The following is a 57,671-nucleotide window of genomic DNA, read 5'->3' as shown; positions in this document are numbered from 1 at the left end:
ATTGACTATACTGGTCAGAGGACACAAACGAATATAACCATCTATCTGAAATTGTTAATGGATTTGCTGTACCATTATAGCCATTTGTAAATGCACTATCATTACTATCAATTAAATCTACTGTTCCTAAGAGTGGGTCATCGAGTTGGTTAATCCTAAAATCATTATTAACTAGATTATCCGTTAATATTCCACCAACAGGAGAACACCAGTAATTATAAGACCACTGGTTTACAGTTCCATTTTGATAAACACTTAGTTCACCAATACCAGAGTTGCCTGTAGTGCCAGCACCTTGTAAAAGTTGTGCTTCACTTCTTAAATATAACTTGGCAGTAGATTCTTCGAGATTAACATCGTCCTCTACAAATAAGACTTGATCATTAACATAGACGTAGGCATTATTTCTAACACTGAGTTGTGCAGAAACCGCACTAAAACATAGCAATAGGCATGCGATGAGGGTATTTTTCATGCTTAATAAATTTACAACTATAGCTTAGTAGGGTAACCTAAAGTGAATTAGACAGTTACAAATTTATAAATTTTAAGGAATGTAAAGGAGCAATACAACGAGGATTTAAGTAGTTTCGCTAAAAATATGAGCTATTTTGTTAAGAATTAGTTTTCAATTAAGCAATCTGTAGCAAATAAGCCAGAAGAACCATCTTCATTGACACCAAAATTATAAGATCTCCAATTTACAAGATTTGAATTATGCTCAAAACTACCAGTATCCTGATTATAAGTATAATATTTTGATTCTATTTTGTGGTAGTTGTTCTTTGAAAATGCTTTAAAAAAAGCACCATCGATAAAGAATTTACCTTCTAGTAAATTAGGTAGGTTATCAAACTCTGAAAAAATAATTTCATACTTACCATAAAGCATATCAGAATCTTCGAATATATTATCTGGATTGAAATAGATTAATTCTTCAATTTTTACAAGATTTCTATTTTCAAAATAGAATGTCCTAAACAAGTCTGAACCTTGGTATTCTATAACTCTATCATCTTCATATTGGTAACTAAAAACTACTTTCTCACTTAGTAACCCTTGAGGAATAATGATACTTCTTTGAGCTATTCTAGAATTAATAATAGTGTAGTCATTTGTGGTATCACCATAAAACGATTCAATAGCACTGGTTATGCTTACATTGTTTTCAGAATATTCAATATCGTATTGAGTCAAATCAGAAATAAGCCAACCTGTAAGATTAGATCCCATAGGAAAAGGTGTTGGTCCACCGATTACTTTTATTACTCTATCATTATTATCATATTGAACTTCAATACCATTAAAATCTGGGTCGAAGCCATCAACTCTAAAACCTAAGTCTTCTCTATTGAAGTATTCGTAATAAAGTTGAGCAGGCTCATAACTGATTAATAGACAATTATTCTCTAAACTATTGTCATCACTAGTAGAACAAGAAGCAAACAATAGAATAAAAAATAAAAAGTATATATGTTTCATTTAATTATAGTTAAAATCTAGCTGACAATCTCAAGTTAAAAACACGAGGTGTTAAGTAGTTTGGTATTGCAAACTGTCTTTTGGTGTAAACATCTCTAACCCAAGTGTTAGTGATAGAGTTTTGGTTGTTAAACATGTTATAGATTTCAAAACCGAGAGAGAGTTCTCTAAAGGTCTTTTTCCAGTTAGCTTTATATGTTTTTGTTGGATTAACTAATTCTAATTGAATACCTAAATCTGCACGTCTGTAATCTCTAAGTCGTATCTGAAAATCGTAAGGATCTGCATAACTTGGAGAACCACCAGGAACACCTGTGTTGTAGACTAAATTAAGGTACATTTTTAGATTAGGCATATTTGGCACATAATCCTGAAATAGTGCACCAAACTTTAAACGTTGGTCAGTTGGTCTGGCTATGTAGCCACGATTATCAATGTTTTCTTCAGTTTTTAGGTAACCAAAACTAAACCATGACTCAGTTCCTGGAACAAACTCACCATTTAATCGCATATCTAATCCGTAAGCATAAGCTTTGGCATTATTATCTGCTCTATATCGAATTCTTACATTTTCTACAGTATACGTATTAACATTAGACAAGCCTTTATAGTACGCTTCGGTAACCAATTTAAAAGGTCTGTCCCAAATCTTAAAACTATATTCATTGCCTAATACTACATGAAAAGATTTTTGAGCTTTTACATTAGGTTGCACAACACCAGAAGAATCTCGCAACTCTCTGTAAAAAGGAGGTTGATAATACAAACCACCAGTAACCCTAAAAAGCATATCTTTTTCCCAGTCTGGTTTTATAGCTAATTGCATTCTTGGACTAAATACAGTTTGTGTATTGCTCTCTAAGTTTTCACCACTAACAGTCCAATTATGCATTCTAACACCAGCATTAAAGAATACTTCATTGTTTTTCCACTCTGTACGTTTGCTATACTGTGCAAAGGCTTGCACTCTATCTATTTTAACTCTATTAAGAGCTCTTATATCTTCAAATGCAGTTAAAGGTCCTTCGTAAGGTTCGTAAGGCTGTAGGTTTGGTATACTAAAATTTGGTGGTCGTATAGAAAAACCAGCTGAGTCTATAATTTCATATTCTACCAAACGGTCTCTAATATCTTCATGAGTGTATTTTACGGACCATTCTACTGTAGATTCTTCATCTATTTTATAATCACCTCTATGTTCTGCATTTATAATAAAAGCATCTAAATCGTTACGTGCATGCGTTAGCTGTGACCCAATACCTTCGCTAAATTCAACTTCACCTAAATTCTCATCACCAATGTTTGTGTTTACTTCTCCTAAGCGATATTGTGCAAAAATGTCGAAGTATTCTTGTTCTAAAGTGTGGTAGGCAGAACCAATAAATTTTAGAGTTAAATCGTCGTTTACAAAGTAATTAGCTTTTAAAGCTCCAAAATAGGTTTGGTACTCGTCTTCTTCGTTACCATCATAAAAAACCAAGAGTGCAACAGGTTCTTGTAACGTTCCGAAGTTGGTTTGTCTATTTTCAGGTTGAAAGTTATATCTGTTTAAAGATATATTTCCAAGAAAATTCAAATGAAACTTATCAGAAAAGCGATAAGTTAAATACGTCTGTGCATCAGCAAAAACAGGCTCTACGTTACCTTCTGTTTCAAGATTATTAAGAATTAAACTGTTATCTCTGTAGCGTATGCCTGCAATCCCAGAGAACTTACCATTTTTAGAAACGGTTTCAGCAGCAACGCTTCCACCAAGTAAACTTAAATCTGCACGCACTCCGAAAGCTACAGGATTACGATACGTAATATCTAATACAGATGACAGTTTATCTCCATATTTTGCCTGAAAACCACCAGCTGAAAAATCTACATTAGACACTAAATCTGTATTAACAAAACTTAATCCTTCTTGGTTACCTGAACGAATTAAGAATGGTCTGTAGACTTCAATCTCATTTACATAAACAAGATTTTCGTCAAAATTTCCACCTCGTACAGAGTATTGAGTACTTAATTCATTAGATATATTAACACCAGGAAGTGTTTTTAATATGTTTTCTATACCAGGTTGAGCCCCTTTTATTGTTCGTAAGGTTTTTGGCGCAATAGTTACCACACCATCTTCGTTTTGTCGTGTGTTGGTTGAAATTACAACTTCTGCAATTTGTTCTGCTTCAACCTTCATTACAGGATTATATTCTATTTCCTGTCCGTTTTTTAGATTAAATTTCTGAACGATACGCTTATGACTCAAATGGGTAAATTCTATAGTTACTTCAACATCAGATGGTATTCTCAGTTCATAAAAACCGTTTTGGTTGGTTGCCGTACCTTCACCAGTAGAGGCTTTAATGTTTACATCCTCAATGGGATTGTTTAATTCATCTAGTATAACTCCTCTTATAACTGCAGTTTGAGAAAAAGAAAGCATGCTAAAAAACAAGCCGAGAAGAAGGGTAAAATGTAAGCGTTTCAATTAGTTTAGTTTTATTTTCTAAAAAAGGTTGCTTCAAATGTAGAACTATTTCCAACATTATCGGTAACAATTATCTTTAAATCATTCTTAGTGTCTTTAACGATATTATCATTAAAATCGTGTACCAACATTTTTGTTTTATAATCATACTCCATTAAAATCCATTTGCCGTTAACTGTTGCTCTGTACTTGCTTATTCCAGATAAATCATCGTCAATTTTTACTTTTAGGTAGCGGTATTTACTTAACCATTTTTTGTCTTTAAAATTTACAGGTGAAATTGTAGGTGCTACAGTATCCATTGCTAAGGTATAAGTACCAAAATTCTTGCTACCTGCACTGAGAATATTACCTTTTCTTTTTGTGCTGACATAGCTTGGTCTTTTGTAATAACCATATAATTTGGCAATAAAGATTTTGTCGAGGTGTTCTGTTTTGTAATTGCTTAAATCGTAATTGATATAAAAATTCTTTTGTAAAGGAATCTTGTCTTCATGGAGGTGAAGCGTATCAGAACTTACACTAAAATCTATATCTACGTCATCATAAACAGTGTTCTTATAAAAGTTAACTGTAATAAGACCAGATTTTAACTCTGTCGCTTGGTCAGAATAAATAGTGGTTTTATTAGAAAAGTCATTTTCTAATGGTTTTAGTGTTTCGTATTTGCCTCTAATAGGAATGTTTACCCAAGTTTCATTGCCTTTATAATCTCTTATTCTTGCTTTGTATACAGATGACGTACTGTCTTCAACGTTAATGTAACCATTATCATAAGCATCTTTATAGAGGCTTAATGGATTATTTTCTTCAATGAATAATTTCTGAATTCGAGACTTTTTGGTTTTAAAGTATTCATAATCGATAAGACGTTTTATATGTTTTGTTTCATCGAAGCTAAAACGCTTAAAGTCTATTTCGAGACTTTTATTACCGTTAAAAAAGGTTTGTATGTTACTAACACCATTATTATTGGGTGCTAAATCTTGCTTGTCATATGAGGTAACACCAAATCCAATATTACCATATGCTGTAATTTTTTCAACCTCGTAGTCTCCATTTTGTTGAGGAATTAGACGTAGAGGAACACGCTCATTTTTGCCATTAATTACAGCATTTTCATCTTTAGGATAAGCATACACAGCAGATACAAACGGACGTTTAGTGTCCTTTATATCAATACCAAACATCATAGGGTTTATAGGTCGTTCTTGATTGTCTCTAATCTCAAAGTGCAAATGTGGTCCGCCAGAACCACCAGTATTGCCAGAATATGCAATAACTTCATTTGGAGCAACTAATAATTCTTCTGTACTAGGAAAAACTTCAACCTCATAGCTTTCCTTTTCGTATTGGCATTCCTTTATATACTTTTCTATACGATCAGAAAATTTCTGAAGATGTGCATACACAGTTGTATATCCATTAGGATGCGTAACATAAAGGGCTTTGCCATAACCATAATGTGAGATTTTTATTCTGCTCACATAGCCTTCTGCAGCAGTATAAACCTTTAAACCTACTTTACGTTGCGTTTTAATATCTAATCCAGAATGAAAATGGGCAGATCTCAATTCTGCAAAAGTTCCAGAAAGTACCAAAGTGATGTCTAATGGATTTCTAAAATAGTCTTGAGGATATTCTGATTGTGAAAACAATGAACTCGAAACCAAGAGTAAAAGCAAAATTTTTTTCATAAAGAGCACTATTACAGCTAAAATATCAAATTGAACAAGAATTGCAAACCAGAAAACTGTATTATTTTTCTGAACGTTTTAATTTTTAAGTTGTTATCTCAATTAAAAATAATTGTAAAAGAATTGTGTTTTTTAAATAGGTATGTTAAATTTGTTTCAACAGTATTGAATTACTTAAATGAGTAAAATAGAAGAAATTGTTGATGCTTTAGAGAATAAAATCAGCAAGGTTTTACATAAGCAAGAAGTCTTAAAGCAAACCAACGCAAGATTGTCTCAACAGCTTGAAGAGCAGCAGCAAAAACTTCTAGAGCAGCAAGAAGAGATTGCTTCTTGGGCAGATAAGTACGAAACGCTCAAAATAGCAAATTCAATGCTTGGTAGTGACGAAAATAAACGAGAAACAAAGCTCAAAATAAATGCACTTATAAGAGAAATTGACCATTGTATAGGTCAACTCTCAGAATAAAGTTGTAAATTTAGACTAGATGTCAGATCAATTAAAAATTAAACTTTCAATTGCCAATAGAGTATATCCGTTGACAATTAATCCAAAACAGGAAGAAGGTTTACGTAAGGCCACAAAAAAGATAGAGGCTATGATTGGTCAGTTTGAGCAAAATTACTCTGTAAGAGATAAGCAAGATGTTTTGGCAATGTGTGCCTTGCAGTTTGCAGCTCAGGTAGAGCAAAAATCGATAGATAAAGAATATGTTAATGAAGAGGTGCAAGAAAAGTTAGAAGCTTTAAATGACCTTTTGAACCAGCATATTTAACTCGTACGTTCTTTAAAATACAAAAAGGTTACTGCCTACATTAGTTATATTTTTTGATAAACTCAACGTTAATTCTTTAAAAAGGGTGAGTTTAAATTGTAAAAGCATGCTGCTAATACGTTATGTATTTGGGCAGATCCTTGATCAGTTTGTTAGCCCTAAACTTGTTTTTAAGGAGTTTATACAAAATCCAAAACTGATGTAGGCTTTTTTTATATACTAAACTAAACACAAATCATGGACACTAACACGATACTATTTATAGTTGGAGGAGTGGTATTAGGATTAATAATTGGCTACGTAATTGCAAAATCTTTGGAGAAAGGTAAAGCATCAAAGTTAATTGCTAATGCCGAGAGCGAATCCAAATCAATTTTAAAACAAGCTAAAGCAGATGCTGAGGCTTTAAAAAAGGATAAAATACTTCAGGCTAAAGAAAAGTTTATAGAGCTTAAAGCAGAGCACGAAAAGGTAATCTTATCGAGAGATAAGAAAATGGCAGAAGCCGAAAAGCGCATTAGAGATAAAGAATCTCAAGTTTCTAATGAGCTTTCAAAAGCTAAAAAGTCTAATCAATCTTTAGATGATAAAATAAAGGACTACAACTTTAGATTAGAATTCTTAGAAAAGAAGAAAGACGAAATAGAGAAAGCACACAAAAGCCAAATAAAGCAGCTTGAAGTTATTTCTCAATTATCAGCAGAAGAAGCAAAAGAACAACTAGTAGAATCTTTAAAAGAAGAGGCTAAAACAGATGCTATGGCCTTTGTGCAAGATCGATTAGAAGAGGCTAAATTAACGGCACAACAAGAGGCTAAGAAAATTATCATTAATACCATTCAAAGAATTGGTACGGAAGAGGCTGTTGATAATTGCGTGTCTGTCTTTAATATAGAATCTGATGATGTTAAAGGTAGAATTATTGGTAGAGAAGGTCGAAATATTAGAGCTATTGAAGCAGCAACTGGTGTAGAAATTATTGTAGATGATACACCAGAAGCTATTATTTTATCTTGTTTTGATTCTGTAAGACGAGAAATAGCACGTTTATCGCTTCATAAGCTAGTCACTGATGGTAGAATTCATCCAGCTCGAATAGAAGAAGTTGTTAAAAAGACGACTAAGCAAATTGAGCAGGAAATTATAGAAGTTGGTAAACGTACTGTAATAGATTTAGGCATCCATGGTCTTCACCCAGAATTGATAAAGATGGTAGGTAGAATGAAGTATCGTTCATCCTATGGTCAAAACTTATTACAACACTCTAGAGAAGTTGCTAAGCTTTGTGGTGTTATGGCTGCCGAATTAGGATTAAATCCTAAGCTTGCAAAACGTGCAGGATTACTTCACGATATTGGAAAAGTGCCATCTTCAGAGACAGATGTTGAAACCCCTCACGCTATATTAGGTATGCAATGGGCAGAAAAACATGGTGAAAAACCAGAAGTTTGTAATGCTATTGGAGCACACCACGACGAGATAGAAATGACAACGTTGTTATCTCCAATCATTCAGGTATGTGATGCTATTTCTGGTGCTAGACCTGGAGCAAGACGTCAGGTACTTGACTCGTATATTCAACGTCTTAAAGACCTTGAAGACGTAGCATTTGGCTTTACAGGTGTTAAGAAAGCGTATGCAATACAAGCAGGTAGAGAATTACGTGTTATTGTGGAGAGTGAAAAAGTATCAGACGAGAAAGCGGCAAGTTTGTCTTTTGAAATATCTCAAAAAATTCAAACAGATATGACGTATCCAGGACAGGTTAAAGTTACTGTAATAAGGGAAACAAGAGCAGTAAATATTGCTAAATAAAATGACTAACTCAAGTAATGTAAAAGGGTGTTCTATTAATTTAGATCGCCTTTTTATTTTCTAGGATGAAACTTATTTAGAACATCACTTAAGTGCGAACGATCCACGTGCATATAAACTTCTGTTGTTGTAATACTTTCGTGGCCCAGCATCATTTGTATAGCTCTTAGATCTGCACCATTTTCAAGCAAATGTGTAGCAAAGGAATGTCTAAAGGTGTGAGGCGAGACAGTTTTCTTTAAACCAGACTTCTTAACCAGATTTTTAATAATAGTAAAAATCATTGCACGTGTTAATTTGTTTCCCTTATAATTAAGAAATAAAATATCTTTGGATTCTGGGTTTACATCAATATGGTTTCTAATAGCTTTCCATATTTCTATATATTTTTTGGTAGACTCACCAATAGGAACAAAACGTTGTTTATCACCTTTTCCGGTAACCTTTATAAAACCTTCATCAAAAAACAAATCAGAGATTTTTAATTCAATAAGTTCGCTAACTCGCAGGCCACAACTATATAATGTTTCTAAAATGGCTCTATTACGTTCACCAAGATTAACACCTTGGTATTGGTAGCCTAGGTCAATAGTATTAATTAATAAATCTATATCCTCTACAGATAAAGTGTCTGGCAGTTTTCTACCAATCTTTGGAGACTCAATTAAATCCATAGGGTTAGAATCTCTGTAATTTTCAAAGACTAAATAATCAAAAAAATTTCTTAATCCAGAAATTAAACGACCTTGAGATCTAGGATTTATTGTTTTGGAAATGGTATATATAAATTCCTTTATCAGGTCATTATCAATCTTATCAGGCGATATATTTAATTGACTATTTTCTAGATAAGTTATTAGTTTCTTAATATCGTAACTGTAATTTTCAATAGAATTTAATGATAATCCACGTTCTATTTGTAAATAATGCCTATAATCTTTGAGTGCCTGAGTCCATTTCATAGCTAAGAAATATAGTTTTTAAGGGTAAAAACTAATAAAAATAATACGCAATTCATCGTATTTTTTCTAAATTTTGTTAATAACGTAAAAATTAAACACTTGATTTACAGGTGTTAACGAAAAAATGTTTACAATATTGTTAATAACTCTACCTTAAAATTTTAATATTATAAAAAAAAGACTTTAATTTGAAACTGTTAATCAATTTTAAAACTTAAAAGATTATGAAAAAATTATTTTTAGCTGCTTTTGCAGTATTTGCTTTTGCAAGTGTTAACGCACAAGAATTTAAAGCTGGTATCAGCGGTGGATTACCAATTGGTGATGCAGGTGACTTAGCGACTTTTTCTATTGCCGTAGATTTAGGTTATTTGTTTGAAGTGTCTGACGATTTTCAAGCTGGTCCTTCTGTTGGCTTCCAACACAACTTTGGTGAAGAAATTAATGGATTTGAAATAGACGATGTACAATTTGTTCCTGTTACGGCAGCAGGTCGTTATGCAGTATCAGAAGAGTTTACTTTAGGAGCAGACTTAGGGTATGCGGTAGGTATTAACGATGGTAATGATGGTGGGTTTTATTACGCACCTCGTGTACAATATAGTGTATCTGATGCCCTAGATATTGTTGTTGCTTACAGAGGCGTGAGTGTTGATGGAGGATCTTGGAATGTGATAACTGCAGGTGTCGAGTTCGGATTATAATTACAATCTTACATATATTAGAGAGAGGCAATTTTGCCTCTCTTTTTTTTGTATACATTTTGATTTAGAATTAACCTAAATAGTCTTAAGCATGTATAGTTTAAGACTTTTTTTTTGATTTTTTCAATATCGATAAAAAGCATCTTTTGTTAACAATTTTTTAAGTTTTATATATAGCCTATAACTTACATTTGCCGACCAAATTAATTTTAAAACTTAAAATAATTATGAAAAAATTACTTTTTACTGCATTAGCAGTTTTTGCATTTGTAAGTGTTAATGCACAAGAAGATGAGTCTAGTGCTCTAAGTAAAGGATCTTGGTTAGTTGAGGCTAACACTGGTTTTGGTGGTGGTGCTACAGGTGCTGCTCACAGATCAACGACTTCTTTTGGTTTAACTTCTATAGACGGAACAACTGTTTGGTCTATTGGTGGTGAAGCAGGTTATTTTGTAATGGATGATTTAGCTGTAAAAGTAGGTCTTGGTTATAATGATTTTGATGGAGCTTCTTCTTTTTCATACAAAGTAGGTGCTAAGTATTACGTAGCTAGTCAGTTTCCTGTACAAGTAGACGTTACTGGTGCATCTGGTGAAGATGTATTTGGTGATGAAAGCCCATTATGGTTAGGTTTACAAGGTGGTTATGCTTGGTTTGTTGCTGATAATATTTCAATTGAGCCAGGTTTACGTTACAACTTATCATTAAACGAAGATTTTACTGATGAAGGTGTATTGGAGTTAAACATTGGTTTTGCTTTACACTTCTAATAAGTATTATAACAAATAATAAAAACCGAAGTAAATGCTTCGGTTTTTTTATTGTCTTTTAGTTTATAATTTGAATAATTCCTTTAAATCGATATTATATCCGCTAAGTAGCTCAAAATTTTAACAATTGCAAGTTTAATAATTGTAAGTAAAAAACTACGTTTGTGTAAACTATTAAATATCATTTCTCATGAAAAAAATTTTACTTTCAGTTACTGTTGTAGTAGCAACTTTTTTAAATGTTAATGCGCAATCTGATTCTGGTGATTTTACGCTAGCACCGCAAGTTGGTTTAAATTTATCTAACTACACAAGTTCAGAAAACTTGGACAATAAGATTAGAACAGCTTTTAATTTTGGTGTAGTAGGTGAGTACTATTTTAGTGACCGTTGGAGTTTACGTTCTGGTTTATTTTATGATTCAAAAGGGACTAAGGTTGAGCTTTCCGGTGAAGATTATATTGATAAACTCAATTATTTAGCAGTTCCAATACACGCAAATTGGCATTTTGGTTCTAACAGAAATTGGTTCTTAAATTTTGGACCAACTTTAGGTTTCCTATTGAGTGCTAAGGCAGATACACCTGACGGTGAGTTTGATATTAAAGATGAACTAGAAAGTAGTTTTGACATTGGCTTGGGTCTAGGTATAGGTTATAAGTTTAATGTTTCGGAAAACACAGAACTTTTCATTCAATACCAGGGCTACAATGGTTTTGTTGAATTACTTGGATTTAGCGAAATTAATTTATTTAATGCAACGTCAGCTTTTAACGTTGGGGTTATATTTCAACCATAAGTAGAATAGCATATTAATTAAAAACGGAATTACTTAGTAGTTCCGTTTTTTTATACCTTTACTTTATGAAGCAACTTATTATAATAAACGGACCAAATTTAAATTTACTCGGTACGCGAGAACCAGAAATTTATGGTAGCCAAACCTTTAAAGATTACTTAGAAGTACTAAAAACTAAATATAACAATATTAATCTAGATTATTTTCAATCTAATATAGAAGGTGAGCTTATTGATAAGTTGCATGACGTTGGTTTTAGTTATGATGGTATCATTTTAAATGCTGCTGCGTATACGCATACCTCTGTTGGTATTGGAGATGCTGTAAAAGCTATAGAAACACCTGTTGTAGAAGTGCATATATCTAATACCTTTTCGCGTGAAGAATTTAGACACCAATCGTATATTTCACCAAATTCTAAAGGTGTAATTCTAGGTTTTGGTCTTAAAAGCTATGATTTGGCAATAGAAAGCTTTATCTTTTAATATGAAAAAACGTATCCTGTTCTTATTATTCGTTTGTTTTGGTATTGTGGCTTCGGCACAAACAGAATTTGGAATTAAAGGTGGGTTAAACTTTACCTTTTTTAAGGTTAATGAAGGAGATTTTGGTACTAATCCAGATACTGAAATAGGTTATTATGGTGGTATTTTTGTTGATCTTCCTATAGATAATGGATTTCATATTCAGCCAGAACTACTTTATAAAGGTATAGGTGATTTTAGATTTTTAAATGCGCCTATATATTTAAAATATGATATTTATGATACGGTCCATATTTTGGTAGGACCAAGTTTAAATTACTTCTTTGATTTTTTCTCTAATAAATTTAAGGTAAGAGCAGATCTAAGTTTGGATTATGATTTTTCTTTAGATTTAAGCATGCACATGAAATATACTATTGGTTTCGAAGAACTCTCTCCCAACGTGCTATTTCTAGGTTTAGGCTTAAGGTTGTAAATTGCCCGTTATTTTTATTATAAAATATTATGGTTTTTTCACATTCAATTAACTTCAATTTTCAATTTGATTAGGATTTGATTAGGATTTTTTAACAGCTACACATTCTATGTTTGCTAATATTAATTCTAACAACAATCAATCATGAAGAAAATCATTTTAACTACAGCTTTTATTATTTCTACAATTACGAGTGTTTTTGCACAGACATATTCTGAGGATGATAAAAATAAAACCACTTTTGGTGTGAAGGCTGGTATTGATCAGACATTTGTATCTAATGCAGATAGTTCATTCGATCAAATTAATTATTATGCGGGCTTATTTGCTGAAACACGTCTTTCAAAAAGAGTAGTTTTCAATTTGAATTAAGGTATTTAACATACAAACAGGATCATTTTATTGAAGTTCCTTTATTGCTTAAATATCATATTACTGATAAATTTAGATTATTTGTAGGTCCTAGACTCGATTTTATTTTAGACGAAAGACCAACAAATGCAAAAAACTTTAGTCTTGCTGCAGAGCTAGGATTGGAATATGATATTAGCAAAAATTTCTTCATTAATGCAACAATGAGTTATAGTTTTGAAAACCAAATAAATTTAGACCAGTTTAATGTAGGCTCAAGGCAAAATATTCGTTTTGGTATTGGCTATAAGTTCTAAAAAGAAAAAGCGATTCATTTGAATCGCTTTTTTTAATATATAAAATGATTATAGTAAATATACAATCTATAAGTGAATTACTTCATCATAAGCATCTGCTACAGCTTCCATAACAGCTTCACTCATTGTTGGGTGAGGGTGAACTGCCTTTAATACTTCGTGACCTGTAGTTTCTAATTTACGACCTAATACAGCTTCTGCAATCATGTCCGTAACACCAGCACCAATCATATGACATCCTAACCATTCTCCATATTTAGCATCAAAAATCACCTTTACAAAACCATCTTTGTTTCCACCTGCACTTGCTTTACCAGATGCAGAGAATGGGAATTTTCCAACCTTAATGTCGTAACCTTGTTCTTTTGCTTGAGCCTCTGTAAGACCTACACTAGCAACTTCTGGCGAGCAGTAAGTACAACCAGGTATGTTTCCATAATCAAGCGCTTCTACATGCATTCCTGCTATTTTTTCAACACAAAGAATACCTTCTGCAGAAGCAACGTGTGCTAAAGCTTGTCCAGGAGTAACATCTCCAATAGCATAGTAACCAGGTATGTTAGTTTGGTAATAGTCGTTTACTAAAATTTTATCTCTATCCACAGCGATGCCTACATCTTCTAATCCAATATTTTCAATGTTAGATTTTATACCTACAGCAGAAAGTACGATGTCAGCTTCTAAAACTTCTTCACCTTTTTTAGTTTTTACTGTAGCTTTAACACCTTCTCCAGAAGTATCCACAGAAGTAACTTCAGCAGAAGTCATAATTTTAATTCCAGATTTTTTGAAGCTACGCTCTAACTGTTTAGAAACTTCATCATCTTCAACAGGAACAATTTTTGGCATATATTCAACGATGGTGACTTCCGTTCCCATTGCGTTGTAGAAATATGCAAACTCAACACCAATAGCACCAGAACCAACTACAATCATTTTCTTAGGTTGTTTATCTAGTGTCATCGCCTGTCTGTAACCAATTACTTTTTTACCATCTTGAGGTAAACTTGGTAACTCGCGAGAACGCGCACCAGTTGCAACTATGATATGATCAGCTGAATATTCTTTACCATCAACGTCTACTTTCTTTCCAGGTTTAACTTTGCCGTAGCCCTCAATAACATCAATTTTGTTCTTTTTCATTAAGAACTTAACACCATTACTCATACCGTCTGCTACACCACGACTACGTTTTACTACGGCATCAAAATCGTGTTCTGCATCTTTAACTTTTAAACCATAATCTTCAGCATGTTTTAGATATTCAAAAACCTGAGCAGATTTTAAAAGTGCTTTTGTAGGGATACAGCCCCAATTTAAACACACACCACCAAGACTTTCTTTTTCTACAATGGCAGTTTTAAAACCTAATTGAGATGCTCTAATTGCTGTTACGTAGCCACCAGGACCACTTCCTAATACTATGATATCGTATTTACTCATGAGTAATTTTTTAGTTGAATTTTGAGAGTACGAATTTACGAAACCAAAATGTAATATTAAAGGTCTTCTGTAAAATGTCTTTTGCCTTTATCTTTAGAAAATTTTTCTTTGTTGTAATCTTTTGATTTTCCTTTAGGTATAGATAAGGATTGCCAATTATTTCCTTTAGCAAGTTTTCCTAAAAATACAATTTGACCAACATGGTAAGCATAATGCATCATTTGTCGATTTACAGCTTCAACAACTGTGTGGCCTTGATTTCTTATGTAGATTATACGCTCTAAATCTTCATTCTTTAAAGGTTTTATAGCGCCAAACAGACAATCCCAACCTTTATCCCATGCGGATAGAAGTTCTTCTTTAGAGTGAAATGTATCAATAAATTCTTTATCTCGTTGTCTCCATTCTTTTTCACCATCTTCGGTTAGAAAATTGGTCCAGCGACTTAGCATGTTGCCAACAATATGCTTTACTATTATAGATATAGAATTTGAATCTTCAGCAAACTCTCTTTTTAATTCATCTAAAGTTAAGTTTGCAAAAGTTTTGTCTCCCAGACTTTTGTAATATTCAAATTGCTTAATACTACTCTCAATGTAACTATTCATCATCTTTAGTGTCATCTGGTACAAAATTTAATGCCACACCATTAATGCAATGACGCTTTCCGGTTGTATCCTTTGGTCCATCATTAAAAACATGGCCTAAGTGCCCACCACAAGTTGCACAATGTTCTTCGGTACGTGCATATCCAATTTTATAATCTGTTGAAAAGGCAACATTACCTTCTATTTCTTTATCAAAACTTGGCCAGCCAGTACCTGAATCGAATTTATGTTCGCTTTTAAATAAAGGTGTATCACAAGCTGCACAATGATAAACCCCTTTTTCGTAATTTTTGTTTAGTGGACTAGAGAATGCACGTTCGGTACCAGCTTCTCTAAGAACATAGTATTCCATTTCAGTTAATTCAGCTTTCCATTCAGCTTCAGTTTTAGTCACAGGAAAAGTTTCTTCTTTGGTTTCCTTTTTTTGGGCTGTGGAGTTGCAGTTTAGGAACAAGCCCAATACAAGTAATAATGTTATCTTTTTCATAGGTTAAAGTTAAATAATATAATTGCTACTTCAAGTCGAATTAAGATAACTTTAATTACAAAAAATGTAATATTTATTTTACGAGAGTCCTTATGTTTTCAGGTTAATATTCGTTAACTTTAGACTTTAATAAAAATATAAATGCGTATAATTCATATCAGTGCTGAATGTTATCCTGTTGCTAAAGTAGGAGGTCTTGCAGATGTTGTTGGAGCTTTGCCGAAATACCAAAATAAGTTAGACGTAGAGAGTGCTGTAATCATGCCTTTTTATAATAATAAATTTACGCAAAAGAATACATTTAAGTCAATTTATAAGGCCAATATAGATTTGGGTGAAGTTAAGCACCATTTTGAGGTGTTAATGACAAAAAATACTGTTCTAGATTTCCCTGTATATTTTATAGATATTAAATCATTGTTACACAAAGATTATGTCTATTCTGAGGATGATACAGATCGTTTTTTAGCATTTCAGATTGCTGCCATGGATTGGTTACTAGCCTTAGATGAAAAACCAAATTATATTCACTGTCATGATCATCATACTGGGTTAATTCCTTTTATGGCACAAGAGTCTTTTAAGTATGAAGTGTTAAATAAAATACCCATAATAACAACAATTCATAATGCACAATATCAAGGATGGATGTCTTACGAGCATTTGAATAAAATTCCTGAGTTTAATTTGGATAATATTGGGCTATTGGATTGGAATGGTGTCATAAATCCTCTGGCTACTGCTATAAAGTGTGCTTGGCGAGTTACTACTGTATCACCAAGTTATATGGATGAGTTAATGCAGAATGCTAATGGATTAGAAGCGCTTTTAAGCTCTGAAAGACAAAAGGCGATAGGTATTTTAAATGGAATAGATTCTGATGTTTGGAATCCAGAAACTGATGAATTCATCATTAAGAATTTTAAAAAATCCACTGTAGTTTCAGGAAAAAAAGCCAATAAAAAATGGTTGTGTAAGGAGTTTAATCTTGATGAATCTAAGCCTTTGTTTGCTTTTATAGGTAGGTTGGTAGGTGAAAAGGGTGCAGAGTTGCTTCCACGTGTTTTTTACAAGGCATTACAATCAAAAGAGATCTCAATTTTGTTATTAGGTTCTGGTATGCCACAAACTGAAGCAGAATTAGTATCTTTAAAGAACGTTCATACAGGTAATTATAATTGTTTCATTGGTTATGATGAGAGGTTGTCGCATATTATTTATGCAGGTTCAGATTTTTTATTAATGCCCTCGCGTGTAGAGCCTTGTGGATTAAATCAAATGTATTCCTTACGCTATGGAACAGTGCCGATTGTTAGGCGAATAGGTGGCCTCAAAGATACTGTCATTGATATTGATTATCATAAAGGATTTGGGATAACCCATAGTGACGTATCAGAACATTCAATATTAGATGCAATTAATAGAGCAAAACAATTTTACAAACAAGAAACCATGTTTAAGAATAATCAAAAGACAATTATGACTATTGATAATTCTTGGGAGGTTTCAGCAAAAGCATATATAAATTTATACAATTCAATAACTTAAAATCATGATTAACGATAAAGTATTGTCAATAATTCTAGGTGGTGGACAAGGGTCTCGTCTATACCCTCTTACAGAAAAACGCTCTAAACCAGCTGTACCGATTGCAGGAAAATATAGATTGGTAGATATACCTATTTCTAACTGCATTAATTCTGATGTGAAGCGAATGTATGTCTTAACTCAGTTTAATTCTGCGTCCCTCAACAGACATATAAAAAACACTTATCACTTTAGTTTTTTTAGTTCGGCATTTGTAGATGTATTGGCAGCAGAGCAAACACCAGAAAGTAAGTCATGGTTTCAAGGTACTGCAGATGCTGTAAGACAAGGAATGCAGCATTTTTTGAGACATGATTTTGAGTATGCTTTGATTTTGTCAGGTGACCAGTTATATCAAATGGATTTTAACGAAATGATAGAGGCTCATAGTAAGTCTAATGCAGAAATTTCTATTGCAACAATTCCTGTTACAGAAAAAGAGGCAACTTCATTTGGGATATTAAAAACAGATAAAGATAATGTAGTGACTTCATTTATAGAAAAACCAGATGCTAGTCTATTACCAGATTGGGTATCGCCTACAAGTGCAGAAATGCAAGCACAAGGAAAAAATCACTTGGCATCAATGGGTATTTATATCTTTAATAGAGATCTTCTGGTTGAATTAATGAAAAACCCTGATACTATAGATTTTGGTAAAGAAATTATACCGCAATCTATTGATAAACATAAAACGCTTAGCTATCAGTACGAAGGCTATTGGACAGATATTGGTAACATTGACTCATTTTTTGAAGCTAATCTTGGTTTGACAGACGAAATACCAAAGTTTAACCTCTACGATTCTAAACAACGCGTCTATACTAATGCCAGAATTTTACCAACCTCAAAAATATCTGGAACAACATTAGATAGAGCTGTTGTAGCAGAGGGCTGTTTAATTTCTGCAGCAAAAATTGAAAAATCTGTAATAGGTATTAGATCTCGTATAGGAAAAGATTCTACAGTAATTAACACATACATGATGGGTAATGATGATTATGAAACACTAGAAGGTATTGAACGTCAAAACACAGAAATTCTGGCAGGCATTGGAGAACGTTGTTTTATCAAAAACACAATAATAGATAAAAATGTTTGTATAGGTGATGATGTAAGAATTAATGGTGGCCCTCATCTTGAAGAAACAGAAACAGATAAATATGTAGTAAAAGATGGGATTGTAGTCATTAAAAAAGGTGTAGTTATACCAAAAGGTTTTGTTTTATAAATATGGCAGAAGTAATTGCACACAGTTTATTTACAGATTTTGATATTGGTTTGTTTAAATCTGGTAAACATTATCGTCTTTACGAAAAATTCGGTTCTCATATTACAACCGTTAATGGAGTAGAAGGTACCTATTTTGCGGTTTGGGCACCAAGTGCTAAATCAGTTTCCGTTGTTGGTGATTTTAACTTTTGGTTAGAAGGAGATCATAAACTTAATGTGCGTTGGGACGAAAGTGGTATTTGGGAAGGCTTTATACCAGGTGTTGGTAAAGGCAACATTTACAAGTATAAAATCCATAGTCATCATAATGATATAAAAACTGAGAAGGCAGATCCGTATGCAAGACGTTGTGAGCATCCACCAAATACAGCTTCAATAGTTTGGGAAGATGATTATAAGTGGAAAGATACCAAATGGATGAAAAAGCGTAAAGAACACAACGCTTTAGATGCTCCTTTTTCAGTTTACGAAGTTCATTTAGGCTCGTGGAAAAAGAAAGTTGAGGAAAATAGATTCTTAACCTATGACGAGCTTGCAGAAGATCTTGTGACGTATGTAAAGGATATGAACTTTACGCACGTAGAGCTTATGCCAATTATGGAATATCCTTACGATCCATCTTGGGGTTATCAGCTTACAGGTTATTTTGCACCAACATCGCGCTTTGGTTATCCTGAAGATTTTAAATTACTAGTAGATAAACTTCATCAAAACGATATAGGAATCATTTTAGATTGGGTGCCTTCGCATTTTCCTGAAGATACTCATGGTCTAGGTTTTTTTGATGGTTCTGCCTTGTATGAACATCCAGACAGGCGCAAAGGTTATCATCCTGATTGGAAAAGTTTAATCTTCAATTATGGAAGAAACGAAGTAAAGTCATTCTTGATTAGCAATGCTATTTTTTGGCTAGATCAATATCATGCTGACGGTCTAAGGGTTGACGCTGTTGCGTCAATGCTGTTTTTAGATTATAGTAGAGAAGAAGGTGAGTGGGAACCAAATATGTTTGGAGGTAGAGAAAATCTTGAAGCTATCTCATTTATGCGCGAAATGAATGAAGCTGTTTACACTTCGTTTCCAGATGTTCAAACTATTGCAGAAGAATCAACATCATTCCCTATGGTTTCTAAGCCAACTTACCTTGGTGGATTAGGTTTTGGAATGAAATGGATGATGGGTTGGATGCACGATACATTGCAGTATTTTGCTAAAGAACCAATTTACAGAAAACATCATCACAATGATTTAACCTTTAGTATGACTTACGCATTTACTGAGAATTTTATGCTGCCATTAAGCCATGATGAAGTTGTTTATGGGAAGCAATCTATTTTGGGTAGAATGCCAGGTGATGAGTGGCAACGTTTTGCGAACTTAAGGCTTTTGTACTCTTATATGTTTACACATCCAGGAACAAATCTTTTATTTCAAGGTGCTGAATTTGGGCAAAGTGAAGAATGGAATTTTCAACAAAGTTTAGATTGGCATTTATTACAATATGCTCCTCATAAAGGTGTGCAAACATTAATTAAAGACTTAAATGCTTTATATAGAAAAGAACCAGCTTTACACCAAAAACAATTTATTGGCGAAGGTTTTGAATGGATAGATTACAACGATTCTGAAAATTCTGTTTTGTTATACATTAGAATAGGTAATAATACCGAAGATGATATAATTGTAGCATGTAACATGACACCAGTGCCAAGAGAAAATTATAAAGTAGGAGTGCCGAGAAAAGGAAAGTTAAAAGAAATATTCAATAGTGATTCAAAAAAATATTTTGGTTCTGGAGAGTATAAAAATAAAATGCAAACTGTAAAATCAAAACCTTGGCAATATAGAGACTACTCTGTTGAGGTTAATATTCCACCACTTGGAATGTTAGCTTTCAAATATTCTAAATAAAGTGCTGATATTCTGTTTGATATTTACGATTTAAGCAAAATTAGCACTCGAAAACGTTATAGTTGACAATTCGGTATAATTACAGTGCAAACAACTTTCTTAAGTTCTAATTTTTCCGTTTTTTTACACGCCCTTTTATATTAAATCATGCTATGATTACAAATACAGAATTAGAAAATAAAGGAAATCAGTTTCCATCAAAAATAATAGGCTTTGAGAAAGATGTTGATAAGCTTTATTTCTCAACAGACAACGATGTTATTCTTCAATTAACAGTTGTACGCGATAGTCTTTTAAGATTTAGATATACAACCGTAGGTACTTTTGATAATGATTTCTCTTACGCCATAACCAAATATGCAAGTATTGGTTACAATAAATTAGAAATTGAAGAAAATGAGGATTCTTACGTTGTAGTTACATCAAAATTAAGATGCGAAATTTCTAAAGAAAGTCTCCGAGTTTCAATTTACGATGCCAAAGATGATATTTTAATTAACCAAGATGAGATTGGTTTTCATTGGGAAGAGAGTTACGAGTATGGTGGAAATATCGTAAAGATGAGTAAAGTTTCTAATGATGGTGAGAGTTATTACGGATTGGGTGATAAACCCAACCACTTAAATCTAAAAGGTAAGCGTTATAATAATTGGGTAACAGATTCTTATGCTTACGGAAAAGATACAGATCCAATTTATAAGGCTATCCCTTTTTACACAGGTTTACATCATGGAAAAGCTTACGGGATTTTCTTTGACAATTCTTTCAGAAGTTCATTCGATTTTGCTCAAGAAAGACGTAATGTAACTAGCTTTTGGGCGCAAGGAGGAGAAATGAATTATTACTTTTTCTACGGTCCAAAAATGAATGATGTTGTGGAAAGTTATACTGATTTAACAGGAAAACCTCACCATTTACCACCACTTTGGGCACTTGGCTTTCATCAATGTAAGTGGAGTTATTATCCAGAAAGCAAAGTAAAAGAAATAACATCAAAATTTAGAGAGCTTCAGATCCCTTGCGATGCTATTTATTTAGATATCGATTATATGGATGGTTTTCGTTGCTTTACATGGAATAAGGAATATTTTCCAGATCCTAAGGGTATGGTTAAAGAACTAAAAGAGCAAGGTTTTAAAACTGTAGCCATAATAGATCCAGGTATTAAAATCGATAAAGACTATTCAGTTTTTAAAGAAGCCTTAGAAAAAGATTATTTCTGTAAGCGTGCAGATGGCCCATACATGAAAGGAAAAGTTTGGCCTGGTGAGTGTTATTTTCCAGATTTTACAAATCCGGAAGTTAGAGATTGGTGGTCAGGACTTTTTAAAGAACTTATTGAAGAGATTGGCATTAAAGGAGTTTGGAATGACATGAATGAGCCTGCTGTAATGGAAGTACCTAATAAAACTTTTCCAGATGATGTAAGACATGATTACGACGGAAATCCTTGTAGCCATAGAAAAGCGCACAATATTTATGGAATGCAAATGGCACGTGCAACATATCAAGGCTTAAAGAAATATTCATTCCCAAAACGACCATTTGTAATCACAAGAGCAGCATATTCTGGTACGCAGCGTTACACGTCTACTTGGACTGGTGATAATGTCGCAACTTGGGAGCATTTATGGATTGCTAATATTCAAGCACAACGTTTAGCTATGTCTGGCTTTTCATTTGCTGGTAGTGATATTGGCGGTTTTGCTGAACAACCTCAAGGTGAGTTGTTTACTAGATGGATTCAACTTGGTGTTTTTCATCCATTCTTCAGAGTCCATTCATCTGGTGATCATGGAGACCAGGAACCATGGGCTTTTGATGAAGATGTTACAGATATAGTACGTAAGTTTATTGAGTTAAGGTATCAACTTTTACCTTATTCGTATACTGCTTTTTGGAATTATGCGGATCATGGTACTCCGTTGCTAAAATCTTTAGTGATGTTTGATCAGGACGATGTTCAAACGCATTACAGGACTGATGAATTTATTTTTGGTGAACAAATTTTAGCTTGTCCTGTTTTAGAACCAAATGCAAAAGGACGTAGAATGTATATTCCGAGAGGAAATTGGTATAATTTCTGGACAGATGAAATTATAAGAGGTGGAAAAGAAATGTGGGTAGATGCAGACATAGATAGTATGCCAATTTTTATAAAAGAAGGAGCAATTATCCCTAAATTTCCAGTGCAACAATATGTTGGTGAAAAAGAAATAACAGAGATAACACTAGATGTTTATTATAAAGATGGAAAAGAAGTTAGTGAACTATTTAGTGATGCCAATGATGGCTATGATTACACAAAAGGACGTTATAGCTTAAGAAACTTTAGTCTTACTGGTAGAAAGAATGAACTTATTATAAATCAGCATAAAGAAGGTAAGTTTATCACAACTTATGAAACCTTTAATGTTATAATCCATGGGTTGCCATTTGACATTTCTGAAATTCAAATAGATAACCAAGTTATTTCATTAACACACTTAAAATCTAATGGTACAAATTCTTTTGTGGTAGATAAGAACTTTTCAGAACTTCATATTATGGGAAAAGAAGCAAAATCTAAGTGACCATATAGTAAAAGAAGTGTCTTATAATTACGAATAGATTTTTCGTATTTTAGTAAATACATAATTTAAACCATTAGCTATGACTTTTAAAAAAGGAATATCAATATTAGGAATAGTAGCATTTATCGTTTCTTGTGCTACAAATCCGTTTACAGGAAAAAAAACAATGGCATTTGTTTCTAATGACCAATTGTTTCCTTCTTCTTTTGCGCAATACAATCAAGTTTTAAGTGAAAGTAAAGTAGTTACAGGTACTAAGGATGCCGAAATGATCACCAGAGTAGGACAACGTATTGCTGTTGCTGCAGAGCGTTGGTTGAATGCAAATGGACATCAAGGATATTTAGATGATTACAAATGGGAATATAAACTTATAGAATCCGAACAGGTTAATGCATGGTGTATGCCAGGTGGTAAAATTGCGTTTTACACAGGTATTTTACCAATCGCTCAAAATGAAACTGGTGTTGCTGCCATTATGGGTCATGAGGTGGCTCATGCTTTAGCAAATCATGGTCAACAACGTATGAGTTCTGGTATATTACAGCAATTAGGTGGTATTGGAGTTGCTGTGGCTACAGGAAATGAGAGCCCTGAAAAACAACAAATGTGGATGCAAGCTTACGGATTAGCTTCTACAGTTGGTGGTGTTTTACCATTTAGTAGATCTCACGAAACTGAAGCAGATAAAATTGGTGTAATTTTAATGGCAATTGCTGGTTATAACCCAGATGAAGCAGCAGAGTTATGGAAGCGTATGAAGGCTAATAGTGGAGGACAAGCACCACCAGAGTTTTTAAGTACTCATCCAAGTAATGACTCGAGAATTGCAACTTTACAAGCATTATCTCCAAAGGCTAAAGCTGAGGCAAAAAAATTCGGTGTTACTTCGTTTAGAACAATAAATTAATATTGGCTTAAAAAATAAATGATTACTTTAGAAGCTGCTCTTTAGAGCAGCTTTTTTATTATACCTCTATGAACGAACTTAAAAAAGGAAGTAAAAAACTTCTTAATGCTTGGGCATTTTATGATTGGGCAAATTCTGTATACACCCTTACCATTGCATCATCTATTTTTCCAATTTTTTATTCTGCATTATTTCTTTCAGATAAGAAAATTGTAAGCGCTTTTGGTTATGATTTTAAAAGTACTGCGCTCATTACTTTTGTTACAGCATTTACATTTTTAGTTGTTGCTTTTTTATCACCAATTTTATCTGGTATTGCTGATTATGTTGGTAATAAGAAGAATTTTATGAAATTCTTTTGCTACGTTGGTTCAGTTGGTTGTATAGGCTTGTATTGGTTTAGTTTAGATAGAATACATTTAAGTTTAATATTCTATTTTATGGGTTTAATAGGATATTGGGGAAGTTTAGTGTATTACAACTCCTACTTACCAGACATAGCACATGAAGAGCAACAAGATAGTATAAGTGCCAAGGGTTTTAGTTTAGGGTATATCGGCAGTGTTATTTTGTTGGTAATTAACTTAGCAATGGTTATGAGCCAAGAAGATGGCGCAGATAAAGTACAAATGATGCGCTATTCATTTATTACTGTTGGTATATGGTGGGCAGGTTTTAGCCAATATACATTTTATGTGTTGCCAAAAGGTGTGTCATCAGGACACAAGGTGACTAAGGATGTTATATTCAATGGTTTTAAAGAATTAAAAGGTGTTTGGAGAGAACTGAAAGAAAACTTAAGACTTAAGCGTTATTTATATGCTTTTTTTGTGTTTAGTATGGCAGTACAAACCATAATGCTAGTCGCTGTATATTTTGGTGAAGAAGAAATTGCTTGGGGAAGTGATGAAGCAAAAACAACAGGACTCATAGTGAGTATATTAGTCATTCAGCTTGTTGCAATTATTGGTGCGGTATTAACTTCAAAAGCATCTTCAAGATTTGGAAACATACCTACTTTAATTGCTGTTAATTTTATTTGGATGTGTTTGTGCTTCTACGCTTATTTTATGGAAACACCAGTTCAATTTTACGTAGCTGCTTCATTAGTAGGCTTGGTCATGGGAGGTGTACAATCATTAGCTAGATCTACATATTCAAAGTTTTTACCAGAAACAGAAGATACAACATCATATTTTAGTTTTTTCGATGTCGCTGAAAAAATTGGTATAGTGATAGGAATGCTTATCTATGGTTTTATCGATCAGGTTACTGGCAGTATGCGTAACTCCATACTATTTCTTTTTATTTTCTTTTTAATAGGTATTGTTTTACTCTTTAGAGTACCTAAAAAATAATTAAAAATTAATTCTTAACTTTAGCATGCTATGGTTAAGAAAATATTTATGTTAGGGTTATTTGCCATACTCTTTATGGCAATAAATTGTGATAATGAACCTTATGAAGGTGAAATTATCGTTGAAGATACCTCGTGTATAGAAGCTATTGAAACTACAGAAATAGCAGCTTTGAACTTCCTAAACGGAACACAAGAAAATTTTAGTGATTTGTGTCTTACCTATAAAGAAGCCTTATTAAACCAGATTGAGGTCTGTGGTGATGACGATGGTAGCTTACAGCTGTTAGCAGACAGTTTAGGTACCTGTACAGAAGAAATCGATGTTTGTGAAGAAGCTATTGCTGCAACCGAAATTGCACGTATGGCATATGAAAGTGCTACTAATGACACTATTGAAAACTTGTGTAATGTCTATAAAGACGCTTTAATATATCAAATAGAGGTTTGTGGTGATGATGGAAGTTTATTATCTATTATTGAGGAATTAGGGAGTTGTGAAATTGAGGTTGTAGATGTAGTTGGTACTTGGAAATTGGTATCATGGAATACTGATGAACTCAGAGATTTGAATAATGATGGAATTGTAACTAATAATTACTTGGATGACATAGACTGCTATGATAATGAAACTATAGAGTTTAATGCAGATGCAACAGGAACGATGTTTTTAAGGTCTGTAGCAGAATTTACATATACACCAACATTAGACGGTGAAGACTTCTTTACAGAGTGCACTGATATCATGCAAGATAAATCTTTTACTTGGACAGAAACTATTAATAGTGTAACAATGTCCTTTACTGATGGTACTAGTTTAAGTCTTTTTAAGAATGGTAATCTTTATACGGCAATAGATGATGCATTCTATGCAGAGAGTACGATTGATAATTTTGTAATAACAGAACGTATAACTTTTGTTTACAATAAACTTTAGTTTTTTATTACTATTCTAATAATTAAGGATATTTACTACATAAATATTCTTATATTGCCAATAACTAAATAATCTATAATGAAAAAGCTATTAATACTATCCATCTTATCTTTAACTGTATTTTCATCATGTAGTAGTAAAGTAGACCTTGCCATAGATAATCCGACAGATGCTTCTGTAGAGATTGTAGTAGATACTTTACGAGTTTTAGTTCCGCCAAAAGACGTTGTTTGGGTAGAAATGGGACCAGGAGAACATCAGTTAACCTTAGAAAATGACAGTATTATAAAGTATAACTTTACTGAGTCTGTATATATGATTAACCCATCATTATCAGAATATTTAGTGGCTGACGAATATTACGGACCACCAGCTTTTCAAAATTCTTATGCATCAACAATACCTAGTAAAGAAGTTACTTTTTTAGGTGTTCCTATGGAAGGGAACTACGATGTTTTAACAGGTGTTATTAATAAAGTTACTTGGGATTATGGACCAAGAGAAACACTACCAGAAATGGTTGAAGTAGATGCTGACGAATCTTATACTTCACTTGTAAAAGTCTATGATGCTTACGAATTTATAGAAATGATGCAAAGCGCATACGACTCCTATTCTGAAGAAGAATAAATAGCACTAAACTTGAAAACTTCTCTCGGCACTCATATCACTTGGGATGTGTATAACTGTAATGCAGATACACTATCGTTTATACCTACAGTTAAAAAGGTATTAAATACTATTGTTGAAGAAATTCAACTTTCTAAAGTTAATGAGTCTTACAAACAGTTTGAGCCTATTGGTGTTACTGGTTTTATTCTTTTAGAAGAAAGCCATGTTAGTATACACACTTGGCCAGAGCATCAGTTTGCTGCTGTAGATATCTTTTCATGTAAGCCTTTTGATGCAAAAAAGATTCAGGAGCTATTAATGAAGTCTTTTAGTTCGGATAAAGTTGTTATAAAACAGATTGAAAGGGGAGAGGCTATCTCTATTATTTCACCAGATCTTATATAATAAAGTGAGACATAAACTCACAATCATCAGTAATAATCTTAGATTCTTGTGTTCTTAAGTTTATCGCAGAAGCTCTTAATGTGTAGAACATTCCTATTTGATAAAAATAATCTTCTTCATCCTTGTTCAATGGATAAAACTTTTGAAAAACCATATCCTGATGCCCAAAATCACCTTTAGATATTGCTTCAGAATTACCCATAGATTCAATAGAAATATTTTCACCCAAACGACCATAAACGGGCTTTTGTACATAATTGTACAAGCTAGGCTCTTTACTCAAATACGTTTCAGCTAAAATATTATTCGGGAAGTTTTGTGTAATGTAAGCCAAAAACTTTTTATTCTGCCAAATCGCTGTGTATGATGGATTTAAAACCACCACTTTATCATTTAGAATTAAGTCTGAAAGGGTGTGTGCCAATTCAGGCTCGTCATTAAACATCCAGTCCCAAGGAATCATTTTAAAAAGCACATCAACATCTTCATATTCATCACCAATTTGATGAAATACTCCTTCATCAGAAAAAATAACATGTTCTAAGTCCGAATAAAATGGTTTATAACCAGCTTCGTAAGCTATATCAATAATGCAGTTAACATTTTCTTTGTCTTCAACATAACCAAAGGAAGTGCCAAGAAATACAGGTTTGTCTTTACCTAAATAAGATTTTAGGTTAGACAAAGCATCTTTTATATCAAACTTTAAAGTATTAAAACTTTGAGGATTACCTTTTAATTGTTCTAATTGAAGTGGTTGCCACAATAAAGTCTCTGGTAATGTACTGCAAGTATCTGCGTTAAATTCAATAATGCGACCATAATCAGATTTCAAACCTCCATTAATGTCAAAACGACCATAAAGAAAAGGATGTTTATCCTTGTTTTTCCAGCTATGTTCAATACATTTTTGAAACGATAACGGAATGCCAAGCTCACCTAATTTATGTTCAGCTATAATTTTGTCTGTTGCACGTTGAAATAAGTAAAACGCTTCATCAGAAATACGACGTAGTTGTTCTACCTCAGAACGATAAATACCAAGTAATTCTTCAGAAAAATAATCTTCTTCTAAATACCAATGTAAGCGATGTGGGACGTGTTTCTTTTTTAGACGTTTTATCTCTTTAAAACGACTATCCTCCAAACGATCTAAACGACTTTCCGCTGCCATATCCTCTAGATGATTTTCCTGGTACACTTACTCTTCGAGATGTTGCAGAGCTTCTTAAATCGTTTTTTAATCCTGTAGATTTATTATAAGCAGAAGCATTTTTGTAGTTACTTTGGTTTGGTGTAACGTTACGTAAACTTCTATTAAAATAAGAAGCGGCTAACGAGTAGTACAGAATGCTTCTTAAACCAGAATGACGACTGTACGACGACTCGTCATTTTTCATTTTTCTTAAAGATAATGTATCTACTGTGCCTTCTAATGTGTGTACAATAGCAATAGATTTATCTTTATCGTCAATTAAACGCTCGTCAATGATTTTATAATCATTTCCTGGTTCTACTTCTTCCACTTCAGTGATCACACCTTGTGTAGATTCGTAAACAGTTTCTTGCTGAGCATCTTTAATACGTGGACTTGGATCGTCATCGCCACAACTTTGAAGTGTTAATGCAGCAGCTACAGCAGCCATTAACGTTATTTTTTTAGTTAAAGCAAGACCAGTTATAATTTTTTTATTCATCTTTGACAGGTTAATTTCCTCAAACATAATCAATTTTTAATGAATAAAAAAGCACTAATTCCATTTGCTGTATTTATTGCAGGTTTATGCTCAATCATCTACGAATTGCTAATAAGTACAACTGCAACTTATTTTTTAGGAGATGGTGTAAGACAGTTTTCAATTATCATTGGTGTGTATCTGTTTTCTATGGGAATTGGTGCGTTTTTGTCAAAGTTTTTTAAGGACAAACCACTCACATTTTTTATCAATGTAGAGTATCTGTTAGGGTTTATAGGAGGTGTTTCTGTGCCATTACTTTATATGCTATTTGTGTATGTATCTCCAATGATATTGCAAATCAGTTGTTTGGCTATCATTTTTGTAATAGGCTTACTTACAGGTATGGAAGTGCCGTTACTAACCTTTGCCTTAGAGGAGAGTAATATTAAAAACAACTTATCTAATGTATTATCGTTAGATTATATTGGAGGACTTATTGCAACCTTGATTTTTCCATTTATCATACTTCCTTTTGTTGGTTTGTACTATTCGTCGCTAATCTTCGGAATTGTAAATATTGTCTTAGGTATTCTTTTGAATTACACCTTGCTAAAAGACAAAAAGCGAAACAGCATTTTTGGCTTTTTGGCCGTTATTGCTTTAGTCGTTTTAGTGTTGTCTGGAGGTAAGCTTTTGAAGGTTTGGGACCAGAAAATTTACAAGCGTCCTATTGTTTTGAATGAGCAAACACCGTATCAAAAAATTGTAATGACCAAAACACAAGGAGATGTTAGGTTATATCTTAATAGAGTGATACAATTTTCATCTGCGGATGAGCATCGTTACCACGAGTCTTTGGTACATATTCCTTTAGCAATGCATTACAATCCAAAGCGTGTATTAATCCTTGGTGGTGGCGAAAATTTAGCGAGTAGAGAAGTGCTAAAACATAGCTCTGTACAGCATGTTGATGTTGTAGATATTGATAGTACCATGTTTTATCTCGCAAAAGAGAACAAATATCTAAAGGATATTAATGCTGATGCTGCCAAAAATGAAAAAGTAAATCTTATACCAGAAGATGCGTTTACTTATCTGTTTAATAATACTGAAAAGTACGATGTAATCATTGCAGATTTGCCAGACCCAACTAATCAGGCATTGGCAAGATTGTACAGCAAACAGTTTTTTTTAATGGCGAAGCGAAATCTTAAAAAGGATGGTGTTTTTGTAACACAATCTGGTGAAATTTATTTCTCAAACAAAGTCTTTAGTTGTATCAACAATACCTTGGCATCAGTTTTTGAAGACGTACTACCTTATCATACCTACATACCATCGTTTGGAGATTGGGGATTTATCATTGCCAGACATGATGGTAATGTCAGTAAAGTCGATACTAAAGCTTTACCAAAAGATTTAAAATATCTCAACCCAAACCAAATAGAGCAAGCCTTTATTTTTCCTGCGGATATTACCATTGCGGACACAAAACAAAATACTTTAGATAACCCAATTATCCTTAACTATTTCTTAGACGAGTGGGAAAAATGGAAAGTAGATTTTGGAGCTGGGACGAAGTGATTATTTTTTATGAAGAATAGAGAATTATGTTTTCAATTTAGATCAAAATTTTTAAATCAAAATTATGAAGATGAAATAATTGATATTTTGATGGACTTTGCTCTAGACAATAAAGTTTCATTTGGCGGAAATTTAAATACTGGGTTTTGTTTTTGTGTTGATATTGATAATGAGATTCCTAAAAATCTAAAAAGTAATTTTATCAATTTTATGTCTAAAAATTACTCACAACTATTTGATGAAATAATATTTGAATAAAAAAGGATAAGTAATAAAACTTGTCCTTTCTTCTTTTTTGGTTGATTGCATAAAAAATCCATCACTATTTTATATATATTTTCCTAAATTGCTTCAGAAGAAATAATAATAGAAAATTTTAATTACCGTATTTATGAAAAAACTCAGTCTACTATTTACTTTTTTTGTGTTGCTCACTGCATTTACTTGCGAAGATGAACCATTAGATCAAGATATTTTGGATAACCAAGATACTAATACATCTTGTGAGCAAGCCTCTTTAAATACAGCTGCTGCTGCGTTGGCTTTTATTAACCAATTTGAAGACGGCGGTGATTATACAGAGCTTTGTAATGCTTATAAAGAAGCTCTTGAAAATCAGATTGAAGCTTGTGGTGATCCAGATGGTGCTATACAACAAGCCATAGATGCATTAGGTGATTGTATTGATCCAGAAGATTTTACGGATTGTCAGGCTGCTGAGAATGCAGTAAATTTGGCACAGATAAATTTTGAAAATGCTACTGATGAGAACTATAATGATCTATGTGTAATCTATAAAACTTCTTTAGAAAATCAGATTACTGAGTGTGGTGATGAAGATGGTAGTTTACAAGCCATAATTGATGGTTTGGGGGATTGCTCTAATGATAGTCAACCAGATGATTGTGAAACAGTAACAGCAGATGCAAGTATTGCTCAAACTGCTTTTGGGAATGCAACTGATGAAAACTATGAAGAGTTGTGCAATGCGTATAAGGAAGCATTACAAGTTCAAATTTCTGTTTGTGGTGATGCAGATGGAAGCCTACAACAATTAATTGATGAATTGGGTGATTGTAATAATAACCAAAATGTTGATTGTACTGACTATGAAGCCGCATCAGAATTAGCCTTTGAAAATTTTGAAAATGCAGACTCCTCTAATTATTCTAGCCTATGTGATTCGTACAAAACAGCTTTACAAGACCAAATTGATTTTTGTGGTGACCCAACGGGAGAACTACAACTTAAAATCAGTTTATTAGGTAATTGTGGCTTAGATGATTCAGAGAGTTATGTTAAGCTAATTATCAATGGTGAGATAAGAACGTTTATATACAGTCCCAATAATTCTACTATGGATGGCTCAGTATCTTTTATCTATAATTTTGAAAATGGTGTTGGCAGTCCTTTCGTTTATTTAATGGCTAACATGAATGTCCTTAATCAAACAGGTCTAAATGCAATTATATACGAAAATGCTGCAGGTGTACAGTATTTTAATTATCCTCAAAATTATCCATTTACAAATAATTTAATTCAAAATGATAATACTTCCTTAAAAGGTATTATCTATGGTATTATGCAGGATGATGTTAACAACCCTCTTGAGTTGCCATTAGGAATAATTAATATAAACTATTAATAAAAAAAGGACAAGCAAACACTTGTCCTTTCTTCTTTTTTGGTTGATTGATTGAGCACTAGTTGCTAACGCTACCAGAGCCTGTTACTTTAGTGTCTTTGTTGGTTGGATTACCAGAGTATTTTACATCACCAGAACCTGTAATTCTTACTTTAAGTTCACCATTACAAACCACATTAGCACCACCAGAACCTGTGATTTTTGCAGTAACATTAGTACTGTCTAAATCGCTACCATCAAAATCGCCTGAGCCAGCTACTTTGGTAGTCAAATCTTTTGTAGAGCCACTTAATTGTATATCTCCAGAGCCAGCAATACTACTTTCAACAGTATTAGAGCTAATCTTTAAATCTATATCTCCGGAGCCAGCTAAGGACACATCAAAATCGTTAGCTTTAATTGTCCCTGAATTTTCAATATCACCAGAGCCAGCTAAGGATACAGAATTGATAGATTCGTAGGGTACGGTAACTACAATAGTTTTTGTAGGTTTCAGATTAACACCATTTTCAACTTTTACAACAAGTTTACCACCTTTTACTTCAGTAATAATGTATTGCATTAAGTTGGCATCACCTTCAATAGTAATAGTTCCTTCATCACCTTGGACTAATTTAAAATCCATTGGTCCTGCAGCCTTTAGACCATCATAATCTCCAGTTGATCGGTTTTCTGTAATAATATTACCATCTCCTTTTTGTTTTTTCCATTTTCCCCATTGTGCACAAGATGTTGTAACACTAAAAAGGAATGCGACTAACGTAATTGATTTTAATAATTTCATGTTTTTGAATTGTTTGGTTACTGTTCGTTTTTTTGATTATTGTTGTTTAAAGCTTACGCTTCCGTACTGTGATTTTATTTTTACATAGTTGCCAGAGTCTTTAGTGCCATGGTAACCATTGTACTTTTTCTCAAAAGAATCAACTTCTTTATTTGTAAAATTAAATGCGTCTGAATCTCTTAGTGAGGCATATTCTAAATCGATATCAAAATCAAAGCTGTAATTACTATCATAACCAATAGTAATGCCCATAAACTCAGAATCAATATCTACATTATTTGCTTTAGAAACGATGCGATCTATCTTCAAAGATCCATAGTTTGCTCTTACTCTTACGTTTTTATAAACGTTACCTAACCTAAGCGATAAGTAGTCACCATTGCCACTAAGATTGTTTACGTTGTCAATTTTTAGTGAACCGTAATCACATACATATTCTATGTTTTCAGCAGCTTCAATAACAGATTTTGTATAGTCTGCATTAATTTTTAAGTTCTCGGCTTTTGCTACAGTATAGCCACTGTAATCCGCATTAATTCTTCCACCTTTGATGTATTCAAAGTAACTATTGTTAGTGTAATCAAAACGGATTTCATTATTGTCGGATAGTAGTTCCTTTGTGGTTATTTTACCATAATCACAGATTATTTTTGCGTTACCTTCAAGCCTGTCTAGATTTATAGAGCCATAATCGTTATTGAGGTCAACATTACCAGACATTGGCATTTTTACAACATAGTTAATCTCTAATTTAAGATTCATCTTTTTACCCCAATTCCACCAGTTTTTACTGTTTTTTCCGATTTTGGTAATGGCAGACACATAATCATTGCTGGATGAAAAGTCAACGTCAATATTTTCTAAGCGATCTACAACTTTCTCTTCATTATTACCAGTTACTCTTATGGTGATATCAAAATCTATTTTGTTTTGGTCCCAAGTAATCACTTCAAGGTTACCGAAACTATTACTGATTTTTAGCGTTGCATTAGAAGACACATTAAAAGACTTTTTAATGTTACGCTCTTTCGTGGTTTTTGCAATTTCTGCGTTTGTGTTTGCTAATGCTATAAATGGCATTAGCAATAGAAGAATTGCTATTCTAAAATGTATTTTTTGGTTCATCACTGTTGGTTTTTAATTCTTTAATTGTTTCAATTTGTTCTAAAACTGTATTCAAAATATCTATCCTGTTCTGAAAGTTGCTAATCATCGCATAGATAACACGCTGGTCTTTGTCACTTTCTGTTAAATCTGTTTTTAGCTTTTGATAGTCTTTTTCTAACAGTTCAATTCTGTTAAGCGCATCTGTTATAACTTGCTCAGTTAAAGGCGAACGCTCATTGTTAAGCTTTTTTAATTCTGCATTAATTGTTGCCGTAAAGAAATCTTGTGTCTCAGACATTTCTGGTGACACACTTGCCAAATCCATAACTTCTGGTTGTGCATTTGATGTTGTAAATACAGCTAAGCAAATCACTAAAGAAGCTGCTATGGCTAAAAATGGTTTCCAATTAAAACCTGAAGACTTCTTTTCTTCTGTAAAAGCTACTGTATTTGTATTGAGCTTCTCTAAAAAGCGATCTTGATGACCTTTATTTGGTTCGTTGATATCAAATTCACCTTTTAAATTATCAAATAATTCGTCTAAAGTATCTTTTTCCATACATCAATCATTTAAGCTGTTAGCTCTAATTTCTTTCTTAAACTTTCTTTAGCTCTGGATATCATGGTTCTGCAATTAGCATAAGATATGTCCATAATCTCACAGATTTCTTCGTAATCATAACCTTCAATAAGATGTAAGGTTAGTCCCAAGTTGTAATTGGGTTTTAGTGTTTTCATAACACTAATAATTTGTTTCACCTTATCATTATTTTGGTTGTGCGTTTCAATGCCGTTATCATCTTCAACTTTGTACAGAACTGGTTCTAGAGGTACTTCGTTTTGTTTTACGGTTTTGTTGTAATGTGCTATACTATTATTCACTACAATACGTTTTAACCATGAGCCAAATAGTTTGGCGTCCTCTAATGTTTCAAGTTTTGTAAAAGCCGTTAAAAATGACTCTTGCATTATGTCTTCAGCCTTAAAAGAATCTTTTACAATTCTCAATGCTGTGTTATACATGGCTTTGTTATATCTGTTGTAAACTTCTAACTGCGCACGTTGGTTACAAGATTTACAAAGCACTAATAACTGTTCGATATTTTGATTGGTTGATGTCAAAAAAACAATTGCTTTATTCTATAGATGAAGGTGTTTTGGCATTGTTACACTTTTGATAAAAAAACTTTTATAAAGTCTAAAGGTAATGGCATAACAATTGAAATTATATAGATGTGAATAACTTTGAATATCTTGTAATGTATTGATATTCAGTGTAAAGTTAATTTTTAATACATTTAATTAAATGCTTTTCTATCATTTTTTAATGACAGAATGGCTTAAATATATTTATGAAGAAATCAAATTTTTTAAGTCTTGACAGTTTGTCATTTCAAGATTTTGACGAAAATTCAGAATTAATTCCGTTGATGACACCAGAGGATGAGGAATTAATTAATAACGAATCTTTACCAGAGTCTTTACCAATTTTACCATTACGAAACACTGTATTGTTTCCAGGTGTTGTAATTCCTATAACAGCAGGTAGAGATACGTCTATAAAACTTATAAACGACGCCAATAAAGGTGGAAAAGTTATAGGTGTTGTAGCACAAAAGGACGAATTGGTTGAGAACCCTTCTGCTCAAGATATTTATAAAACAGGTACAGTTGCACGTATTCTTAAAGTGCTTAAAATGCCAGATGGTAATACTACTGTTATTATTCAAGGTAAAAAGCGTTTTATGGTTAATGAAGTTATTTCAGAAAAACCATACTTAATCGCAACAATTTCTGATTTATCAGAGACTAAACCAGAACCAGGAAATGAAGAATTTTCAGCAATAATAGACTCTATAAAAGATTTATCATTAGAGATTATTAAAGAAAGTCCAAACATTCCTACGGAGGCTACTTTTGCTATAAAAAACATAGAAAGTAACTCGTTCTTGGTGAATTTTGTGTCTTCAAATATGAATCTTAAGGTTGAAGAAAAACAGGAGCTTTTAAAGATCAATGATTTAAAAGAACGTGCGCTTCAGACTTTAAAATACATGAACTTAGAATATCAAAAACTTGAGTTAAAGAACGATATTCAAAGTAAGGTTCAGAGTGACATGAACCAGCAACAGCGTGAGTATTTCTTGCATCAACAGATGAAAACCATTCAGGAAGAATTGGGTGGTGGTGTATCTTCTGGTCAGGAGATAGAAGATATGAGAGCACGTGCTAAGGAAAAGAACTGGGACGATAAAGTAAAAGAGCATTTTGATAAAGAGTTAGCCAAAATGCAACGCATGAATCCTCAGGTTGCAGAATACTCTATTCAGCGTAATTATCTCGATTTATTTTTAGACTTACCATGGAATGAATATAGTGAGGATAAGTTCGATTTAAAACGCGCTATGAAAATTCTAGATCGCGATCATTTTGGATTAGACGATGTTAAAAAACGAATCATAGAATATTTGGCAGTTTTAAAACTTCGTAATGATATGAAGTCGCCAATACTTTGTTTATACGGACCTCCAGGTGTTGGTAAAACATCTTTAGGAAAATCTATTGCAGAGGCTTTAGGTAGAGAATATGTAAGAATTTCACTAGGTGGCTTGCGTGACGAAGCTGAGATTAGAGGTCATAGAAAAACCTATATTGGTGCAATGCCAGGACGAATTATTCAGAGTTTAAAGAAAGCTGGCACATCTAATCCTGTGTTTGTTTTAGATGAGATTGATAAATTGTCTTCTGGTCATCAAGGAGATCCGTCTTCTGCGATGTTAGAAGTTCTAGATCCTGAGCAAAACAGTGAGTTTTATGATAACTTCCTAGAAATGGGTTACGACCTTTCTAAGGTTATGTTTATAGCAACGTCTAATAGCCTTAATACTATTCAGCCTGCATTGAGAGACCGTATGGAGATTATTAATGTAACAGGCTATACTATTGAAGAAAAAGTAGAAATTGCAAAACGTCATTTATTACCTAAACAATTAAAGGAACATGGTTTGGATAATAAGGCGCTTAAAATTGCAAAACCTCAGTTAGAAAAAATTGTTGAAGGTTACACACGTGAATCTGGAGTTAGAGGCCTTGAAAAACAAATTGCAAAAATGGTACGTTATGCAGCGAAAAACATTGCAATGGAAGAAGAATATAATGTTAAAATTTCTAACGACGATGTTATAGAAGTATTAGGCGCACCAAGACTAGAACGCGATAAATACGAAAACAACAATGTAGCAGGTGTTGTAACAGGTTTAGCTTGGACTAGAGTAGGAGGAGACATTTTATTTATAGAGTCTATCCTTTCTAAAGGAAAAGGCAGTCTCACTATCACTGGTAATCTTGGTAAGGTAATGCGTGAGTCAGCAACTATCGCAATGGAATATATAAAAGCCAATGCAGATAAGTTTGAAATAAACCCAGAAGTTTTTGATAAGTACAATGTACACATTCACGTGCCAGAAGGTGCAACTCCAAAGGACGGACCAAGTGCAGGCGTTACCATGCTAACATCTTTAGTGTCTTTATTTACACAACGTAAGGTTAAGAAAAGTATAGCCATGACAGGTGAAATTACATTACGTGGAAAAGTACTTCCTGTTGGTGGGATTAAAGAGAAAATTTTAGCGGCTAAACGTGCAAAAATTAAAGAGATACTTTTGTGTGAAGATAATAAGCGCGATATTGACGAAATAAAACCAGAGTATCTTAAAGGTCTAACCTTTCATTATGTAAAAGATATGAGTGAGGTTTTAGATATTGCGATTACAAATCAAAAAGTAAAGAATGCAAAAAAACTTTAAGGTAGTTTTTACGATTAGTATTGCCCTTTTATCATGGCTGAATAGTTTTAGTCAAGAAGATGGTCAATTTAAAGATGTTGTTTTAGATGGTAAGCCTGCAAAACTGAATGTAGTTACAGGCGAAATCACATTAGTAAATCCTGAAGACAAAAAGAGTCCAGTAAAGTTTGATGATTTTGTAGAAAAATCAGAAAGAAATGCTAAAAATTCACCAGTAATTGAAGCAAATTCTGATTATCATACTGTAAAAGAAAACGAAACGCTCTTAGATATTGCTAATCGTTACAAAACAACTTTAACAGCTTTAAAAGAAGCCAATAATTTAAAGACTACTTTGGTTGATCCTGGTCAAAAAATTAGAGTTAGTAATTTCGATAAGCATCCAGAGAGCACTACAAATATTTCAAATGAGGAATCACCTGTTGTAGTAACTACTTCAGAAAACACATCTGGTATTCATACTGTTGAAAATGGTGATACACTTTACAGTTTAGCAAATCGTTATGGTTTTACTGTTGATGAATTAAAAAGTAAAAACGGTTTAACTTCAAATTTGATAAAAGTAGGTCAAGAATTAAATGTTTCTCATTCTGATTACAAAAAAGTATCACCAAACAATTCAATTTGGACAGTATCTAAAGGTGATACTTTATACAATATTGCCAAAAGAAATGGGCTTACAGTTGAAGAATTAAAATCTCTAAACGGACTTACTGATAATTTGATTTTAGTAGGACAGACCTTGAAGTTAAAGTAGAAATAAAACACCTCAAAAAATAAAAAAATCATATCATCGTTTTAAGATAGATTTGTTTATTTTGCACAATCTATGATAAAGAGGGTTACCCAATTCTGTTTTATGCTTTTAGCGTTACCGTTGTTTGCACAATTGGGTGGCGAATCTACTTATCAATTTCTCAATCTTGTATCATCTCCAAGACAAGTTGCATTAGGAGGTAAAATTATTACCAATTTTGATCATGATGTTACTGAGGCATTGTACAATCCAGCATCTTTAAACTGGCAAATGCACAATCAACTTGCTGTAAACGTGTCTAGCTATTTAGGTGGTATTACTTATGGAACAGCTGCTTATGCTTACACTTGGGACAGACATGTACAAACGTTTCATTTTGGAGTAACATATATTAACTACGGAACGTTTGATGGTTATGACGTCAATGGTAATTCCACAGGAACTTTTAGTGGAAATGAAGCAGCTATTTCAGCAGGTTATAATTATAATATTCCTTTTACCGATTTTTATGTAGGAGCCAATGTAAAGGTTATTACTTCTCTTTTAGAACAATACAATTCAGTTGGTGGTGCAGTAGATTTGGGTATAATGTATATTAATGAAAAGTTAGATTTTCATGCAGCTTTAACGGTTAGAAATTTAGGAACACAGTTTACAACGTATGCAGGTCAGAATGAACCTTTACCATTTGAAGTCAATTTTGGTATGTCGCAGACATTAGAGAACGTTCCTATTAGATGGCACTTAACGATGGAAAACTTACAAGAATGGCCAATAGGTGTATCTAATCCTGCTAGAGCAACGACAGATTTAGATGGTAATCAAACCCAAGAAAAGGTTGGTTTTTTCAATAATGCTTTACGTCATTTAATTTTGGGAGCAGAGTTATGGCCAGAACGTGGTTTTAATTTAAGATTTGGTTATAACTTTAGACGAGCAGAGGAATTAAGAATCGTAGACCAAAGAAATTTTTCTGGTTTATCAGTTGGTGTAGGTATTCGGTTAAATTCAATGCGATTTAGTTATACACACGCCAGATACACAAGTGCTTCTAACACTAGTTTCTTTGGACTTCAAATAGATTTAGATGGCAGAAGACGATAAGAATACAACTATGAATAAGATTGTAATAGCTATAGATGGATTTTCTTCAACCGGTAAGAGCACTATTGCAAAGCAATTAGCAAAGCAACTTAACTACATATATGTAGATACAGGTGCTATGTACAGAGCTGTAACCTACTATGCATTACAACAAGACATAATTGGAGATGGTTTTTTTTATTCTGAAAAACTTATTGAGCAATTAAACAAAATTCATATCAATTTTAAGTTTAATGAAGATTTAGGTTTCGCTGAAGTTTACTTAAATGGTGAAAATATTGAAAAAGCGATTAGAACTTTAGAAGTATCACGATATGTAAGTCCCGTGGCAACAATCTCTGAAGTAAGACAGAAACTGGTAGAACAACAACAGTTAATGGGTAAAGACAAAGGCATAGTAATGGATGGTAGAGATATTGGCACAGTTGTTTTTCCTGATGCTGAACTGAAAATTTTTATGACAGCTTCTGCTGAAACCAGAGCGCAAAGGCGTTATAAAGAATTATTAGAACGCGGACATAACCTAAGTTATGACGAAGTTTTAGAAAATGTAACTACTAGAGATCGTATTGACTCCACAAGAGAAGATTCGCCGTTGGTTAAAGCAGATGATGCTATAGAAATAGATAACTCAGATTTAACAATTGAAGAACAAATAGAAACGTTGCTAAAGCTAGCAAAGTCTAAGGCATAAAAAAAGCGACCAATTGGTCGCTTTAATTTTTATAATTTGATTCTAATTATAGATTAGGAATCACTAATTCTTGGTCTGGGTGAATTAAATCCGGATTTTTAAGAATATTAGTATTCGCTTCAAAAATTTCTTTGTACTTCATTGCATCACCATAGTAGTGCTTAGCAATTTTTCCTAAAGTTTCACCAGACTTTACAGTGTGTCTAGCATAAACTGATTCGTCAGCAACTTTAATATCTGCCATAATATCAGAAGGCTCATCACCACCTATTTCTTTTATCTTATCCCAAAGTAAGTTTTTCTCGTACTGTGTAGCTGCAGTTCCCCAAACTTTTAATTGTCCGTTTGCTTCTTCAACTTTACCGTCTTGGATGTTTAATTGTTCTCCTAGGTCTAGAACGTCTTGGTATTTTGCTTTAACCATGATTGTTTTAATTTTTAAGTATTAATAGTATTGTAAATATACCAATTTATATGCCAAAAATTAGCTTTTTTAAGCATCAAATTTGTATTCGATTATAAGACACTTAAAATGCATTTAAGTCACATTTTTAATCATAATTTTTACTTATTGTTTAATGTACGTAGTCCAAATTCTATTGTTATCATCAAAATACCAAACTTCTAAGATAGAATTATTGATTGTAAATTCTAAGGTAATCGTATCACTGTTTTCTGTGGCATAGTCAATGGTGTTTTCTTTTAAATTAATAGTAAAAGAACCATTAGTAATAATACCATTTTCATCAAAAATGTATAAACCGTTTAAATCTCTTTCATTGTCATCATCAGAAAAACTTAAAGTTTCACAACATAGCGCTTCTAAAGATGATACATTGTTAATACCACGACCAATAATTTCCCATTCACCAATAAGTCCAGTTTCAATTAAAGGATTTGAAGTGTTAGTGTCATCAGTATCACAACTCGTATTTGATAGCGTAATTAACAATAAAAGTGATATTCTTAGCTTTTTCATTGCAAATAGTTTTAACTAAAATTAGTTTAATGATTGCTTTATAAGATTAATAGAATATTATCTTTTAGTTAATTGAACTATAGACTAATTAAATAAGTTATTTAGTTTGTTAATTAATTGAAAATGATTAATTTTGCGCTCCTTTTTAGCGGACTTGTGAAAGTAGAAAAGGAAATACAAAAACAAATTTTAATTAGCTTCTGTAAATTTATCCGCTACACTTTCTAAAAATACAGAATACAAATTTTAATCAGCAATGGCTGAAAACAAAACAAATCAAGCTGAGGTTGAAGCAACTGAAGCAAAAACAGTTGAAGCTCCAGTAGTTTCTGAAGCTCAAGCAAATCCAGAAAAATTCTTAAAAGAGTTCGATTGGCACAATTACGAAGAAGGAATTGAGCAGGTAGAGGACAAGAAACTTGCAGAATTTGAAAAGTTAGTATCTGAAAATTTCGTTGACACTTTAGATGACGAGGTTGTAGAAGGTGAAGTAATCCACATCACTGATAGAGATGCTATTATTGACATTAACGCTAAGTCTGAAGGTGTAATTTCTCTTAATGAGTTCCGTTACAATCCAGATTTAAAAGTTGGTGATAAAGTAGAAGTATTAATTGATGTACGCGAAGATGCTACAGGTCAATTAGTATTATCTCACAGAAAAGCTCGTGTAATTAAAGCATGGGATAGAGTTAATAAAGCTCACGAAACTGGTGAAATCGTTAACGGTTTTGTTAAGTGTAGAACTAAAGGTGGTATGATCGTTGACGTTTTCGGAATCGAAGCATTCTTACCAGGTTCTCAAATTGACGTTAAGCCAATTAGAGATTACGACCAGTACGTAAATAAAACTATGGAATTCAAAGTTGTTAAGATTAACCACGAATTTAAGAACATAGTAGTTTCTCACAAAGCACTTATTGAGGCTGATATTGAGGAGCAAAAGAAAGAAATCATTGGCCAGTTAGAAAAAGGACAAGTATTAGAAGGGGTTGTTAAAAACATTACTTCTTACGGTGTGTTTATCGATTTAGGTGGTGTAGATGGTTTAATTCATATTACAGATTTATCATGGTCTCGTATCAACCATCCAAATGAGATTGTTGAGTTAGATCAGAAATTAAATGTTGTAATTCTTGATTTTGATGAAAACAAATCTAGAATTCAATTAGGTCTTAAGCAATTATCTAAGCATCCTTGGGAAGCTTTAGGTGAAGATCTTAAAGTTGGTGACAAAGTAAAAGGTAAAGTAGTAGTTATCGCTGATTATGGTGCCTTTGTAGAAGTTGCTGATGGTGTAGAAGGATTAGTACACGTTAGTGAAATGTCTTGGTCTACACACTTACGTTCTGCTCAAGACTTCGTTTCTGTAGGTGACGAAATCGAAGCACAGGTATTAACTTTAGATAGAGAAGACAGAAAAATGTCTCTTGGTATTAAGCAATTAACACCAGATCCATGGACTGATATTACGTCTAAATATCCTGTAGGTTCTAAGCACACAGGTATTGTACGTAACTTTACTAACTTCGGTGTTTTTGTTGAGTTAGAAGAAGGTATTGATGGTTTAATCTATATCTCTGACTTATCTTGGACTAAGAAAATTAAGCATCCATCTGAATTCTGTAACGTTGGTGATAAGCTAGACGTTGTAGTATTAGAACTAGATGTTGAAGGACGTAAATTATCTTTAGGTCACAAACAAACTGAAGAGAATCCTTGGGATAAATACGAAACTGAGTTTGCTGTTGGTACATCTCACACTGCTGCTATTACTGAAATAGTAGACAAAGGAGCTACAATAGATTTTAACGACGATATCGTTGCTTTTGTGCCGCAACGTCACTTAGAAAAGGAAGATGGTTCTAAGCTTAAAAAGGGTGAAGAAGCAGAATTCAAAATTATTGAGTTCAATAAAGAATTCAAAAGAGTTGTAGCGTCTCACACTGCTGTATTTAGAGAAGAAGAAGCTAAAATCGTTAAGCAAGCTGTTAAGAAAGCAGAAGCACAAGCGGCAGAAGCTAAACCAACTTTAGGTGATGCAAACGATGCTTTACAAGCACTTAAAGATAAAATGGACGGAAAGAAGTAATTCAATCCTAAATATATTTTAAAGCCTCTCAATTTTTGAGAGGCTTTTTTTATGCAGTTAGATTAGTTTGAAACTCTCATAAATTAGCTTAACTTTGCTAACCAATAACGATTGGATACTACATGAGTCAAAAAGTATTACTCAATTCTAAGGAAGTCAACATTATTCTGCATAGATTGGCTTGCCAACTTATTGAAAACCACGATGATTTTTCGGAAACTGTCTTAATAGGTATACAACCAAGAGGTAAATTTTTGGCAGACCGTTTGGCACAAATGCTAAAAGAAGACTATAATATTAAGAATATTCAAATAGGACATCTCGATATTACTTTTTTTAGAGATGATTTTAGAAGAGGTGACAAACCCTTAGAAGCTAATACAACAGAGATTGATTTTATTGTAGAAGATAAAAATGTAGTATTTATAGATGATGTATTATATACAGGTCGTAGTATAAGATCTGCACTTACAGCAATACAATCTTTTGGAAGACCAAATAACATTGAATTACTGACTTTAATAGACAGAAGATTTAGTAGGCATTTACCTATTCAACCTAATTATAGAGGACGACAAGTAGATGCTATAGATAACCAGAAAGTTAAAGTAAACTGGATTGAGAATGGAGGAGAAGATGCAGTGTATTTAATTGATAAATAGAAAATTAACTAGCAATGAGTGAACTAAGTGTTAAACACTTATTAGGAATAAAATATCTCACTAAAGAAGATATAGATTTAATTTTTGAAACTGCAGATCAGTTTAAAGAAGTAATTAATAGACCAATTAAAAAAGTTCCTTCGCTTAGAGATATTACTATTGCTAATTTATTTTTTGAAAATTCTACACGTACTAAATTATCTTTCGAATTAGCAGAAAAAAGGCTTTCGGCTGACGTTATAAATTTTTCGGCTTCACAATCTTCGGTAAAAAAGGGTGAAACTTTAATAGATACGGTCAACAACATTCTATCTATGAAGGTAGATATGGTAGTAATGCGCCATCCCAATCCTGGAGCAGGTGTGTTTTTATCCAAGCATGTTAATGCAAGTATAATTAATGCAGGAGATGGTGCGCATGAGCATCCTACGCAAGCTTTGTTAGATTCATACTCAATAAGAGAAAGATTAGGTTCAGTAAAAGGCAAAAACGTTGTTATTGTTGGTGATATTCTACATAGTAGAGTAGCACTTTCTAATATTTATGCTTTACAATTACAAGGTGCTAATGTTATGGTTTGCGGTCCCAAAACCTTATTACCTAAGTATATTAAAGAACTTGGCGTGAAAGTTGAGACTAACCTCAGAAAAGCATTAGAGTGGTGCGATGTTGCTAATATGTTACGTGTACAGAACGAACGTATGGATATTAGCTATTTCCCTACTACTAGAGAGTATACACAGCAGTTTGGAGTTAATAAAGAGCTGCTCGATAGCTTAAACAAAGATATTGTAATAATGCATCCAGGACCTATAAATAGAGGTGTAGAGATTACAAGTGATGTTGCAGATTCTAAGCAAGCCATTATTTTAGATCAGGTAGAAAATGGTGTAGCAGTAAGAATGGCTGTAATTTATTTATTAGCTTCAAAAATAAAACAGTAGGTTATGATTGTAGATAGAGACGGAAATATTACGATTATTACTCAAGAAAAAGCATCAGTAAAAACCTTAGTTAATAATATTGAACAGGCTTACGATAAGTACAAGAATAATCATATCATAGTTAATTTATCAAGCTTAGATAAAATTAGCTTAGAAGATATTATTGAATTTCTTCGCCTAAGTAATAACCATAGAAGCGATAAAAAATCTTTTGTTATTGTTACAGACAAAGCAGATTTAGATCAAATGCCAGATGAAATTGTAGTAGTACCGACTATTCACGAGGCCTACGATATCATCGAAATGGAAGATATTGAACGCGATTTAGGTTTTTAATCTATGCAACTAACTATTCTAGGTTGTCATAGCGCAACACCACGTACCAATACAAATCCTACATCTCAGGTTTTAGAAATTAAAAACCACATGTTTCTCATTGATTGTGGTGAAGGCACACAGGTAGAATTGCGCAGAAATAAGGTAAAGTTTTCAAGAATAAAACACATTTTCATTTCGCATCTTCATGGCGATCATTATTTTGGATTAATAGGTTTGGTGAGTACATTTCGTTTGTTAACTCGCGAATCTGAGCTTCATATTTATGGCCCAAAAGGTATTAAGGAGGTAATAACATTACAGTTAAAACTTTCAGATTCCTGGACAAATTTTCCTTTGATTTTTCATGAGCTAACCTCAAAAGAATCCGAGTTAATTTTTGAAGATGAGAAAGTAGAGGTCTATACAATACCATTAAAACATCGTATTTATACTAACGGGTTTTTGTTCAAAGAGAAAGAAAACGAACGTAAGTTAAACATCAATGCAGTTATAGAAGCTAATATTGACAAAGCATATTACCGAAAATTAAAGCAAGGTGCAGATGTTGTTAATGAAGATGGTGTATTAATTAAAAATTCCTCAGTCACAAAAGACCCAGTTCTATCAAAAAGTTATGCCTATTGTAGTGATACGGTTTATAATGAAGACATCATTCCTATAATAAAAAATGCAACTGTTTTGTATCATGAATCTACATTCTTAGATAAGAATGAAAATCTCTGCGCACGCACCAAGCATAGTACAGCACGACAAGCAGGAATAATTGCAAAAAAAGCAAATGTAGAGACATTAATTCTCGGACATTTTTCTACACGTTACAATGGTTATGAGGAATTTAAATCTGAAGCCAAAGAAGAGTTTGAAAATGTTCTTTTAGCAAAAGATGGTAAGTCTTTTGAGTTTTAGCTTTATTGTTTAAACAAAATTTTCTCATGACTAAACTTTAATGCTGCATCTAATGCATCCATTAAGTCCTTCCATTTTACTTTAGAAAACTGATTTTCCTTGTAGGTTTTTGTGGTTTTAATTTCTAATTGATTACCATTTATAACAGCTTCACTTTTAAAAGAAGCTATATCATTGGTTATATTTTTTTGAAGTTTATCTAGACCTACGACATTGTATCCTTCAGGAATATTTATAGTTATATTATTTTCAAAAACTCTGGGGTAATTCATATAAATATCATTAATCCTTTCCCTCTCGTCTCCAGTAATATCAACTTGTCCGCCAATTAATTTTCCTACTTCAAAAATATAGTTTTTTCCAGCCTTCTTTATAAGTTGATCTTTTATATTAAACGATTGTTCTAATACCAAAGCATCATTATCTTGATACCTTCCTGTATTTAAAATCTTCACATCCACATCTTCAACACTGAAGTTATACTCATCATCTGTATATTCTGTAAAAATCTCTTTTTGCTTTGTTTTATATTTCTCTATCAACGCGTCGTATTCTTTTGAAACCTTTGCTTTGTATTTTTTTGATCTTATAGCTTCTATATAGCTTGGATTTTTAAAATGCTTATAATCTTCATCAAGATAATCAAAAAAGAACATGACTTCATCTTGAATACGATTTTTATTGTGACCAGTATGAGTTGCTATTTTGTTTACAGATATTTCAGAAAAATCAGAATTAATACTTAATGTAGTGTTTTCTATACTTTTATTTTTTTCAGAGTTAGACTTTGGAATAATTATTTTAGAAACTTCAGATAGCTTTTTTTCCTCATAGGAGTATTTCAAAGCATAAGCATCAGCACCTTCATATGTATACGGAATTTCACCAATATTGCTTGTACTGGAAAACTTAGTTAAATAGATAGGTTCGTCTAAATTAACCTTTATCAAAGTACCTATTTCATAAGTGTATAGTAAATCTTTTATTTTACCATTTTGCCTTGGCATCACAACAACAATATCAAAAGGAATCTTGTGACGTATTAAAAAGTTGGCAAACCTTGTATTGAACCTACCACTTTTATTTATATAATAAGTTTTGTCATCAACACCTTCAGCATAAGGGCTTATAATATTAGCTTTTGCTAAAACAGCAGGTTGTATATGCTGAGTGTTGTAAAAGTGTCTTAAATAATCATAGGCTTGGTTGACAAGTTGTTTTTTTGATAATGATTTTTTGTCTTTGAAATATTTTTTTAAAGGATCCAAATCATTTTTCATTTTGCCATAGTTGTCTTTAAATAATTCTAAGACTTCTTCTGCGGTAACTTGAGTTTTGATTTCACTTTCTTTATCAGATAAAAAATTAAAGATTTTATCCTCAAATTTACCAGATCTAGCAAACGTTGCCTGAAATTTATAATATGGTAATTCTAATTTTGGATAAAACCAAGTTTGAGGATATTGTTTTTCAATATCCTTTGCAGTAAACTTATATCTTCTGTCATTTCTTTTATCAGTAGGTATTTTTTCAAGTTTTGGGGCTCCGTTGTAGGATTGAAAATTGATAAAAAAATCATTTTCTGTATTAAACTTTAACACAAACTCTTTTATCGGATATTCATCGTTTAGCACATTGGTTTGTGCTCTAAATGTGTAACCATATTTTTGTTTAAATGATTCAATAGTATGCACATAGTAATCAATAATATCACCAACTTCTAAACCAGAAATAGCAAGTTTATAGTTTTCATTTTCGCTTACAAAGGTTTCTTCGTCTACTTTTTTTTCAATGGTTTTTCCATCTGGTTTAATAATTCTAATACCAATAAATCGTTTAGCTTTTCTTGTCCAATAACCTCTTTGTACTTTGAAATTTTTAGCAAAAGAAAATTCTGAAAATTCCTTTACGGCTGCTTGGTCTAATAGTTTTACCCTATTTCTTATAGCACTTGTATAACGTACGTTTTTTGCAAACTTATGGTAATCATAAAAATTTTCTTGGTATAAGATTACTGCAGACTCATTTTTCCATTTTTCAGGAACATCAACATTTTTTCTTTGATTGTTTTTTCCCCAGTAAATATTCTTTATTTCTTGTTTCTCTTTTTTTGATTGACCAAAGCTAAAGCTGGTTATGAGTAATGCTATGAGAAGAAGTTTAAATTTCATATTACTTGCTTAAAGTGATTTGTTGACTGTAAATTTCGTTTAATGATTTAACCGCAGTATTCCATGCTTCAAAGTCATTTTTTGAGATTGTTGATTTTTTAATTGAAAAGAATTTATCATAAATAATCTTATTATTATCGATTTTAAATTCTATTGAAAATTTATAGTTGTCTGTGTCTACAGAGTAGTTATTTGGTAGTTCACTAACCTTATAGCCTTCAGGTATTTCTAATATAGTTTTTGACTGAATACTTTTTTTGTAACGAAATACATAGTCAGTTTTTCTTTTGTCAAAGAGAAAACCAGATAATTCTTTATCAAAATCTATATCTACATATATATCATTATCAAAACTTGTGGCCTTTCCTTTATAAATTGCATCATAATCCATAATAATATCTATATCTCTATCATCTAGGTTAGAGGTTTGTATGTTACTAACCTCAGTATTACTTTCCCCTTCACTTAGATAATAATTTAGAAAATCATCTTTATGATTAGTTTTAACTTGGTTAAGATAATTTAACATTTCTGCTCTTGTTTCTCCTTTAAAATGTTTGCTAACCTTAACGTTTAAGTTTTCATCAGAAATTGATACATCATACTTTGTGATTTCTATATTTTTATCTGCTGAAGCTTCAGGGATATATTTTAAAATATAATCATCACCATTTTCAATTAACACTTGCTTCCCTTGAATACGTTCTGCATATTCACCAAATGAGTTATATTTTTCGGTTGCATCTAGATAAATGGATTCATCATTTAGATTTAATGTGCAAATCATGTGGTTATCAACGGCTAGGTTAGGAGTTGAATAATCATAAGCAATATGTTTTGTTCCTATCCAAGTAAGTCTAGCATCAAAACCAGCTTCAATTAACATTTCTTTAGTTAGATTAGCCATACCTTTACAATCACCATATCTTTTGGTAAATACATTATGTGCTTCATCTGGTTTAAAACCAGCAATACCGTCTTCAAAAGCTATATATCTTATATTATCCTGAATCCAATAATAGATATTTTTAATCTTTTCTTCATCAGACTTAGCATCTTTAGTTAACTCTAATACTTTGCTTTTATAAATCGATTTATTGCTCTCTAGACTACTTGTTAATTCTTTATACCAATTATATTGATTTTTAGTAGTTTCAAATATTACAGACTCTGTGTTTTCTTTAAAGTGCTTTTTTGGTAACACTAATAAATGAGGGAATATATAAGAAGGGCCAGGTGCATTTTCATCCTTATCTTGGGGTGAAAGGTCTTTTATGTTGTAGGTATATGTCGTTAGGCTATTTTTTTCATCTTTCTTTACAGACTTTGTTATATTGTGGTTATCAAAGTTTAATTCTTTAAATTCTACATCTAGCCAATCAGGAATCTCAATGGTTATGATTTTCTTTTTTATAGGATATTGATCGTTAAAATAAATAGTTGTAAAATATTTAATGTCCTTAAAAGTTTTATCCACTGTAAAATTGTATTCATATGCAAATAATGGGAAATCTACTTCCACGTACTTTACTCTTGTGTCATTATGAAATAAATCACTACTAGTGTACGCCTCATCTTTTTCATAAAAGTAAGCTTTCTTATTGTTTCTGTTTTTTACACTGAATTTATCTATCTCGCTCATCCCATCATAGAATTCATAATATCTAATATCTGAGCGAGAATCAATATTTATTAATCTTTCATTTTTAGTTTTATTTACAGTTACGTTTCTATTTTTATATCCAAAAGATACTTGTACATAACTTTCAGCTATAACAATATCTGAATCATGAAATTGCTTTTTTAATTCTTTGGCTTCTCCAATGGTTTGGGAAGTTGGCTCAAAACTTTTTTGAGCATTTAAAACTGTTATAGTAAATAGAAAAATTTGTATTGTAAAAAATGATCTCATTTAAATTCTTTAAGTTGTTGTACCCAATTGATAGCTTCACCTAAGCTATGAGCCCTTTTTAAAGGAATTTTAGCCAGTTGTTTCTCAATATTTGCATTCATGAATGAAGAATCTCTATAACTAACAATCGAAGCAGCAACTAAAATACTATCATCTTTATCAAAATAAGACCAAAGTACTGGGTCAATTGAGTACGAATTAACACGATTTGCAATGTAAGCTAGTGTTTTATGATTGCCATAGTGGTCTCGCAAAGAATCTAAGAGTATATTAAGCTTATCCCAATTAAAATGTTCACCTTCATTAACTTCCATGATAAAAAAATCATCCAGTAAATAGTAAGTGGCAAACTTAGATACAATTTTATTATAGTTTAATGTTTTTGAAAAATCAGAATCTTCAAAGTGCATGTTAGGGTTGTTATTTGAATTAAGGGTATCCAAAACTACACTTTTTTTGATAGAAACAAAATATTGATTTAACTTCGTGAAACTATGGAAAAAGACTTAAGCAATTACAGGAAATCTTACGAAAAAGGGGAATTATTACTGAGCAATGTCTCTGATAATCCTATTGAATTATTTAGAGATTGGTTTGTAGAAGTAGATAATCATTTTAATATCGACGAGGCTAATGCCATGACGATTTCTACCCTTGGAATAGATGGTTACCCAAAGAGTAGAGTAGTGCTATTAAAAAAATATACGTTCGAAGGTTTTATATTCTATACCAACTATAATAGTGAAAAGGGGAAAGCTATTGAAGCTAATCCTAATGTTTGCTTGTCTTTTTTCTGGCATGCTGCAGAGCGACAAGTTATAATTAAAGGAAAAGCTGAAAAAATAGCCGAAAATATGAGCGATGGTTATTTTGAGTCACGTCCTAGAGGTAGCCAATTAGGAGCAATAGTATCTAACCAGAGTGAAGTTGTTGAGAACAGAGATGTACTTGAAAAAAGATTAAAAGCGCTGGAACAAGAATATGAAGGAAAAGATATTGAACGACCAAAACATTGGGGAGGCTATATGGTAAGACCTGTTGAAATGGAGTTTTGGCAGGGAAGACCCAATAGATTGCACGATAGAATACGTTACCAATTACAAGAAGATTACAATTGGAAAATAGAACGCCTTTCACCTTAATTTTTTATCGATTAAAGGTAATTAACATCGTTTAAGTACCTGATTTTTCTTACATGAAGTGCATTTCATCGATATTTTGCAGAAAAAATCGACAAAATACACGTTTTTAATCGATTTTAACATTTATTTAACAAGTAGACATAAGTAGGCTATTAAATTAGTAATCCCAAACCTAATTTAACCTACTTATGAAAGCTAAAAACCTATTGCCATTATTGGCTATCGTTGCCCTCTTAGGCTTTACATCTTGTTCTACAGATAGTGCTGCTGAGGATCAAATAAATTCTATTGAAGTACCTGTAGCACCTCAGGCTAAACAAATTGAAATTGAAATTATGGAGCTTATCAATGCTCACAGAATCAATCAAGGCCTAAACCCATTACATGATCATAGTACAGTTAAAGCTGTTGCTTATACACATACAGATTATATGGTAGAAGTAGACAATGTATCTCATGATAATTTCTTTCAAAGAAAACAAAGTCTACAAGAAAATGCTAATGCAAATATAGTATCAGAAAACGTAGCTTACGGATTTAGTTCTGCTGAGTCAGTAGTTAATGCATGGTTAAATAGCCCAAGCCATAGAGAAAACATTGAAGGCAATTTTACAGATTTTGATATCTCTGCCGAAAAAAATAATGAAGGCAAATGGTACTTTACTAATATCTTCATTAAGCGTTAGACCGCAATAAAAGTTGATTAATAGCCCCTAAGAGCCATGACAATAGTTGTGGCTTTTTTTAGTTGACTAATGTTTGGTATTCTAACCACTCAAGAGGTTCATGTAATGTAGAATCATTAAATTCTAAATGGATAACCCTTCGTCTTTTTTTGTTAGTGGTCTTACTGGAAGCATGAAGCAGAAGAGGTTTCATTAACATTATATCTCCCTTATTTAACTCACATATTTTCTCATCTTTTATATTGAAATTTTCAGAGTCTAGTCTAATAACTCCCTTTATATGTGATTTTGGTATCACCCTTAACGCACCATTTTCCTTAGTAGTATCATCTAAGTGTATTCTTACTGTAATTGTATTTTCTAAAATATTTGTAGGTGGTTGAACACCATATTGACCATTTTTAAATGTCCAATTCTTATAACCTTCTGTTATGGATTTTTTATCTACAGAAATACTTAAATCTTGATGATAAGATACGAACCAATTTGAAAGTGGTGGTTTGTCGAAGTAAATAGCCTTTGTTAAGAAATAGTTGGATGAAAATAAATTATTCAAAACTATTTTAAGCTTATCATTAAATACAACATCCTTTATTTCAGGTTTATAGTTGATTAACTGCCTTATAGCATATAAACTATTCGTATCAATTGTATTTTTATTATCTGTTTTATGACTTTGAATACTCTCTATAATAGAACTTATTTCATCATTAGAGTAAATGTCTCTAATTATTGAATAACCTTGGCTCTTAAAATCTAATTCTTTCATGTTTAAATTAATACTATAAAAATAGTATTTGAGTTTAATCCTATCATATAATTAAGATTATTTTAATAGCAATAAAAAAGCAAGCCCAAATGAGCTTGCTTTTTAGTTATAATTTTGAGGGTAAAATTATTCGTTTACAATATAGAAGTAAGAACGTCTGTTTAATTGGTGTTCTTCTTCAGTACATTTTACACCATTAGAGCATTTGTTAAGGAGTTGAGATTCTCCATAGCCAATTGCACTTACAATTCTATTTGCATCAATACCTCTAGATATTATGTAATCTCTTGTAGACTTAGCACGTCTATCAGATAATTTCATGTTATATCTGTCACCACCACGACTATCTGTATGAGATTCAATTTTTATAATCATTGTAGGATGCTTGCGCATTACATCTACAATGTTTTCCAATTCATATTGTGCGTCTGTTCTAATATTCCATTTATCAAAATCAAAGAATATTGGGTTTATGACAATTTGATTATCAATAATCAAAGGTTCTAAACTTAAATCTACAGTATTGACTTTTTCGTTTTCTGTAGTTGTGCTAATAGTCTTCTGATCGTCTTTGTAATCTGGTTTACTTCCAACCACAGTATATGTTTTATTACAATCTACAGTAAATGTGTATTCACCACCATCTTTAGTAAATTGTTCTTCTATTACTTTACCGGTTTCGTCAATTAAACGTATAGTTACACCAGAAAGGATAATATTTGTTTTACTATCTCTAGCAACTCCAGAAATTACTTCTTTACACTCTTTAGCATTAAAACTGTAGATGTCGTCACTTCCTTTTCCACCTGGTCTGTTAGATGAGAAATAGCCTTGTTCAGTTTCAGAATTTATAAAGAAGGCAAAATCATCGTAACCACTATTGTATGGAGATCCCATATTTTCTGGGTCGTTACGAAAGCCTTTTAAAATATCTGATTTAAAGATGTCTAGAAGACCTAAGTTTAAATGGCCATCAGAAGAAAAATAAAGCGTACTGTCTTTTGCTACATATGGAAACATTTCGCGTCCTTCGGTGTTTACTTTTTCACCTAAATTTTCTGGTGTTCCATATGAACCATTTTCATTAATTGAAACAGCATAAATATCTGACTGACCTAAGCCACCTTCGCGATCTGATACAAAATATAATGTTTTGTTATCTGGACTCAATGCTGGATGACCAGTTGAAAAAACTTCATCATTAAAAGGTAACTCTACAACATTTGTCCATTCATCATTTACTAAAGTAGCCTTATAAAGTTTTAAATGTGTAGTACCTTTTTTGTCGTATTTTATTCGGTTACGTTTGTTAACGTTATCTCTTGTAAAATACATCGTTTTACCATCGTTAGTTATAGCTACAGATGCTTCATGATATTCTGTATTTATATTTTCAGATAACTCAGTTGTCGATCCATAAGTAACAACACCATCACTATTAGTCAAAGCGACTTCATATAAATCTAAAAAAGGTTCTTTATTCCAACTGTAGATTTTACCATCACCACCTCTTGCAGAGGCAAGATACAGTTTGTCATCAAAAATATAAGATCCAAAATCCGAATTTTCAGAATTAAAGTCTAAGTTTTCAACCTTAACAACGACTTCATTTTTAGACGTTAATTTTGCATATAAATCTACTTCATCAGGATTATAGCCTTTAAGTCTACTATCGCCTTGTTGTGCAGCACTTAGCTCTTTAAACCATTTATCTGCTTCTTCATAATTACCGATACTTCTAAGTGACTGTATGTATTTGTATAAATATTCGGCATCTATTTTTTTATGTTCTTTTAAAGCTTCACCATACCAATATGCAGCTTTCTCAGAGTTAGAATTATTATAATAGGCATCTCCAAGACGCGTAAGTACATGGGCACTGTTATCTCCATTTTCTACAGCTTTTTCATAAAGCTCAATAGCTTTTATATAGCCATAATTTTTGAAGAATTTATCAGCTAACTTCGTTTGCGCATACGATAACGAACAGCTAAGTATAAGAGTTAGAACTAATATTCTTGTTTTCATAATGCGATTCTTTTAGAAGTATCTAGGAGATTTTATACGTTTACTTTTAAATACTTCAAACATCAATAATACTTCATGCGTACCACTAGTATATGGTCTTAAATCTGAAATTGGATATTCATAGGCATAACCAATTCGTAATTGTTTTGATACCTGAAAGTCAGCTATACCACCAATGGCAGCTGCATTTTCATTAATTCTGTAACCACCACCAATCCAAAATGTTTCATTAAATAGGAAGTTGGCAGAAATATCAAATGATAAAGGTGCACCATTAGTAGCTTTAAGTAAAACAGAAGGTTTCAATTTTGTTGTTTCACTTAAATCAAACACGTATCCACCAGTTATATAATAGCTTACACGTTCTAAAGCAATATAGTCTAATTGACCTTGACGTCCATTATTATAGTCTGTATTCAATATTCTTGGTGCTGAAAGACCTAGATACCAACGTTGAGAATGCCAGTATAAACCAGCACCAACGTTAGGACTCCAACGGTTAGAAATTTCATTAAAGAAGGGATCATTAACAACAGAAGGATCATTTAATAGTTCCTCGTCTAAATTGTAATGTGTAAAACCACCTTTAATACCAAAAGCTAACTTAGTATTAACACCAGTTTGAATTGTATATGAGAAGTCTCCATAGATGTATGAAAAATTTTCATAACCTAGCTTATCATTTATGAATGATAGCCCTAAACCAATCTTCTCATTCCTTAACGGAGTGTGAACAGATAGTGTTTGGGTTTCTGGTCCACCTTCTAATCCAACCCATTGACTTCTATGTAAGCCAACAGCACTGAATGTTTCTCTACTACCAGCATAAGCTGGATTAATAGAAATAGTGTTAAACATGTATTGTGTAAATTGAGGTAACTGCTGTGCAAAGGCAGTAGAAATACCTAATATAAATATTACAATACTTAATGATTTAGATAACTTCATCTCGGTTAAGTTTATTTATCAGTTGCTACGTAGATTGGACCTGCAAAAGGTTTTAATCCACTATTTTTTAAATTAATAACGTAATAGTAAGTTCCGGTTGGGACTTTTCCAGAGCTTCCTACAGACGAGCCATGAGCATCGCCATTCCAATCATTTTGATAATTATTATTCTTATAAATTTCTGCTCCCCAACGATTGAATATCTGCAATTCAATTACAAATCCACAATCTTCTACACCAGTTATGGTAAAGAATTCATTATAACTATCACCATTTGCTGTCACAGTTTTTGATATAACAACATCTTCGGCGCCACATGGTAAAACCACACAGTCATCATCAATAGTTACGTTAACCTCTACTTCTGTAGGACAAGGTCCATCAGTGATAGAGTACATAAACGTGTACATACCAACTTCTACTGTTGAAGGATCGAATAGGCTACCGTCTATAGTTGCATTACCTGCAATTACACCCCAAGTACCGTCCATGCTAAAGTCACCAGATAGTAAATCGAATAAATCGAATTCAGAATCCAGTACACATCGGGTAGCATCAAAGGCATTAATAACGTTGCTAATTTCTACATCGATATTTTGTGTAAATATTGCTACATTACCACAATCATCTGTTACAGTCCAAGTTCTTATAATTGAATAATCTTCAAAATCGTTGGCTTGAGTTGAATCCTCATCAAAGGATACACTAATATTATTTGAACAAGCATCTTCAAAGACTAAATTTGGTACCTCAGGAATATCATCACACGAAGCCATAATATTCTCATCAAGAGGTGTAACTAAAGTTGGAGCTGTTGTGTCTTGTACCGTAATGATTTGAATATGAATACTATCATTTCCGCAGGCATCTGTTGCTGTCCAAGTTCGTTCTATTATATAATCACCCATACAAGCACCATTTGTAATTTCTTCTTCGAAAGTTACCGTAGCATCACCACAGTTATCATTAGCCGTTAAGTTATCAGCCGTAGGAACAGCATCACACTCAACAGTTACATCAGCAGGAAGGGCTTCATTAAACGTTGGTGCCGTAGTATCTTGAACTGTTATGATTTGAGTATGAACAGTTTCATTACCACAAGCATCAGAAGCCGTCCAAGTACGCGTTAAGGTATATTCATTATCACAAATACCAGCAGTAGTAGCTTCTTCGAAAGTTACCGTAGCATCACCACAGCTGTCATCAGCCGTTAAGGTATCAGCTGTAGGAACAGCATCACATTCAACAGTTACATCTGCAGGAAGCGTTTCATTAAATGTTGGTGCCGTAGTATCCTGAACTGTTATCGTTTGTGTATGAATCGTTTCATTACCACAAGCATCAGAAGCCGTCCAAGTACGCGTTAACGTATATTCATTATCACAAGTACCAGCCGTAGTAGCTTCTTCGAAAGTTACCGTAGCATCACCACAGTTATCATTAGCCGTTAAGGTATCAGCTGTAGGAACAGCATCACATTCAACAGTTACATCTGCAGGAAGCGTTTCATTAAATGTTGGTGCCATAGTATCCTGAACTGTTATCGTTTGTGTATGAATCGTTTCATTACCACAAGCATCAGAAGCCGTCCAAGTACGCGTTAACGTATATTCATTATCACAAGTACCAGCCGTAGTAGCTTCTTCGAAAGTTACCGTAGCATCACCACAGTTATCATTAGCCGTTAAGGTATCAGCTGTAGGAACAGCATCACATTCAACAGTTACATCTGCAGGAAGCGTTTCATTAAATGTTGGTGCC

The 57,671-nt window shown here is 32.6% G+C and carries 56 protein-coding genes and 1 other RNA gene (1 of these 57 running past the window's edge); 34 read left to right on the top strand and 23 right to left on the bottom strand.

Annotated features, from left to right (window positions below):
• The 4 genes from ACXAFS_RS08980 to ACXAFS_RS08965 form a co-directional block, all read right to left on the bottom strand.
• On the bottom strand, window positions 1–475 hold the start of the coding sequence (locus ACXAFS_RS08980) for a T9SS type A sorting domain-containing protein (protein WP_475306470.1). 1,304 nt of this gene lie to the left of the window's left edge; the window shows 475 of its 1,779 coding nt (coding positions 1–475); its start codon is at window positions 473–475; its stop codon lies off the left edge, out of view.
• A gap of 146 nt (window positions 476–621) precedes the next feature.
• Window positions 622–1,482, bottom strand: a complete 861-nt coding sequence (locus ACXAFS_RS08975; RefSeq protein WP_475306469.1) for a hypothetical protein — start codon at window positions 1,480–1,482, stop codon at window positions 622–624.
• Window positions 1,483–1,492: 10 nt separating this feature from the next.
• Window positions 1,493–3,958 carry a TonB-dependent receptor gene (locus ACXAFS_RS08970; RefSeq protein WP_475306468.1) on the bottom strand — a complete coding sequence of 822 codons (2,466 nt, stop codon included), beginning with the start codon at window positions 3,956–3,958 and terminating at the stop codon, window positions 1,493–1,495.
• Window positions 3,959–3,969: 11 nt separating this feature from the next.
• Entirely contained in the window at window positions 3,970–5,655 is a 1,686-nt protein-coding gene (locus ACXAFS_RS08965; protein WP_475306467.1) for a M23 family metallopeptidase, read from the bottom strand.
• 178 nt (window positions 5,656–5,833) lie between these two features.
• Between ACXAFS_RS08965 and ACXAFS_RS08960 the strand changes: the two genes are divergently transcribed.
• From ACXAFS_RS08960 to rny, 4 genes are all read left to right on the top strand, one after another.
• Window positions 5,834–6,124: a hypothetical protein gene (locus ACXAFS_RS08960; protein ID WP_138434496.1), complete on the top strand. Its 291-nt coding sequence runs from the start codon at window positions 5,834–5,836 to the stop codon at window positions 6,122–6,124.
• Window positions 6,125–6,143: 19 nt separating this feature from the next.
• Window positions 6,144–6,431 carry a cell division protein ZapA gene (locus ACXAFS_RS08955; protein WP_138434497.1) on the top strand — a complete coding sequence of 96 codons (288 nt, stop codon included), beginning with the start codon at window positions 6,144–6,146 and terminating at the stop codon, window positions 6,429–6,431.
• Between the two features lie 60 nt (window positions 6,432–6,491).
• A non-coding RNA gene (gene ssrS, locus ACXAFS_RS08950) (6S RNA) lies at window positions 6,492–6,612 on the top strand.
• A gap of 56 nt (window positions 6,613–6,668) precedes the next feature.
• Window positions 6,669–8,246 carry a ribonuclease Y gene (gene rny, locus ACXAFS_RS08945; RefSeq protein WP_475306466.1) on the top strand — a complete coding sequence of 526 codons (1,578 nt, stop codon included), beginning with the start codon at window positions 6,669–6,671 and terminating at the stop codon, window positions 8,244–8,246.
• A gap of 53 nt (window positions 8,247–8,299) precedes the next feature.
• Here the strand turns inward: rny and xerA are convergent, their stop codons facing one another.
• Window positions 8,300–9,208: a site-specific tyrosine recombinase/integron integrase gene (gene xerA, locus ACXAFS_RS08940; protein ID WP_475306465.1), complete on the bottom strand. Its 909-nt coding sequence runs from the start codon at window positions 9,206–9,208 to the stop codon at window positions 8,300–8,302.
• Window positions 9,209–9,432: 224 nt separating this feature from the next.
• Here xerA and ACXAFS_RS08935 point away from each other — a divergent pair, with 224 nt between their 5' ends.
• The 7 genes from ACXAFS_RS08935 to ACXAFS_RS08905 all read left to right on the top strand — a co-directional run bounded on the left by ACXAFS_RS08935 (window position 9,433) and on the right by ACXAFS_RS08905 (window position 13,109).
• A complete protein-coding gene (locus tag ACXAFS_RS08935; protein ID WP_475306464.1) occupies window positions 9,433–9,912 on the top strand; it encodes an outer membrane beta-barrel protein in 480 nt (159 codons plus the stop codon).
• Between the two features lie 227 nt (window positions 9,913–10,139).
• Window positions 10,140–10,682, top strand: a complete 543-nt coding sequence (locus ACXAFS_RS08930) for a hypothetical protein (RefSeq protein WP_475306463.1) — start codon at window positions 10,140–10,142, stop codon at window positions 10,680–10,682.
• A 190-nt stretch (window positions 10,683–10,872) separates the two neighbouring features.
• Window positions 10,873–11,481 carry a porin family protein gene (locus tag ACXAFS_RS08925; protein ID WP_475306462.1) on the top strand — a complete coding sequence of 203 codons (609 nt, stop codon included), beginning with the start codon at window positions 10,873–10,875 and terminating at the stop codon, window positions 11,479–11,481.
• 65 nt (window positions 11,482–11,546) lie between these two features.
• Window positions 11,547–11,966, top strand: coding sequence for a type II 3-dehydroquinate dehydratase (gene aroQ, locus ACXAFS_RS08920; RefSeq protein ID WP_475306461.1), 420 nt, complete (start codon window positions 11,547–11,549; stop codon window positions 11,964–11,966).
• Window position 11,967: 1 nt separating this feature from the next.
• Entirely contained in the window at window positions 11,968–12,441 is a 474-nt protein-coding gene (locus tag ACXAFS_RS08915) for an outer membrane beta-barrel protein (RefSeq protein ID WP_475306460.1), read from the top strand.
• 144 nt (window positions 12,442–12,585) lie between these two features.
• Window positions 12,586–12,813: a hypothetical protein gene (locus tag ACXAFS_RS08910; protein ID WP_475306459.1), complete on the top strand. Its 228-nt coding sequence runs from the start codon at window positions 12,586–12,588 to the stop codon at window positions 12,811–12,813.
• 29 nt (window positions 12,814–12,842) lie between these two features.
• Complete coding sequence (locus tag ACXAFS_RS08905) at window positions 12,843–13,109, top strand: outer membrane beta-barrel protein (RefSeq protein ID WP_475306892.1); 267 nt, start codon at window positions 12,843–12,845, stop codon at window positions 13,107–13,109.
• A gap of 66 nt (window positions 13,110–13,175) precedes the next feature.
• On the opposite strand, the gene lpdA is transcribed toward ACXAFS_RS08905, so the two are convergent.
• From lpdA to msrB, 3 genes are read right to left on the bottom strand one after another with little or no spacing between them, the layout of a single operon-like run.
• The gene (gene lpdA / locus ACXAFS_RS08900) at window positions 13,176–14,552 is read right to left on the bottom strand and encodes a dihydrolipoyl dehydrogenase (protein WP_475306458.1); all 1,377 of its coding nucleotides are present in this window, start codon (window positions 14,550–14,552) and stop codon (window positions 13,176–13,178) included.
• A gap of 56 nt (window positions 14,553–14,608) precedes the next feature.
• Complete coding sequence (locus tag ACXAFS_RS08895; protein ID WP_475306457.1) at window positions 14,609–15,175, bottom strand: DUF1572 family protein; 567 nt, start codon at window positions 15,173–15,175, stop codon at window positions 14,609–14,611.
• Window positions 15,153–15,647 (bottom strand): peptide-methionine (R)-S-oxide reductase MsrB, encoded by a 495-nt coding sequence (msrB, locus tag ACXAFS_RS08890; RefSeq protein ID WP_475306456.1) that lies wholly within the window; start codon window positions 15,645–15,647, stop codon window positions 15,153–15,155. The genes ACXAFS_RS08895 and msrB overlap by 23 nt, the downstream gene beginning before the upstream one ends.
• A 141-nt stretch (window positions 15,648–15,788) precedes the next feature.
• On the opposite strand from msrB, the gene ACXAFS_RS08885 reads away from it, so the two are divergent.
• The 9 genes from ACXAFS_RS08885 (at window position 15,789) to speD (ending at window position 27,172) form a co-directional block, all read left to right on the top strand.
• Window positions 15,789–17,195, top strand: a complete 1,407-nt coding sequence (locus ACXAFS_RS08885; RefSeq protein WP_475306455.1) for a glycogen synthase — start codon at window positions 15,789–15,791, stop codon at window positions 17,193–17,195.
• A gap of 4 nt (window positions 17,196–17,199) precedes the next feature.
• Window positions 17,200–18,465, top strand: a complete 1,266-nt coding sequence (locus ACXAFS_RS08880) for a glucose-1-phosphate adenylyltransferase (RefSeq protein ID WP_475306454.1) — start codon at window positions 17,200–17,202, stop codon at window positions 18,463–18,465.
• Between the two features lie 2 nt (window positions 18,466–18,467).
• Entirely contained in the window at window positions 18,468–20,378 is a 1,911-nt protein-coding gene (gene glgB, locus ACXAFS_RS08875) for a 1,4-alpha-glucan branching protein GlgB (RefSeq protein ID WP_475306453.1), read from the top strand.
• 152 nt (window positions 20,379–20,530) lie between these two features.
• Window positions 20,531–22,951: a glycoside hydrolase family 31 protein gene (locus ACXAFS_RS08870; RefSeq protein WP_475306452.1), complete on the top strand. Its 2,421-nt coding sequence runs from the start codon at window positions 20,531–20,533 to the stop codon at window positions 22,949–22,951.
• A gap of 79 nt (window positions 22,952–23,030) precedes the next feature.
• The gene (locus ACXAFS_RS08865; protein WP_475306451.1) at window positions 23,031–23,861 is read left to right on the top strand and encodes a M48 family metallopeptidase; all 831 of its coding nucleotides are present in this window, start codon (window positions 23,031–23,033) and stop codon (window positions 23,859–23,861) included.
• Window positions 23,862–23,929: 68 nt separating this feature from the next.
• A complete protein-coding gene (locus ACXAFS_RS08860; protein WP_475306450.1) occupies window positions 23,930–25,219 on the top strand; it encodes an MFS transporter in 1,290 nt (429 codons plus the stop codon).
• 30 nt (window positions 25,220–25,249) lie between these two features.
• Window positions 25,250–26,155, top strand: coding sequence for a hypothetical protein (locus tag ACXAFS_RS08855; protein ID WP_475306449.1), 906 nt, complete (start codon window positions 25,250–25,252; stop codon window positions 26,153–26,155).
• Window positions 26,156–26,233: 78 nt separating this feature from the next.
• On the top strand, window positions 26,234–26,785 hold the full coding sequence (locus tag ACXAFS_RS08850) for a hypothetical protein (RefSeq protein WP_475306448.1): 552 nt from the start codon (window positions 26,234–26,236) through the stop codon (window positions 26,783–26,785).
• Between the two features lie 12 nt (window positions 26,786–26,797).
• Window positions 26,798–27,172: an adenosylmethionine decarboxylase gene (gene speD / locus ACXAFS_RS08845; RefSeq protein WP_475306447.1), complete on the top strand. Its 375-nt coding sequence runs from the start codon at window positions 26,798–26,800 to the stop codon at window positions 27,170–27,172.
• Here the strand turns inward: speD and ACXAFS_RS08840 are convergent.
• Together ACXAFS_RS08840 and ACXAFS_RS08835 are read right to left on the bottom strand one after the other, a co-directional pair.
• Complete coding sequence (locus tag ACXAFS_RS08840; RefSeq protein ID WP_475306446.1) at window positions 27,165–28,346, bottom strand: glutathionylspermidine synthase family protein; 1,182 nt, start codon at window positions 28,344–28,346, stop codon at window positions 27,165–27,167. The two genes, speD and ACXAFS_RS08840, sit on opposite strands and share 8 nt — an antisense overlap.
• Window positions 28,309–28,869 (bottom strand): Cj0371 family chemotaxis-regulating polar lipoprotein, encoded by a 561-nt coding sequence (locus ACXAFS_RS08835; RefSeq protein WP_475306445.1) that lies wholly within the window; start codon window positions 28,867–28,869, stop codon window positions 28,309–28,311. The genes ACXAFS_RS08840 and ACXAFS_RS08835 overlap by 38 nt, the downstream gene beginning before the upstream one ends.
• Before the next feature lie 39 nt (window positions 28,870–28,908).
• On the opposite strand from ACXAFS_RS08835, the gene ACXAFS_RS08830 reads away from it, so the two are divergent.
• From ACXAFS_RS08830 to ACXAFS_RS08820, 3 genes are all read left to right on the top strand, one after another.
• Window positions 28,909–30,435 carry a polyamine aminopropyltransferase gene (locus tag ACXAFS_RS08830; protein WP_475306444.1) on the top strand — a complete coding sequence of 509 codons (1,527 nt, stop codon included), beginning with the start codon at window positions 28,909–28,911 and terminating at the stop codon, window positions 30,433–30,435.
• A gap of 9 nt (window positions 30,436–30,444) precedes the next feature.
• Window positions 30,445–30,693, top strand: a complete 249-nt coding sequence (locus ACXAFS_RS08825) for a hypothetical protein (RefSeq protein WP_475306443.1) — start codon at window positions 30,445–30,447, stop codon at window positions 30,691–30,693.
• A gap of 133 nt (window positions 30,694–30,826) precedes the next feature.
• Window positions 30,827–32,080 carry a hypothetical protein gene (locus tag ACXAFS_RS08820; protein ID WP_475306442.1) on the top strand — a complete coding sequence of 418 codons (1,254 nt, stop codon included), beginning with the start codon at window positions 30,827–30,829 and terminating at the stop codon, window positions 32,078–32,080.
• Between the two features lie 58 nt (window positions 32,081–32,138).
• Here ACXAFS_RS08820 and ACXAFS_RS08815 read toward each other — a convergent pair whose 3' ends face one another.
• From ACXAFS_RS08815 to ACXAFS_RS08800, 4 genes are read right to left on the bottom strand one after another with little or no spacing between them, the layout of a single operon-like run.
• Window positions 32,139–32,864 carry a head GIN domain-containing protein gene (locus ACXAFS_RS08815; RefSeq protein WP_475306441.1) on the bottom strand — a complete coding sequence of 242 codons (726 nt, stop codon included), beginning with the start codon at window positions 32,862–32,864 and terminating at the stop codon, window positions 32,139–32,141.
• A gap of 36 nt (window positions 32,865–32,900) precedes the next feature.
• Window positions 32,901–33,989: a hypothetical protein gene (locus tag ACXAFS_RS08810; protein ID WP_475306440.1), complete on the bottom strand. Its 1,089-nt coding sequence runs from the start codon at window positions 33,987–33,989 to the stop codon at window positions 32,901–32,903.
• Window positions 33,967–34,530 carry a hypothetical protein gene (locus ACXAFS_RS08805; protein ID WP_475306439.1) on the bottom strand — a complete coding sequence of 188 codons (564 nt, stop codon included), beginning with the start codon at window positions 34,528–34,530 and terminating at the stop codon, window positions 33,967–33,969. Before ACXAFS_RS08805 ends, ACXAFS_RS08810 begins: the two co-directional genes overlap by 23 nt.
• A gap of 11 nt (window positions 34,531–34,541) precedes the next feature.
• The gene (locus tag ACXAFS_RS08800) at window positions 34,542–35,093 is read right to left on the bottom strand and encodes an RNA polymerase sigma factor (RefSeq protein WP_475306438.1); all 552 of its coding nucleotides are present in this window, start codon (window positions 35,091–35,093) and stop codon (window positions 34,542–34,544) included.
• Window positions 35,094–35,323: 230 nt separating this feature from the next.
• Here ACXAFS_RS08800 and lon point away from each other — a divergent pair, with 230 nt between their 5' ends.
• The 4 genes from lon (at window position 35,324) to cmk (ending at window position 40,332) form a co-directional block, all read left to right on the top strand.
• On the top strand, window positions 35,324–37,777 hold the full coding sequence (lon, locus tag ACXAFS_RS08795) for an endopeptidase La (RefSeq protein WP_475306437.1): 2,454 nt from the start codon (window positions 35,324–35,326) through the stop codon (window positions 37,775–37,777).
• Complete coding sequence (locus tag ACXAFS_RS08790) at window positions 37,761–38,534, top strand: LysM peptidoglycan-binding domain-containing protein (protein ID WP_475306436.1); 774 nt, start codon at window positions 37,761–37,763, stop codon at window positions 38,532–38,534. Before lon ends, ACXAFS_RS08790 begins: the two co-directional genes overlap by 17 nt.
• Window positions 38,535–38,606: 72 nt before the next feature.
• Entirely contained in the window at window positions 38,607–39,638 is a 1,032-nt protein-coding gene (porQ, locus tag ACXAFS_RS08785; protein WP_475306435.1) for a type IX secretion system protein PorQ, read from the top strand.
• Between the two features lie 10 nt (window positions 39,639–39,648).
• The gene (cmk, locus tag ACXAFS_RS08780; protein WP_475306891.1) at window positions 39,649–40,332 is read left to right on the top strand and encodes a (d)CMP kinase; all 684 of its coding nucleotides are present in this window, start codon (window positions 39,649–39,651) and stop codon (window positions 40,330–40,332) included.
• Between the two features lie 46 nt (window positions 40,333–40,378).
• Here the strand turns inward: cmk and ACXAFS_RS08775 are convergent, their stop codons facing one another.
• Together ACXAFS_RS08775 and ACXAFS_RS08770 are read right to left on the bottom strand one after the other, a co-directional pair.
• The gene (locus ACXAFS_RS08775; RefSeq protein WP_171032520.1) at window positions 40,379–40,756 is read right to left on the bottom strand and encodes a LysM peptidoglycan-binding domain-containing protein; all 378 of its coding nucleotides are present in this window, start codon (window positions 40,754–40,756) and stop codon (window positions 40,379–40,381) included.
• A 144-nt stretch (window positions 40,757–40,900) separates the two neighbouring features.
• Window positions 40,901–41,311: a hypothetical protein gene (locus ACXAFS_RS08770; RefSeq protein ID WP_475306434.1), complete on the bottom strand. Its 411-nt coding sequence runs from the start codon at window positions 41,309–41,311 to the stop codon at window positions 40,901–40,903.
• Between the two features lie 256 nt (window positions 41,312–41,567).
• Here ACXAFS_RS08770 and rpsA point away from each other — a divergent pair, with 256 nt between their 5' ends.
• From rpsA to ACXAFS_RS08745, 5 genes are all read left to right on the top strand, one after another.
• Window positions 41,568–43,403: a 30S ribosomal protein S1 gene (gene rpsA, locus ACXAFS_RS08765; RefSeq protein ID WP_475306433.1), complete on the top strand. Its 1,836-nt coding sequence runs from the start codon at window positions 41,568–41,570 to the stop codon at window positions 43,401–43,403.
• 122 nt (window positions 43,404–43,525) lie between these two features.
• Window positions 43,526–44,065, top strand: a complete 540-nt coding sequence (pyrR, locus tag ACXAFS_RS08760; RefSeq protein WP_475306432.1) for a bifunctional pyr operon transcriptional regulator/uracil phosphoribosyltransferase PyrR — start codon at window positions 43,526–43,528, stop codon at window positions 44,063–44,065.
• Window positions 44,066–44,079: 14 nt separating this feature from the next.
• Complete coding sequence (locus tag ACXAFS_RS08755) at window positions 44,080–45,009, top strand: aspartate carbamoyltransferase catalytic subunit (RefSeq protein ID WP_475306431.1); 930 nt, start codon at window positions 44,080–44,082, stop codon at window positions 45,007–45,009.
• Between the two features lie 3 nt (window positions 45,010–45,012).
• Window positions 45,013–45,345 carry a ribonuclease Z gene (locus ACXAFS_RS08750; protein WP_475306430.1) on the top strand — a complete coding sequence of 111 codons (333 nt, stop codon included), beginning with the start codon at window positions 45,013–45,015 and terminating at the stop codon, window positions 45,343–45,345.
• A 3-nt stretch (window positions 45,346–45,348) separates the two neighbouring features.
• Window positions 45,349–46,254, top strand: coding sequence for a ribonuclease Z (locus tag ACXAFS_RS08745; RefSeq protein ID WP_475306429.1), 906 nt, complete (start codon window positions 45,349–45,351; stop codon window positions 46,252–46,254).
• Window positions 46,255–46,256: 2 nt separating this feature from the next.
• Here ACXAFS_RS08745 and ACXAFS_RS08740 read toward each other — a convergent pair whose 3' ends face one another.
• The 3 genes from ACXAFS_RS08740 to ACXAFS_RS08730 are packed head-to-tail and all read right to left on the bottom strand — an operon-like array spanning window position 46,257 to window position 50,780.
• Window positions 46,257–48,425: a hypothetical protein gene (locus ACXAFS_RS08740; RefSeq protein WP_475306428.1), complete on the bottom strand. Its 2,169-nt coding sequence runs from the start codon at window positions 48,423–48,425 to the stop codon at window positions 46,257–46,259.
• A 1-nt stretch (window position 48,426) separates the two neighbouring features.
• Entirely contained in the window at window positions 48,427–50,337 is a 1,911-nt protein-coding gene (locus tag ACXAFS_RS08735; protein WP_475306427.1) for a transglutaminase-like domain-containing protein, read from the bottom strand.
• Window positions 50,334–50,780 (bottom strand): hypothetical protein, encoded by a 447-nt coding sequence (locus ACXAFS_RS08730; RefSeq protein ID WP_475306426.1) that lies wholly within the window; start codon window positions 50,778–50,780, stop codon window positions 50,334–50,336. Before ACXAFS_RS08730 ends, ACXAFS_RS08735 begins: the two co-directional genes overlap by 4 nt.
• Before the next feature lie 51 nt (window positions 50,781–50,831).
• Between ACXAFS_RS08730 and pdxH the strand changes: the two genes are divergently transcribed.
• Both pdxH and ACXAFS_RS08720 read left to right on the top strand, forming a co-directional pair.
• The gene (gene pdxH / locus ACXAFS_RS08725; RefSeq protein WP_475306425.1) at window positions 50,832–51,479 is read left to right on the top strand and encodes a pyridoxamine 5'-phosphate oxidase; all 648 of its coding nucleotides are present in this window, start codon (window positions 50,832–50,834) and stop codon (window positions 51,477–51,479) included.
• A 188-nt stretch (window positions 51,480–51,667) separates the two neighbouring features.
• Window positions 51,668–52,165, top strand: a complete 498-nt coding sequence (locus ACXAFS_RS08720; protein WP_475306424.1) for a CAP domain-containing protein — start codon at window positions 51,668–51,670, stop codon at window positions 52,163–52,165.
• 58 nt (window positions 52,166–52,223) lie between these two features.
• Here the strand turns inward: ACXAFS_RS08720 and ACXAFS_RS08715 are convergent, their stop codons facing one another.
• From ACXAFS_RS08715 to ACXAFS_RS08700, 4 genes are all read right to left on the bottom strand, one after another.
• A complete protein-coding gene (locus ACXAFS_RS08715) occupies window positions 52,224–52,934 on the bottom strand; it encodes a phytanoyl-CoA dioxygenase family protein (protein ID WP_475306423.1) in 711 nt (236 codons plus the stop codon).
• Between the two features lie 126 nt (window positions 52,935–53,060).
• Window positions 53,061–54,962, bottom strand: coding sequence for an OmpA family protein (locus ACXAFS_RS08710; RefSeq protein WP_475306422.1), 1,902 nt, complete (start codon window positions 54,960–54,962; stop codon window positions 53,061–53,063).
• Window positions 54,963–54,974: 12 nt separating this feature from the next.
• The gene (locus ACXAFS_RS08705) at window positions 54,975–55,910 is read right to left on the bottom strand and encodes a PorP/SprF family type IX secretion system membrane protein (RefSeq protein ID WP_475306421.1); all 936 of its coding nucleotides are present in this window, start codon (window positions 55,908–55,910) and stop codon (window positions 54,975–54,977) included.
• Between the two features lie 11 nt (window positions 55,911–55,921).
• The coding region (locus ACXAFS_RS08700; protein WP_475306420.1) for a gliding motility-associated C-terminal domain-containing protein at window positions 55,922–57,671 on the bottom strand (1,750 nt) is incomplete at its 5' end.

It is taken from the genome of Winogradskyella sp. ABM4_392 (assembly GCF_056160445.1).
Note: the sequence above shows the minus strand (reverse complement) of the source record. Positions and strands in the feature narration are given on the sequence as shown.

Bases quoted from the DNA above. Each gene is read 5' to 3' on its own strand.
- ACXAFS_RS08975 (WP_475306469.1), bottom strand. From the start codon at position 1,482: ATGAAACATATATACTTTTTATTTTTTATTCTATTGTTTGCTTCTTGT.
- ACXAFS_RS08965 (WP_475306467.1), bottom strand. From the start codon at position 5,655: ATGAAAAAAATTTTGCTTTTACTCTTGGTTTCGAGTTCATTGTTTTCA.
- ACXAFS_RS08960 (WP_138434496.1), top strand. From the start codon at position 5,834: ATGAGTAAAATAGAAGAAATTGTTGATGCTTTAGAGAATAAAATCAGC.
- ACXAFS_RS08955 (WP_138434497.1), top strand. From the start codon at position 6,144: ATGTCAGATCAATTAAAAATTAAACTTTCAATTGCCAATAGAGTATAT.
- rny (WP_475306466.1), top strand. From the start codon at position 6,669: ATGGACACTAACACGATACTATTTATAGTTGGAGGAGTGGTATTAGGA.
- xerA (WP_475306465.1), bottom strand. From the start codon at position 9,208: ATGAAATGGACTCAGGCACTCAAAGATTATAGGCATTATTTACAAATA.
- ACXAFS_RS08935 (WP_475306464.1), top strand. From the start codon at position 9,433: ATGAAAAAATTATTTTTAGCTGCTTTTGCAGTATTTGCTTTTGCAAGT.
- ACXAFS_RS08930 (WP_475306463.1), top strand. From the start codon at position 10,140: ATGAAAAAATTACTTTTTACTGCATTAGCAGTTTTTGCATTTGTAAGT.
- ACXAFS_RS08925 (WP_475306462.1), top strand. From the start codon at position 10,873: ATGAAAAAAATTTTACTTTCAGTTACTGTTGTAGTAGCAACTTTTTTA.
- aroQ (WP_475306461.1), top strand. From the start codon at position 11,547: ATGAAGCAACTTATTATAATAAACGGACCAAATTTAAATTTACTCGGT.
- ACXAFS_RS08915 (WP_475306460.1), top strand. From the start codon at position 11,968: ATGAAAAAACGTATCCTGTTCTTATTATTCGTTTGTTTTGGTATTGTG.
- ACXAFS_RS08910 (WP_475306459.1), top strand. From the start codon at position 12,586: ATGAAGAAAATCATTTTAACTACAGCTTTTATTATTTCTACAATTACG.
- lpdA (WP_475306458.1), bottom strand. From the start codon at position 14,552: ATGAGTAAATACGATATCATAGTATTAGGAAGTGGTCCTGGTGGCTAC.
- ACXAFS_RS08895 (WP_475306457.1), bottom strand. From the start codon at position 15,175: ATGACACTAAAGATGATGAATAGTTACATTGAGAGTAGTATTAAGCAA.
- msrB (WP_475306456.1), bottom strand. From the start codon at position 15,647: ATGAAAAAGATAACATTATTACTTGTATTGGGCTTGTTCCTAAACTGC.
- ACXAFS_RS08885 (WP_475306455.1), top strand. From the start codon at position 15,789: ATGCGTATAATTCATATCAGTGCTGAATGTTATCCTGTTGCTAAAGTA.
- ACXAFS_RS08880 (WP_475306454.1), top strand. From the start codon at position 17,200: ATGATTAACGATAAAGTATTGTCAATAATTCTAGGTGGTGGACAAGGG.
- glgB (WP_475306453.1), top strand. From the start codon at position 18,468: ATGGCAGAAGTAATTGCACACAGTTTATTTACAGATTTTGATATTGGT.
- ACXAFS_RS08870 (WP_475306452.1), top strand. From the start codon at position 20,531: ATGATTACAAATACAGAATTAGAAAATAAAGGAAATCAGTTTCCATCA.
- ACXAFS_RS08865 (WP_475306451.1), top strand. From the start codon at position 23,031: ATGACTTTTAAAAAAGGAATATCAATATTAGGAATAGTAGCATTTATC.
- ACXAFS_RS08860 (WP_475306450.1), top strand. From the start codon at position 23,930: ATGAACGAACTTAAAAAAGGAAGTAAAAAACTTCTTAATGCTTGGGCA.
- ACXAFS_RS08855 (WP_475306449.1), top strand. From the start codon at position 25,250: ATGGTTAAGAAAATATTTATGTTAGGGTTATTTGCCATACTCTTTATG.
- ACXAFS_RS08850 (WP_475306448.1), top strand. From the start codon at position 26,234: ATGAAAAAGCTATTAATACTATCCATCTTATCTTTAACTGTATTTTCA.
- ACXAFS_RS08840 (WP_475306446.1), bottom strand. From the start codon at position 28,346: ATGGCAGCGGAAAGTCGTTTAGATCGTTTGGAGGATAGTCGTTTTAAA.
- ACXAFS_RS08835 (WP_475306445.1), bottom strand. From the start codon at position 28,869: ATGAATAAAAAAATTATAACTGGTCTTGCTTTAACTAAAAAAATAACG.
- ACXAFS_RS08830 (WP_475306444.1), top strand. From the start codon at position 28,909: ATGAATAAAAAAGCACTAATTCCATTTGCTGTATTTATTGCAGGTTTA.
- ACXAFS_RS08825 (WP_475306443.1), top strand. From the start codon at position 30,445: ATGAAGAATAGAGAATTATGTTTTCAATTTAGATCAAAATTTTTAAAT.
- ACXAFS_RS08820 (WP_475306442.1), top strand. From the start codon at position 30,827: ATGAAAAAACTCAGTCTACTATTTACTTTTTTTGTGTTGCTCACTGCA.
- ACXAFS_RS08815 (WP_475306441.1), bottom strand. From the start codon at position 32,864: ATGAAATTATTAAAATCAATTACGTTAGTCGCATTCCTTTTTAGTGTT.
- ACXAFS_RS08810 (WP_475306440.1), bottom strand. From the start codon at position 33,989: ATGAACCAAAAAATACATTTTAGAATAGCAATTCTTCTATTGCTAATG.
- ACXAFS_RS08805 (WP_475306439.1), bottom strand. From the start codon at position 34,530: ATGGAAAAAGATACTTTAGACGAATTATTTGATAATTTAAAAGGTGAA.
- lon (WP_475306437.1), top strand. From the start codon at position 35,324: ATGAAGAAATCAAATTTTTTAAGTCTTGACAGTTTGTCATTTCAAGAT.
- ACXAFS_RS08790 (WP_475306436.1), top strand. From the start codon at position 37,761: ATGCAAAAAAACTTTAAGGTAGTTTTTACGATTAGTATTGCCCTTTTA.
- porQ (WP_475306435.1), top strand. From the start codon at position 38,607: ATGATAAAGAGGGTTACCCAATTCTGTTTTATGCTTTTAGCGTTACCG.
- cmk (WP_475306891.1), top strand. From the start codon at position 39,649: ATGAATAAGATTGTAATAGCTATAGATGGATTTTCTTCAACCGGTAAG.
- ACXAFS_RS08775 (WP_171032520.1), bottom strand. From the start codon at position 40,756: ATGGTTAAAGCAAAATACCAAGACGTTCTAGACCTAGGAGAACAATTA.
- ACXAFS_RS08770 (WP_475306434.1), bottom strand. From the start codon at position 41,311: ATGAAAAAGCTAAGAATATCACTTTTATTGTTAATTACGCTATCAAAT.
- rpsA (WP_475306433.1), top strand. From the start codon at position 41,568: ATGGCTGAAAACAAAACAAATCAAGCTGAGGTTGAAGCAACTGAAGCA.
- pyrR (WP_475306432.1), top strand. From the start codon at position 43,526: ATGAGTCAAAAAGTATTACTCAATTCTAAGGAAGTCAACATTATTCTG.
- ACXAFS_RS08755 (WP_475306431.1), top strand. From the start codon at position 44,080: ATGAGTGAACTAAGTGTTAAACACTTATTAGGAATAAAATATCTCACT.
- ACXAFS_RS08750 (WP_475306430.1), top strand. From the start codon at position 45,013: ATGATTGTAGATAGAGACGGAAATATTACGATTATTACTCAAGAAAAA.
- ACXAFS_RS08745 (WP_475306429.1), top strand. From the start codon at position 45,349: ATGCAACTAACTATTCTAGGTTGTCATAGCGCAACACCACGTACCAAT.
- ACXAFS_RS08740 (WP_475306428.1), bottom strand. From the start codon at position 48,425: ATGAAATTTAAACTTCTTCTCATAGCATTACTCATAACCAGCTTTAGC.
- ACXAFS_RS08735 (WP_475306427.1), bottom strand. From the start codon at position 50,337: ATGAGATCATTTTTTACAATACAAATTTTTCTATTTACTATAACAGTT.
- pdxH (WP_475306425.1), top strand. From the start codon at position 50,832: ATGGAAAAAGACTTAAGCAATTACAGGAAATCTTACGAAAAAGGGGAA.
- ACXAFS_RS08720 (WP_475306424.1), top strand. From the start codon at position 51,668: ATGAAAGCTAAAAACCTATTGCCATTATTGGCTATCGTTGCCCTCTTA.
- ACXAFS_RS08715 (WP_475306423.1), bottom strand. From the start codon at position 52,934: ATGAAAGAATTAGATTTTAAGAGCCAAGGTTATTCAATAATTAGAGAC.
- ACXAFS_RS08710 (WP_475306422.1), bottom strand. From the start codon at position 54,962: ATGAAAACAAGAATATTAGTTCTAACTCTTATACTTAGCTGTTCGTTA.
- ACXAFS_RS08705 (WP_475306421.1), bottom strand. From the start codon at position 55,910: ATGAAGTTATCTAAATCATTAAGTATTGTAATATTTATATTAGGTATT.